The following is a 56,751-nucleotide window of genomic DNA, read 5'->3' as shown; positions in this document are numbered from 1 at the left end:
CGGTCTCATCCAAGGCGCGGCGCTGTCCGTCCCGCTCGGCATTCATCCGCTCGACGGCTCGGAGAAGGCCTTGCTCGTGGACGGCAACATCGTCACGCTGGAGGATCTGCAGAATCTGCCGATCCCGGTCATCCCGAGCGGCGCCGCAGGCGGCGCGCAGTCTGGCGCGGGGCAACAAGGCGGAGGCGCAGCGCCGGATGGCGGCATGAGCGCGCCCCAGGCCGGTGACGGAGCTGGCGCCACGGCGCAGGAAGGCGACGCTGCAGCACAGCAGCAGGATTCCGCCAGTGAGCAAGCCCCACAAGCCGGAGCGATGACCGGCCTGCCGACCGTGCCGCTTGGCGATATCGCCGATATCGAGATTGTCGGCAGCGCCGAGTCGATCTCGCGTACCAACGGCAACGATTCCATCGGCATCTCGGTCGTCAAGGCCGCCGACGCCAATACGGTCGATGTCGTCAACGCGGTGAAAGAAGAAACCGAAGCGATCGCGTCGGAGTTGAACGGCCTGATCGTGGATTTCGCCTTTGACCAGGGCGAGCCGATCGAGGATTCGGTTCACACGATGCTGAACAAGGCGTTGATGGGCTCGCTGTTTGCCATCATCATCATTCTGTTGTTCCTGCGGGATATTCGTTCGACGCTGATCGCAGTCGTCTCGATTCCGCTGTCGATCCTGATCGCGCTGTTGGTCCTCGGTCAGATGGACGTCACGCTCAACGTGATGACGCTCGGGGCCATGACGGTTGCGATCGGCCGGGTCGTCGACGATTCGATTGTCGTCATCGAGAATATCTATCGGCGAATGTCGCTCTCCGGCGAACGGCTCAAGGGCAGCGAGCTGATTCTGGAATCGACACGCGAGATGTTTGTGCCGATTTTGGCTTCTACAATCGTGACGATTGCCGTATTTGTCCCGCTCGGTCTAGTGGAAGGTCCCGTAGGCGAGATCTTCATGCCGTTCGCGCTTACCATTGTGTTCGCACTGCTGGCCTCGCTCCTGGTGGCCGTCACCGTCGTGCCGATGCTGGCGCATATGCTGTTCCGCAAGTTTTTGACGGGCGAACGGCCGCTCAAAAAGGTGCACGAGGATAAACCCGGCCGCATGGCCGAAGGCTACAAAGGCATTCTGAACTGGGCGCTCAACCACAAGCTGATTACGTTCGGCGGCGCGGTCGTCCTGCTGGCAGCGAGCTTCCTGCTCACGCCGCTGATCGGCTTCAGCTTCCTGCCGGCCGACGAGCAGAAAATGATGGTCGTCACCTACAATCCGGCGCCCGGCGAATCGCAGGAAGATGTCGAAGCGATGGCGCTCGAGGCCGAGCAGGCCTTCATGACGCGCGACGGAATCGAAATGCAGCAATATTCCGTCGGCGGCGCGAACCCGATGAATCCGGGCGCGTCCAAGCAGGCGCTGTTCTATCTCAATTACGCCTCCGATTACAAGGGCTTCGAGGACGAGAAGGAAGCCGTGATCGCGCTGCTGCAGGACATGGGCGGCGAAGGCGAATGGAAGCAGCAGAATTTTGCCGGCGGCGGCCTGGGCGGCAGCGGGCTGGCTCTGCAAATCTATGGGCCGGACATGGCTTCGCTCGAACCGGTCGTGCAGCAGGTCATGGACAAGATGGCCGAGCACGACGAACTCACGAATATCGACACGAGCCTGTCGCAGACGTATGATCAATACACGCTCGTAGCGGATCAGGAAAAGCTGGCCCAATACGGCCTGGCTGCCGGTCAGGTGGCGATGGCGCTCAGTCCGGCGCGCGAGCGGCCGGTACTGACGACGATCGAACAGGACGGCAAGCGTCTGAATGTGTATCTCGAAGTCGATCAGGAAAGCTACTCGACCAAGGAAGAGCTGGGAAACGTGACGCTGAATTCGCCGCTCGGCATGGAGGTGGCGATCAAGGACGTCATGACGATCGAGGAAGGGGAATCGCCGAACACGATTACCCGCCAGAATGACCGCGTGTATACCGAGGTGTCCGCTGACGTGACGAGCGCCAATGTGGCCGCGGTGTCCAGCGAGCTCAGCAAGGAGCTTGACGCGCTTGAGCTTCCGGAGCAAGTGGAGATCAGCTTTGGCGGTGTAACGGCGCAGATGAACGACGCCTTTGCCGACTTGGCGATAGCGATGCTGGCAGCGGTAGCGGTCGTCTACCTCGTGCTCGTCATCACCTTCGGCGGCGGATTGACGCCGCTGACGATCTTGTTCTCGCTGCCGTTCACGATTATCGGGGGCCTGGTGGCGCTCTGGATCGCCGGAGAGACGATCAGCGTGACGGCGCTCATCGGCGCGCTGATGCTGATCGGGATCGTCGTGACGAATGCAATCGTGCTGATCGACCGCGTTATTCACAAGCAGAAGGAAGGCCTGTCGGTCCGAGAAGCGCTGCTCGAGGCAGCCGGCACCCGGCTGCGCCCGATTCTGATGACGGCGCTGGCAACAATCGGCGCGCTGCTGCCGCTGGCCTTCGGCTTCGAATCCGGCGGCCTGATCTCCAAAGGACTTGGCGTCACGGTCATTGGCGGTCTCGCCAGCTCGACGCTGCTGACGCTGCTGATCGTGCCAATCGTATACGAGTTCCTGGCTCGCTTCCGCAAGGCGCCGAAGCACGGTCTGGACGAATAGTGGAGATGAATATAGTAATGAATTAAATATGTGCATTGGGAGCCGCCCGGCGTTGTCGGGCGGCTTCTTTAAAATTAAAGATCGGACGACGTGAGCCGTTTCGCACTTGCCATTTGTGGCAGGAGATTGCCGACATAAACGCGAAGTATGGAAGCAAGCATGTCGCATGCTAATCTGATTGAAACGGGGCACGTGAATATGAGACCTGTAAAACGTTCCGCGCTCCGGCTGAAGCTGGGCAAATGGTGGTATACTGGAAGACGGTACGCCGCTTGGGCAACGGGCAGGGAGCGCTTGGCAAAGGTCCGCGATCCCGGCGACGCCGCTTGGCCCTCCACGGTCTTTGAGCATGCCACGCCGCTCTTCCGGGCGCTCAAGGATGTCGAAGACGAGATGCAGCTCGGTAAAGTTCATAATCTGCGCCTGGCGGCTCCACGGCTAAACGGGCTGATGATTCAGCCAGGCGAGACGTTCTCCTACTGGCGCACGATCGGAAAACCTAGCAAGCGAAAGGGCTATCGGCCCGGCATGGTATTATATTACGGGCGGTTCCGTTCCGGGATCGGGGGCGGATTGTGCCAGCTGTCGAATCTGATCTATTGGATGGCATTGCACTCGCCGCTCGAGGTCACGGAGCGTCACCGCCATAGCTACGACGTCTTTCCGGATACGAATCGGACGCAGCCGTTCGGCAGCGGCGCCACCTGCGCCTATAACTATCTGGATCTGCAGCTCCATAATCCGACGCCGCATGCCTTCCGACTGCGGATCGAAGTGACCGACAGCGAGCTGCAAGGCCGATTGGAATGCGAGCGACCGCTGACGCAACGCTATGAGGTGTACGAACGCGAGCATGCGATCGCGCAGGAGGCCTGGGGCGGCTACGTCCGCCGCAATGTCATCGGCCGGCGCTGCCTGGATATGACCGGCATTGTGCTGGAGGATTGCGTTGTGACGTCCAATCAGGCCCTAATGATGTATGCGCCGATGTTATCCGAGCGCGCTGAGCACTAAAAATTCCAGCTTTTTAGGCACTGATGCACCGGGCAGATGAATCCATTTCCGCGCGAGCTGCGTAATAAAGGAAGGTTGACGAAGCGTAACCATACGATGTATAACCATACGAAAGGGAGGAAATACAAATGATTATTTCCACTACGCCCGCCATAGAAGGAAGACCGGTTCAGGATTACGTCGGGGTCGTGACGGGAGAAGCGATCATGGGCGCGAATGTTGTACGCGATTTTTTTGCATCGATTACCGATGTGGTCGGCGGCCGCTCTGGCTCGTACGAGAGCAAGCTGAAGGAAGCGCGCGATATTGCGATCAATGAGATGAAGGATCAGGCGCACCGCATGGGCGGCAACGCCATCGTCGGCATCGATATCGATTACGAGGTCATTCGCGACGGCATGCTGATGGTGGCGGTCAGCGGCACGGCGGTCCGGCTCTGATATGGGACTGTTTGACCGGATGGCGGAGGAAAAAATGGCGGAGGCGGTGCGTCGCGGCGAGCTCGACCGGCTACCCGGTTCGGGAGCGCCGCTGCCGCCGGACGATCTGAAGCATGTGCCTGAGGAGCTGCGTGCGGGCTACCGGATGATGCGCAATGCCGGTATGATCCCGGCCGAGCTGGAGATGAACAAGGAGATCGCCACAATGCAGGACTTGCTAAAGCTGTGCGAGGACGAGGAGCAGCGCGGTGAATTGCGCAAGCGGCTGACGGAAAAGCAGCTGCGCTATCAGCTCCTGCTGGAGCGCCAGGGGCTGGGCGGCACACAGGCTATTCGGACCTATGAGACGAAGCTCACTCAACAACTGACAGGAGAGGATCGACATGCGAACGGAATGGACGCCACAGGAAGTGGAAACGAAGCTGAAGCGCGGCGAAAAGCTCAATCTGATTGACGTGCGGGAGCTGGACGAATGGACGGAGGGGCATATCGCCGAGGCGCGCCATCTCCCGCTCGGTGAGCTGCCGGGGCGGGTCGCCGAGCTGTACGAAGACGAGGATGCGCCGCTCGTGCTGGTGTGCCGCAGCGGCGGTCGCAGCGGCAAGGCGTGCGATTACTTGAGCGCGCAGGGCTACAATCCGATCAACATGCAGGGCGGGATGCTGGCCTGGAGCGGCGGGGTCAAGACCGGAATGTAATGTGACAGCGGCAGCTTCATCACGGAGCCGCGCGCCGGGCAACGACTTGAGAGGAACGGGCGCTATGGACACCTAGCGCCCTTCATGCTATAGTGATGGAGCAAGAGGGATGCCACAATTTCATAGTTTGCGAGGAACAGGTGCCGGTGGGGCGCGTATCGCGCGTACCACGGCTTAATAGGGAAGTCCGGTGAAAATCCGGCACGGACCCGCCACTGTAAAGAAGCCGGCAACAGCCGGCACTGCGCGCGCACAAGGATTGTCACTGGACACGCGATCCGGGAAGACAGCGGCAGCGCACTTCGAGTCAGGAGACCTGCCTGTTCGTCATAACGCTGGAACCCTACGTGGATTTGGGGAGGTGTTGGAGATCGGCTTGGCCGGAGGCAGGCTTGCACGCCCGTGCCGACCATAGACCTGTAGGCTTGACAGACAGCATTTCTGACACAATCGTCGGAAGTGTTTTTTTGTGTTCAAGGAGAATGCAAGAAGCATGCCACGAAGTGCAACGACAATTGAATTGCTTGACGACAAACTAGCGACATGAAATGGAGAAGAGAACCGAATATGAGAAATCCAATCGAAGCCTGGGGCGCCCAGGTCTTATCTGCAAAAAATCTGCGTGCCTGGACGGCGCTGCTGCTCGTCCTGATGATGGCTGTGCTCGCGGCTTGCGGGTCCGACACAACGACGAATAACGATGCCTCCAATGGCAATGCCAATACTGAGCAGGGTCAGCAAGCCGCGCCGGGCAATGCGCAGGAGAACGAAGACGACGCGCAGCAAGCGGAGACGGGCGAAGCGACGTCCGCCGCATATCCGCTGACGGTGACCGATGCGACGGGGACGGAGCTGACCTTCGAGGAAGCTCCGACAACGATCGTCTCGCTCGTCCCGAGCGAGACGGAAATTCTGTTCGCGCTCGGAGCCGGCGAGGAGGTCGCCGGAGTCGACGAGTGGAGCAATTATCCCGAGGCGGCGCTGGACAAGCCCAAGGTGGGCGACATGAGCACCAACATCGAAGCGGTGTCGGCGCTCAATCCCGATCTGGTCGTCGCATCGTCGACGATGAATACAGCGGCGATCGAGCAGCTGCGCGAGCTGGACGTCCAGGTGTTCGCCTCCGACCCCAAAACGCTCGACGAAGTCATCGCGCATATCGGGCAGGTCGGCGATATCATCGGCCGCACGGAGGAAGCCGCCGAGGTGACCGCGCATATGCAGGAGGTGCGCACGCAGGTTGAGACGGCCATAGAGGGCGCGGACACGAAGCGCGTCTACCTCGAGTTCTCGCCGAATTACTCGGTCGGCAAAGGCGAATTCCTGGACGAGCTGATCACGATCGCCGGCGGCGAAAACATCGCTTCGGATCAGCAGGGCTGGTTCGAAATCGACGCCGAGACGATCCTGCAGCGCAACCCAGAGGTCATCATCTATCCGGATTTTGGCGCGGACAATTCGATCCCCGAGCTGATCGCCTCGCGTCCCGGCTGGGAGGAGATCGACGCGGTCAAAAACGACGAGCTGCATGCCGTCACCAACGATCCGCTCGTCCGTGTCGGGCCGCGTCTGACCGATGGCCTGCTGGAGCTGGCCAAAGCCATCCATCCCGAGTTGTTCAACTAGAGCATGAGGCGCAAACTGTACGGCTACGGAGGAGGAGCGCTGCTCCTCCTCGGCGCGTCTGTGCTGCTGGCGCTGTCGATCGGCTCGGCCGGCTTCCCGCCGGCCAAGGTGTGGAGCATTCTGCTGCATCAGCTCGCGCCCGGCGGCGCGGAGCCGCCCTGGACCGCGCTTGAAGAAGCGATTATCGTGCAGGTGCGGCTATCGCGGGTCGTGCTGGCCGTCTTGGTCGGCGCGTGCCTGGCGCTTGCGGGCGCTGGCTTTCAGGGCGTGCTGCGCAATCCGCTGGCCGATCCGTACACGCTGGGCGTCGCCTCGGGCAGCTCCATCGGGGCGGCGTTTCTGATTCTTTTCGGCCTGCAGACATTCATCGGCATGTATTCGATCCCGATTGTCGCGTTCGGTACCGGCGTGCTGACGCTGCTGGCCGTTTTTTGGCTGGCGCGCACCCAGGGCAGACTCGGCGTCGAGACGCTGATCCTCTCTGGCGTCGTCGTACAAGCCTTTTTGAGCGCGTTTGTCTCGTATATGGTGTCGCTCTCGCAGGGCGTCGTCAACGAAATCCTGTTCTGGCTGATGGGCAGTCTGTCCAAGCGCAACTGGGGTCATGTCTCGATGCTCGTGCCGTTCGTCGCGATCGGACTGCCGGTCCTGCTCTACTATGCGCGGGCGCTCAACCTGTTCGTCATCGGCGAGCGTCCGGCCGCGCATCTCGGGGTACGGGTGGAGCGCACCAAGCTGATCGTATTGCTGGCTTCCACACTGCTCACGGCGGCGGCGGTCTCGGTGTCGGGCGTCATCGGCTTCGTCGGTCTCGTCGTGCCGCATGTGATCCGGCTCATGGTCGGACCGGATTACCGGCTGATCGTGCCGCTGTCCGCCATCGGCGGCGGGATCTACGTGCTGTGGGCGGATACGCTGGCGCGTACACTGCTCAGCCCCAAGGAGATTCAGCTCGGAATCGTGACGGCGTTTATCGGGGCGCCATTCTTCGGCTATTTGCTCAAGCGTCGCAAAGCGTCGATCTAGACGATCCAAAGGAGGGAGAACGTGGTGATCGAAGCAACGGAACTGACCAAAACGATCGGCGGCCGGCGCGTGCTGGGACCGGTCAGCTTCGAGCTGCCGGCCAAAGGTATGTACGGCGTAATCGGCCCCAACGGCGCCGGCAAATCGACGCTGCTGTCGCTGCTGTCCGGCGTATTGGCGCCGGATTCCGGGCACTTGTCGCTGCGCGGCCGGCCCTCGACGGATTATCGTCCGCGCGAGCTCGCGCGCTGGGTGGCCGTGCTCGAGCAGGACGGTCTGCCGCGTACGACGTTCTCGGTGCGGGAGGTGGTCGAGATGGCGCGATTTCCGTTTCAGAATTGGCTCGGGGACGAGCCGGGCGATCCCGCCTCTCTGGTCGCCGAGGCGCTGCGGTCGGCAGGGCTGGAGCCATTCGCCGACCGGCGCATGGACCGTCTGAGCGGCGGTGAACGCCAGCGGGTCGCGCTGGCCAAGGTGATCGCGCAGCAGCCGGAGCTGATCCTGCTGGACGAGCCGACCACCTTCCTCGATATCGGGTATCAGGTCCAGCTCCTGGATACGGTGCGCGCCTGGCAGCGCCGACAGAGCTTGACAGTGGTCGCCGTGCTGCACGATCTCAATCTGGCCGCCCAATATTGCGACCGGCTGCTCGTCGTCAAGGACGGCGCAATCGTCGCCGAAGGCACGCCCGAGCAAGTCGTTACGACGGAGATGATCCGCAGCGTCTATGGCACCGATGCGATCGTGCTGCCCCATCCGGTGAGCGGGCGGCCGCAGGTGCTGCTGCAGCCAGCTACAGCCTCTCCGCCGACAGCGGGATTGCCATCGGCTGCAACAGACCTACCAACGGGAAGCGAGGTTGCATATGAGTAACGATGAACAAACGATCCGCGCCGCCGCCGCTACGATCGCGCCGCCCGACGAAGCGGCGATTGCGGCAGCGGCGGCGCGACTGAACAGCCTGACGAAGCCGCCGGGCAGTCTCGGAAGACTGGAGGAGCTGGCGCTGCAGCTGGCCGGGGCCACCGGCTCCGCGCGGCCCGTGCTGGACCGCAAGGCGGTCGTCGTCATGGCCGCCGATCACGGCGTCTGCGCCGAGGGGGTCAGCGCCTACCCGCCGGAGGTTACCGCCCAGATGGTGCTGAACTTCCTGCGCGGCGGCGCGGCGGTCAACGTGCTCGCCGCACAGGCTGGCGCCGACGTGCACTGCGTCGATATCGGCGTCAATGCCGAGCTGTCGCATCCGGGGCTGCTGGCGCGCAAGGTGCGGCCGGGCACTGCGAATATGACGGTCGGACCGGCGATGTCGCGCAGCGAAGCGGCAGCGGCGGTGCGCACCGGCATTGTGCTGGCCGGCGAGCTCGCCGGCCAGGGCTATCGCGTACTGGCGACCGGGGAGATGGGCATCGGCAATACGACGGCCAGCGCAGCGCTGATGTGCGTGCTGGCAGGCTACACACCGGAGCAATCGGTCGGTCTCGGCACCGGCATCGACGAGACGCGCAGGGGCCACAAGATCGAGACGGTGGCCCGCGCCATCGCCTGCAATGCGCCGAAAGCGTCCGATGCGCTGGACGCGCTGGCCAAGGTCGGCGGTCTGGAGATCGCCGGTCTGGCCGGTCTGATGCTCGGCGCGGCGGGGCAGCGGCTGCCGGTAGTGGTGGACGGCTTCATCTCGACGGCTGCGGCCCTGGTCGCGCTGCGGCTGGCGCCCGGTCTGCGCCCGTATCTCATCGCCTCGCATCAATCGGGCGAGCAGGGGCATCGGCTGCTGCTCGAGTCGCTGGGCCTGAGGCCGCCCTTGCAACTGGATATGCGCCTCGGAGAAGGCACCGGAGCCGTGCTGTGCCTGCACCTGCTGGAGGCGGCCGTGCGCGTGTTGGACGAGATGGCGACGTTCGCCGAGGCGGGTGTCTCGGACAAAGACGAGTTAAAGGAGCGGTAGCCAAGTGGCCATACTGGTAACAGGAGGCGCGCGCAGCGGCAAGAGCGGCTTCGCCGAGCGCTACGCGCAGCATCATGCCGCGCGCGGCACGTATATCGCGACAATGCGGCCGCACGACGACGAACTGCGTGCGCGCGTGCGCCGGCACCGCGCCGAGCGAGCGGCGAGCGGCTTCGTCTGGCAGACGATCGAAGCGCCCTCCGATCTCGCCGCGCAGCTCGTCGAGCTAGAAGGCGCATCGGACAGCTGCGTGCTCGTCGACTGTCTCACGCTGTGGCTGACAGACCAGCTGCTGCAGCTGGAGGCGGAGGGCGGTGAGACGTGGAGCGACCGGATGGAGGAGGAGCTGGAGCGGCGCATCGAGCGGTTGGCGAGCGCTGCGGAGCAGGCGCGCGGCCTGCTCATCCTCGTGACCAACGAGGTCGGCTCGGGCATCGTGCCGGCGTATCCGCTCGGCCGCCGTTTCCGCGATGCGGCGGGCAGGCTGAACGCGCGGATCGCGGCCGTGTGCGACGAGGTGTTCCTGGTGACGGCCGGTATTCCGGTGGAGCTGAAGGCCATCGCCTATCGCCTGGACGGCGAGCGGGGTGAAGGTCCGCGATGATCGGGTATTCCCTGCAGGAGCTGCTGCCGATGCTGTGCGCGGCGATTGCGCTCGACTGGCTGATCGGCGATCCGCGGCGCCCCGTCCATCCGGTCATTCGTATCGGACAATTGGCGAGCGTGCTGGAGCGGCGCTTGTACCCGCCGGAAGGCGCCCCGCCGGCCATGCTGCGCAGACGCGGCGCGGTGCTGACGAGCGTGACCGTGCTGGCCTCGGGCGGGGCGGCCTGGGGGCTCGTCTGGGCGGCCGACGCCATCCATCCCTGGCTCGGCTATGCCGTCACGACCTGGCTGATCGCGACCACGATCGCGGTCAACGGCCTGCGTCAGGCCGCCATGCAGGTGTATCGTCCGCTCGTCGCGGGGCGGCTGGACGAGGCGCGGACGTATACCGGCTACATCGTCGGCCGCGATACGGGCGGGCTCGACGCCGCCGGCGCGGCGCGGGCGACGGTCGAGACGGTCGCCGAGAACACCGTAGACGCGTTTGTCGCGCCGATCGTGCTGGCGCTGCTGGGCGGGGCGCCGCTGGCGATGCTGTATCGCGCCGCCAATACACTCGATTCGATGGTCGGCTACCGCAATGCGCGCTACTTGCATTTCGGCTGGGCATCGGCGCGGCTGGACGATGTGTTGAATTATGTGCCAGCTCGCCTGTGCGGCGTGCTGCTGGCGCTGGCGGCCTTGCCGCAGCGGGGACTGTCGGCGACGCGCGCGCTGCGCGCGGTCCGCGTGTTCGCCGCGCGGCATCCGAGTCCCAACAGCGGCATTCCCGAATCGGCGGTCGCCGGTGCGCTCGGCATCGAGCTGGGCGGCCTCAATGTGTACTTCGGGCGTCCGAGCGAGCGGGCCCGGCTCGGCTGGCCGCTGCGCGCGCTGGAGGCGGACGATATTCTGCGCGCGATTCGGTTGTTGTACGGGGTGAGCATCGTCATGTTCGCCGCTTTTGCGGCGGCTGCGGGAGGGGTGATCCGATGGGGATGGTGAATCGCATGGGCCGGTGGCTGCACGCGCTCGGCGCGGCTGTGCAATTTTTGACAGTCGTGCCGTTGCCGTTTCGGCCGGTCTTTGACGAGCGGACTGCTGCGCGCAGTCTTGTTTTTTTTCCGTGGGCGGGCGCGCTGATCGGCGCGGCGACGGCCGCCGCCGCGATCCTGCTGCCGCACGTCCTGCCGCCGCTGCCCGCCGCCGCGCTCGTCCTGATCCTGAGCACCGCGATGACCGGCGCCCTGCATCTGGACGGCTGGATGGATACGGCGGACGGCGTGCTGAGCAGGCGGCCGCGCGCGCGGATGCTGGAGATCATGAAGGACAGCCGGGTCGGCGCGATGGGGGTGGCGGCCGCGGTGCTCTTGCTGCTGCTCAAGTGGTCGCTGCTGGCAGCGCTGCTGGAGCAGCCGATCGGAGCGCCGGGGGCCGTACACCTGGCCGCCGTATTCGTCTGGAGCCGCAGCGCGATGGCGCTCGGCGTCGCAGCGTGGCCGCATGCGCGCGGCAGCGAGGGATTGGCTGCGCTCTATGCGCGAGCGTCCGGCAAGCACGCGCTGCTGGCGCTGCTCGCCGGCGCGCTGCTCGTCGGGGCGGCGTACATGCTGGTCGGCCTGCCGCCGCTGGCGGCGCTCGGCTACACACTGGTCGGCCTGGCGCTGGCCACAGCGGCTGCGAGCGCGCTGGCGCTGTGGCTGAAGGCCAGGCTGGGCGGACTGACCGGCGACACCTACGGCGCCATGAACGAAGCGGCCGAAGCCGCGCTGCTGCTGGCGCTCGTCGCGGTGCCGGCGTCTTAGGATCCTTCACGAAATAACCTAAGATAGCTCATCCATCAGGCGGGCAAACGGACGCACGACAGCTAACGGTTGCCAGCGCGCTTATTTCGATCGATTTCAGGCGATTTCCAGGCTAGTGGTTGCCACAGCGCTTATTTGGGCGCAATAGCCGCTGTGGCAACCGTTAGATTCGTTGGCCGATGGTGAAGGGATAGAGACGGTTTCAATCGCACCAAGTTATTTTGTAATGGAAACTTGATTGGCTAAGGGCAATAGCGAGGGATAGTGAACGGGGAATAGAGGGGAGAGAATGCGGATGTTGGAGCGTTATGGGCATGGCGGGGATCTGCTGTCCGCTTCCGAGGCCTTCGGGCTGCCGCCCGAATCGTATGTGGACTTCAGCTCGAATATGAATCCGCTCGGTCCGCCGCAGGGGGTCAGGGATGTGCTGGCGCGCTATGCGGCGCATATCCACGCCTACCCCGATCCGGCGGTGCGCGAGCTCAGGCTCAGGCTCGCCGAGCGGCACGGCGTCGACGAGGCCTGCATCCTCGTCGGCAACGGCGCGGCCGAGCTGATCGATCTGGCCGTGCGCTGGCGACGCCCCGCGGCCGTCGGGCTGGCGGTGCCGTGCTTCGCCGAGTACGAGGAGGCGGCGCGCAAATGCGGGGCCGACCTCGTGCGCGTCACACTGAACGAAGCGGCGGACTTCACGGCAGAGCGGGCCGTGCTGGAGGCTCAGCGGCCGGGGCTGTGGCTGCTCGGCTCGCCGAACAATCCGACCGGTCGCCTGTTGCCGCGCGACATCCCGCTCGCATTGGCGGCGAGCGGCGCGACAGTCGTCGTCGACGAGGCGTTCATCGACTTCGTGCCGGAGGAGAGCCGGATCAGTCTCGCTCGCGAGGCCGCAGGCGACCCGAGTCTGCTCGTGCTGCGCTCGATGACCAAGTACTATGCGATCCCCGGCATCCGGCTCGGCTATGCGATCGGGCATCCCGAGACCATCGCCGCGCTGCGCGAGCTGCAGGTGCCCTGGAGCGTCAATTCCCTGGCGCAGCAGATCGGGTGCGCGGTGCTGGAGGACGACGAATACGCGCATCGGACGCGGCGCTGGCTGGCGGAGGAGCGGCTTCGGCTGGAGGCGGGGCTGAACGGACTCGGGCTGCGCGTGGTGCCGAGCGCGGCCAACTATGTGCTCGCCGAGCTTCCCGGCGCCTTGGGCTTGACGGCTGCGGCGCTGCAGCGTCAGCTCGGGCCGCGCGGCCTGCTGATCCGCGACGGCGGGCGCTTCGACGGTCTGGGACCGCGCTGGCTGCGCGTCGCCGTGCGGCTGCGCACGGACAACGAGCGCCTGCTGGACGCGCTCGCGGCCGCCTTGGCGCCGCTGGGCGCGACGGGGGCCGCGAGCGCGCCCGGGGGAACGCCCGTAGGGGCGCCGGCGAATGGTTCGGCGCGCCGATGGTGCGCAGCGCCGTCAGGTCCGGGCCGTGCCGCGGATTGCGTGTCCACAGCGCCGTCAGGTCCAGGCAGTACCGGGGATCTCGTGTCCACAGCGCAGCCAGCTCAGGGCCGTGCCGCGGATCCCGTGTCCGCTGCGCAGCCGGGTCCCGCTCCTGCCGCGAATCGCGCGTCCGGAGCGGAGGGAAGCGCAAGCGAAGCCAAGCCCAAGCAGCCGGCCCGCACGCTCATGATCCAGGGCACGGCCTCGGATGCGGGCAAGAGCCTGCTCGTGACGGCGCTGTGCCGCAGCTTCGCGCGGCGTGGGCGGCGAACGGCTCCCTTCAAAGCGCAGAACATGTCCAACAACTCGTACGTCACCTGGGACGGCAAGGAGATCGGACGGGCGCAGGGGATGCAGGCGGAGGCGTGCGGCATCCTCGCCGACACCGACATGAATCCGATCCTGCTCAAGCCGACGCGCGAGATGTCGGCCCAGGTCGTCGTGCACGGTGTGGCGCTGCGCGATTACGAGGCGCGTGCCTATCGCGAGCAGTTCCTTGCGGAAGCCGGGACGATCGTGACCGGGGCGCTGCGACGGCTTCGAATGAGGTGCGACGTCGTCGTGCTCGAGGGCGCGGGCAGTCCGGCCGAGATCAATCTCAAGGACCGCGATATTGTCAACATGCAGGCGGCGGCATGGGCGGATGCGCCGGTGCTGCTCGTGGCGGACATCGACCGCGGCGGCGCGCTGGCCGCGCTGGTCGGCACGCTCGAGCTGCTGGAGCCGCACGAGCGGGATCGCGTCGCCGGTCTGATCATCAACAAGTTCCGCGGCGACGTGTCGCTGCTGCGTCCGGGACTGGACTGGCTCGAGCGCAGGACCGGCAAGCCGGTGCTCGGTGTCGTGCCGTATCTGCCGGGACTCGCGCTCGAGTCGGAGGATACGCTGTCGCTGGAGGCGGCGCAGCGCGAAGCGGAGCGGGCGGGGAGCAGGGGGGCCGTCCCGGCGGCCGAGGCCTCCACACAGCAGGCGGGGGAGGAGGCACGGAGCGGGCAACAGGAGCATTCGGAGCATGCGCTGCTGGACATCGCCGTGCTGCGGCTGCCGCATCTGTCGAATTTCACCGACTTTGACCCGCTGCGCTTCGAGCCCGACGTGCGCCTGCGCTATGTGGAGGATGCGCGCAGACTCGGTGAGCCGGACGCGCTCGTCCTCCCCGGCAGCAAAAACGTAATGGACGATCTGCTGCATCTGCGAGCGAGCGGGCTCGCGGAGGCGGTGCTGCACTATGCCGCGCGCGGCGGTCACATCGTCGGCATCTGCGGCGGCTACGAGATGCTCGGACGGCGCCTCTGCGATCCGGACCATGCCGAATCGGTCCACGACGAGCTGGACGGTCTCGGGCTGCTGCCGCTCGAGGTCCGCTTCGCGCATCCCAAACGGACGGTGCGGATGTTCGGAACGGCCCGCCTCCCGGGCTGGACAGCGCCCGAGGAGGTCGAGGGCTACGAGATCCACACCGGACAGATGCGAGTGGAGCCAGGAGCCGGACGGCCGCTGCGGGTGAGGCCCGCCGATGTCGGTCACGCACCGCTCGGCGTTGCACAGCCGGACACGGCCGCGGCGGCCGGCAGTGCGGCGCGGCCACCCGCCGACGAGCGAACCGCGTCTGTCGCAGCGCGTGATTCCGTGGAAGCGGACGAAGGCGCGTGCACGCCCGACGGCCGCATCTGGGGCACGTTCCTGCACGGCGTGCTGCACGGCGATGCCTTCCGGCGGCGCTGGCTCAACGGGCTGCGCGCCGCCAAGGGATACGCGCCCTTGCCAGTGCAACTGCACTTTCGGAGGCTGCGCGAAGCGGAATTCGACCGACTGGCGGACCACATCGAGGCCCACTGCGACATGGCTCGGATTGAAGCGCTCTTGCAAGGCGAGGCCATTATAACGAACAATGCAGTTCGGAAAGGGGAAGGAAGATGACACAGCCATTTAGCAAGGAATCCGGCAGGGAAAGCATCTATCGCTCGGCGCATTGGCCCGGATTGACCATTGAGCTGCGTGCGGATCATCTATACGTCGGTGGGGTCGGATCGTTGCGTACGCTGAGCAGCGCGGTCTGCAACGGCGGCCTGCGCGAATCGAGCGCGTGGGTCAATTGGGGCGTGCCGCTCTCGTACAATTGCGCCGACCCGGAGGGCGACGCGCGCGCGGCGCTGCGGCGATGGGGCTACGATACGGCGCAGGCGCCGGTGCTGCTCACGGCGGCCAGTCTGCGGCGCGCATCGGTCGTCGAGGCCGAGCGGGGCGGGCTGACGGCGCTGTGCTGCACGACCGCCGGCGTCGGCAACGCGGCCCGCGCCGGCGCGCCGATGTCCGCGCAGCAACGCGAGCAGGCTTACCGTCCGGGCACGATCAATACGATGCTGCTGGTCGACGCTTCGCTGGACGACGCGGCGCTGGCCGGCGCGTTCATCACGGCGGCCGAGGCGAAGACCGCGGCACTGCAGGATCTGCAGATCCAGTCGCCTGCAAACGGACGGATCGCGACCGGCACGACGACCGATGCGCTGATCATCGCGGCCCGCGGCCCGCGACCGGAGCAGCCGCTGCATCGCTATGCCGGCACGGCGACCGTGCTGGGCCAGACGCTGGCCGAGCTCGTCTACGACTCGGTATGCGAGGCGCTGGCACCGCTTGCCGATGCGTAGGCGCAGCGCGGATGCAGCGCCGATCTACCTGCTGCGGCACGGCCGCACCGCGTGGAATGCTGAGCGGCGCTACGGGGGGCATACCGATCTGCCGCTCCTGGGCGCGCCGGTCGGCAAGGCTGATGCGGGGCTGACCGATGCCGCGGAACGGCTGCGAGCCGTGCGCTTCGCGCGGGTCTATTGCAGCGATCTGCTGCGCGCCCGCCAGACGCTGCAGCGGGTGCGTCCGGAGCTGCCGGAGACGGCGCACTTCGACGCGCGGCTGCGCGAGCTGGACTTCGGGGCCTGGGAAGGGATGACCTACGAGCAGCTGTGCGCGCAGGATGCGTATCGGGCCTGGCTCGACGATCCCCGGCGAGGCGCCCCGCCGGGCGGCGAATCGCTGGAGCGGCTGGAGCGCCGCTTGCGCCGCTTCGCCGTCGATGCCCGACTCCTCATGGCCGGATCGGGCTGCTACCGAAGCAGTCGCCGCCCGGGCGGCCCGATCCGGCTGCCTAGACTGCGCGGCGCGCGCCTGATCGTCTCGCACGGCGGCCCGATCCGGCTGCTGCTGACGCTGCTCGTGCCGGACCTGGCGCTATGGAGCGCCGACGTGCCATGCGGCAGCCTGCACCGCGTGCAGGACGGTCGAGCCGAGCGTCTCGTATAAGTCCCGAGCTGTCGGTGCACGCGGTGGTGACGCGCTGCGGCGGGAGCGTACGTGCGGCGCTCCAGGCTATGCGCCGCCGATCCGGCGCAGCAGCTCGTGCGACAGCGTGATCGGCCCGCGCGGCAGCCGCTCGAGCGCGAAGTGGTCGACGAGCTCGCGCGCTGCGACCGGCTCGGGGCGCTCCTGCAGCCCGCACAGCGCCGCGAGCACGCCGACGATCGTCTCGGGAGCCAGGCCGCGCGCCCGCATCGCCCGCGCCGACAGATCGCCGTGCCGCTTGGCCAGGCGCTCGCCACCGGGCCCGCATAGCAGCGGCACATGCGTGAAGCGCGGCGGCTCCAGGCCGAGCGCCTCGTAGAGGGCCAGCTGGCGCGGCGTTGAATCGAGCAGATCATAGCCGCGCAGCACGTCGGTGATGCCCATCGCCGCATCGTCGACGACGACGGCGAGCTGATAGCTGACGATGCCGTCGGCCCGGCGCACGACGAAGTCGCCGCCCGCACCTGCCGGCACGCGCTGGGGACCGGCAGCCAGGTCGACATAATCGAGGTCATGATTCGGCAGCTTGAAGCGCAGCGAGGGCTTTTTGCGTTGCTCGCGCATGCTGCGTTCCTCCGTACTCAAGTCCCTGCACAGCCCGGGATAGGCGCCGCCCTCGGCCTGCAGGCCGTGTGGGGCGCTGGCGATCGCCTGCAGCTCGGCGCGGCTGCAGTAGCACGGGTAGAGCAAGTCCAGCGCATCGAGCCGCTCGATCGCCTCTGCATAGAGCGCCTCGCGCTCGGACTGTACATAGGGGGCGTGCGGACCGCCGATGTCCGGACCCTCGTCCCAGTCCAGCCCGAGCCAGCGCAGATCGTCCACGAGCTGCATCGCGTGCTGCGGCTTGGAGCGCGGCTTGTCGATGTCTTCGATTCGCAGCACGAATCGGCCCCCGGCCGATCGCGCCTGCAGCCAGCCGAGCAGGGCGGCATACACATTCCCCAGATGCATCTCCCCGGACGGCGTGGGCGCGAAGCGTCCGCGTACGATGGTCATGAATGTTCCTCCTTCAAGAAGCAAAAGAATCTATAAAGAAGCTACTAAGACCTCAGCTAACGGTTGCCAGCGCGCTTATTTCGACCGAATTCAGGCGATTTCCAGGCTAGCGGTTGCCATAGCGCTTATTTGGCTTCGATCGCGTTTTTTTGATTGATATCAAGAAAATAAGACCTGTGGCAACCGTTACAATCCAATCGGCACTTTTTTGGGCTATTTAACCGCTGTGGCAACCGTTAGATGCGTTGGCGGATGGTGAAGAGGATAGAATCGGTTTTAATGATATCAGGTTATTCTGAAAGGGACGCTAAGAAGCTATTAAGAAGCAAAACAAGATGCAAAAAGAGCCGGGACAAGTCCCCGCTCGGGTAGTAGGTGTAGATGAATTCTTATTTGCTGAGATAAATGGCGGAGCTGACGGGATTCGAACCCGCGGTCTCCTGCGTGACAGGCAGGCATGTTAGGCCTCTACACCACAGCTCCGCGTCGCGTGCGACATGAAGCATCATACCATGGTAGTCCCCTTGCGCGCAAGCCTTATTTTTCCGTCCATTCCTTAACATTGACTTAAGTTTCCCTTTCCGCTTCCTAAATTCACGCGCAAACAGCGGACAAACCGCTGCAAATGGCGTAAAATACGTACGTACAGTGACAAGAGACGTATTCATGTGAAGAAGGAGCTGCAGGGTATGGACAGACGCCGTATATTGATTGTCGACGACGATCGGCAGATTGCCGAGTTGATTGAAATTTATTTGCGCAACGAAGGCTTCGAAACGGCCAAGGCGCAGGACGGCGAGGAAGCGCTGGCGCTGTATGCGGAGGCGGATTATCATCTCGTCATTCTCGATATCATGATGCCGCGCATGGATGGTCTGGAGGTATGCCGGCGGCTGCGCCGCGATCAGGCGGTGCCGATCCTGATGGCCAGCGCCAAGACCGAGGATATGGACAAAATTATGGGCCTCATGACCGGCGCCGACGATTACATCGCCAAGCCGTTTAATCCGCTGGAGCTAGTCGCTCGGGTCAAATCGCTGCTTCGCCGTTCCTACCAATACAGCGCGGCGCCTGCCTCGGGCAATGAGGATGCGTCGATCGTCATCGGCGCGCTCAAAATCGACAAAGCGACGCACAGCGTGACCGCGGAGGGGCGGCCGCTGCACCTGACCTCGACGGAATTTGCGATTTTGCATTTGCTTGCTTCGCAGCCGGGAAGAGTGTTCAGCGCGGAGGATATTTTCCACCAGGTGTGGAAGGAGAAGTACTTCGAGTCGAACAATACGGTCATGGTCCATATCAGCAAGCTGCGCGACAAGCTCGAGCAGGAGCTAGGCGACAAGCTGATTATGACCGTGTGGGGGGTCGGATACAAAATTGAAGGCTAATTTGACACTGACGATGACGTTGCGGCTGCTCGGCGAGATCGTGCTCAGCATGCTGTTGTCGATGCTTACGTACGCGGCGCTCGTGCTGGTCGCTAATGCCCTGGGCAACAACATCGGTTTTTTGACTGGCATTGCCCGACTATTTGTAGACGTCATGGGCTTTTCGGTTTTTTCGCTGCTTGTCCTCGTCTTTTGCGCCGTCGTCTATTTCGTGCTGCTGCAGTGGCGCAGATTCCGTTATTTTGCCGAGCTGAGCGAGGCGATCGCGCATATCGCGGACGGCAACTTCGACCACAAGGCGCCCGTCCGGCAGCGCAATGAGATTGGCGATCTGGCGAGCAGCACGAATCGGCTCGTCGAACAGCTCAAGACCTCCATGGACGAGGAACGCCGGGCGGAGCAGACCAAAAACGAGCTGATCACCAACGTATCGCATGATCTGCGCACGCCGCTCACTTCCATTATCGGTTACCTCGGCCTGATCGAGCAGGATCGTTACCGGGACGAGGTGGAGCTACGTCACTATGTGCAGATCGCCTACGACAAATCGAACCGGCTCAATCTGCTGATCAACGATCTGTTCGAGTATACGCGCATGCGCCACGACACGACGACGCTGCGGGCCGTTTCGTTCAATCTGACGGAGCTGCTCGGCGAGCTGCTGGCGCAGTATCGACTGCAGCTCGAGCAAGCAGGCATGACCAGCGCCTTTCACTCCTCGGAGCCGGGACTGTCCGTCAACGGCGATCCCAACAAAATCGTGCGCGTGTTCGAAAATCTGCTCTCCAACGCGATGGCCTACGGCCGGGAGGGCAAGCGCATCGAGGTGCGCGTCTGGCGGGAGGGTCGCTGGGCTGCGGCCGAGGTAGCCAACTACGGGGAACCGATCCCGGAGGTGGATCTGCCACATTTGTTTGACCGCTTCTACCGGGCGGACAAATCGCGCACCGCCCATAACGGCGGCTCGGGGCTGGGACTGGCCATTGCCAAAAGCATCGTCGAGAAGCACGGCGGCACGATCTCGGTATCCAGCGACGAGGCCGTGACTGCGTTCCGCGTCTTGCTGCCGCTGGCGGCACTGGAGAACGGCGGCTATTGGCCGTCTTCGCCGGTGCGCGGTCCCGAATAGAACGACAGGATGCAAAGAAAAGGCGGGATAGCATGAAATCAAGACAGACTGTCGACACGGCATTGCCAGTCGTGCAATGCCTGCCGCAGCTCCGGGAGGCGCTGCGGCAGCGCGGCTGCGCCGTGCTGGTGGCGCCGCCCGGAGCGGGCAAGACGACCATCGTGCCGCTGGCGCTGCTGGACGAGCCGTGGCTGGAGGGACGCAAGCTCCTCCTGCTGGAGCCGCGGCGGCTCGCGGCCCGCGCCGCGGCGCGGCATATGGCGGCGAAGCTGGGCGAACCGGTCGGCCAGACGGTCGGATACCGGATGCGGCTGGAGACGAAGGTCGGGCCTTCCACCCGCATCGAGGTCGTGACCGAAGGCGTGCTGACGCGCATGCTGCAGGCCGATCCTGGACTGGAGCAGGCGGGGGCGATCCTCTTCGACGAATATCACGAGCGCAGCCTGCATGCCGATCTCGGCCTGGCGCTGGCGCTGCAAGCGCGCGAGCTGCTGCGGCCCGAGCTGCGCCTGATTGCAATGTCCGCGACGCTGGAAGCGGAGCCTGTGGCGGCGCTGCTCGGAGATGCGCCGGTCATACGGAGCGAGGGGCGCGTCTATCCGGTAGAGACGATCTATGCGCCGCCTGCCGGGCAGGAGCGGCTGGAGGTGTCGGCGGCCGCACTGCTCGTGCGCGCGCTGCACGAGCAGCCGCAAGGCGATCTGCTGGTCTTCCTGCCGGGCGTCGCGGAGCTGCGCCGGACCGCGGCGCAGCTGCAGCGCAGGCTGGAGCATGCGGGAGCGAGCGTGCGTCTGCTGCATGGCAATCTGCCCCTGGAGGAGCAGGATGCCGCCTTGCAGCCTGATCCGCAAGGCAAGCGCAAAATCGTGTTGGCCACCTCAATTGCAGAATCCAGTCTGACAGTCGAGGGCGTGCGAACGGTCGTCGATTGCGGCTGGATGCGGGTGTCGCGCTTCTCGCCGCGGACCGGGATGAGCCGTCTGGAGACGGTGCCGGTGTCGCAGGCGTCGGCAGACCAACGGCGCGGCCGCGCCGGTCGGGTCGCGCCGGGCGCGTGCTACCGGCTCTGGTCCGAAGCCGGCCATGATCGTCTGCCTGCGGCGGGCGAGCCGGAGATTCGCCAGTCCGATCTCGCCCCGCTCGCACTGGAGCTGGCGCAGTGGGGCGCAGCCGATGCGAGCGAGCTGAAGTGGCTCGATCCTCCGCCTCCGGCGGCGCTCCGTCAGGCCGGCGAGCTGCTGCTCAGGCTGGGGGCACTGGACGCGGACCATCGCATTACGGCGCACGGCCGACGCATGGCCGAGCTGGGCGGACATCCTCGCCTTGCCCATATGGTGCTGCGCGCCGTGGACGCCGGCCTGGGCCCGGAGGCTTGTCTGCTCGCCGCCTTGCTCGGCGAGCGCGATCCGCTGCGCCGCGAGGGCGGCGGCCGGCCGGAGGCCGATCTGCGGCTGCGCTTCGAGGCGCTGCTCGGTCGCATCCCGCCGGGGCATGACCTCGACCCGTCCGCAGCCGCGCGCATTCGGAGGACAGCGGGGCAATGGCGCCGCGCCGGCCGCGTCCAGGCCCATGCGAGTGTGGCTGTGCCACGCGACGGCGGACCTAAAAATCGCGACGGCGGCGACCTGTTGAGCGACGGTGGTGCTATGCAACAGGACGGCGGCGCTATATCGCGCGACGCTTCCGATTCGTCCGACCAGTCCGATCCGTCGCTATGCGGAGCGCTGCTCGCGCATGCCTATCCGGACCGCATCGCACAGCGCCGCGGCACGGGTCGTTATGTGCTCAGCGGCGGGCGCGGGGCGGCGCTGGCGGAGCTGCAGGCGCTCTCTTCCGCACCGTATCTGGTGGTGGTCGAGCTGGACGACAAGGGGGAGGAGAGCCGAATCGACCTCGCGGCGCCGCTCGATCAGGGTCGGCTCGAGCGCGAGTTGGCTGATGAGATGGAGCAGGCGGTGCATGTCAATTGGAATCGTGCGCGGCATGCGGTGGAGGCGCGCGAGCAGCTACGGCTGGGCGCGCTCGTCTTGCGCGAGCGGGCCGCGCATCATATCGACGCGGATGTGCGGCTTGGCGCATTGCTGAGCGGGATTCGCGAGGAAGGGCTGCAATTGCTGCCGTGGACACGACCGCTGCGTCAGCTGCAGCAGCGGCTGTGCTTCATGCACGCGTCGGATCCGCCGGCCTGGCCGGACGCCAGCGACGAAGCGCTGCTGGGGGAGCTGGAGCTATGGCTCGGTCCGTTCGCGGCGGGCATGCGCAGCGCGGCCGAGCTGCAGCGCGTGCAGCTGCGGGAAGCGCTCGAATCCAGGCTGAGCTGGCAGGAGCGCCGGCAGCTCGAGGAGCTGGCGCCTACGCATGTGCAGGTGCCCAGCGGCTCGCGCATCCCGGTCGATTACGGCGATCCGGCCGCGCCCGTGCTTGCGGTGCGCCTGCAGGAGCTGTTTGGTCTGCGGGATACGCCGCGCATCGGCGGCGGACGGATTGCGCTGACGCTGCATCTGCTCTCGCCCGCCCAGCGGCCGATGCAGGTCACCCGGGATTTGCGCAGCTTTTGGGCGGAGGCGTATTTTGAGGTGAAGAAGGACCTGAAGGGGCGCTACCCGAAGCATTACTGGCCGGACAACCCGCTGGAAGCGCCGCCTACGCGACGCGTGAAGCCCAGAGGCAGCTAAAAACCCCACCTTGACGTGCAAGCTGGGGTGAACTGCAGCCGCTGTAGCAAAAGGGCTCTCATAACGTCAAAATATGAGCTTAATCCCGTCGCCTCCGGATGTAATTAACGCTCGCGGCGTCTTCCGGTGGGGGCGGCGCCTGGGCGGCCGGCGCCGCGTCTGCCGCCCGCCGTACCGGCGCCTCGCTTGCCAGCCGATCGTCCGGCAGGACTCGCCTTATCGCGGCTAGGCCGCCCCGATTGCGCCTTTCCTCCGCGCGCCGGCTTGCCGCCCGGGGCGGTCCCGTAGCCGGCCTGGCCGCGCTTGCCTTCGCTATTGCGGCTGCGGGCCGCGCCCTGCGCTCCATTGGCTGCGCTGCGTCTCGCGCGATCGCTCCCACGTCCATGCGTCCAATCGCTCTCTTGCCTGTCGGCACGGTCGCTCTCACGTCCACGCGCGCGCTCAGCATCGCGTCCTCCGGTGCGGCCAGCGTCGTGCTTGCCGATGCGTTCGACGTCGCGCCCTCTGGTGCGACCGCCCACGCTCTCCCGCGTCCGATCGGCATCGCGTCCCCCCGTGCGCCCAGCGTCGTGCCTCCCGGTGTGCCCGGCGCCGCGTCCTCCGGAGCGGCCGGCTTCACGCCCGCGAGAGCGGACACCCTGCTCGCGGTCTTGCGGGCGCTTCTCGCCAGGTACGTTCGGCGCCGTGGATTCGGTCGACCCCGGAGCCGAGCGCGGCCGGAGCGGCTCGCCGATGCCGCGCTCGATCGCCTGCACGGCGTAGCGGTCGCGCGCCGAAGCGAGCGTCACGGCGCAGCCTTCCTGGCCGGCGCGGCCTGTGCGGCCGATGCGGTGGATGTAGATTTCGGCATCCTGGGGGACGTCGTAATTATAGACATGCGTCACCCCTTCGACATCGAGGCCGCGTGCGGCGACATCAGTGGCGACGAGCACTTGCAGCTTGGCCGAGCGGAAGCGTTTCATCACTTGCTCGCGCTTGGCCTGAGTCAGATCGCCGTGCAGCTCGTCGGCAGCGAGCCCGGTCTCCTGGAGCGAGGCGCACAGCTTCTTGGCGCGCAGCTTGGTCCGGCAGAAGACGACGGCCAGATAAGGGCGATCCTCCTCGATCAGCTGCTGCAGGAGGGGCAGCCGGGTGCGATCCGTAGCCGGCACGAGATACTGGCGAATGCTGCGCAGCGTGACAGCCTGTCCGCGGACGCGGATATCCTCCGGCTCGCGCAGGTAATGGGCGGCCAGCTGACGGATCGGCTCCGGAATGGTCGCCGAGAACAGCATAGTCTGGCGCTGGCGCGGGGTCTGGGCGAGAATCTCCTCCACCTCGGGCAGGAAGCCCATATGCAGCATCTGATCGGCCTCGTCCAACACCACGGTATCGAGCTTCCACAGCTCGATCGTGCCCCGGCGCAGATGGTCGAGCAGCCGGCCCGGCGTGGCGACGACGATGTGCGCTGCGCCCTGCAGCTTACGGATCTGGGCATCCACGTCCTGACCGCCATAAGCGGCCAGCACACTCGCGCCGAAGAGGTCGGCCAGCTTGTCGAGTTCCTGGGTGATCTGTATCGCCAGCTCGCGCGTCGGCGTGACGATCAGCGCCTGGATATGCTCGCGCTCGGCGCGGAGGCGTTCCAGGATCGGCAGCGCAAAAGCAAGCGTCTTGCCCGTGCCGGTCTGGGCTTGTACGATAACATCCCGGCCGGCTGCGGCAGCGGGAATGGTCTGTTCTTGTACGGGAGTGGGTAGGGCGATGCCCAGGCTTTTCAGGCGCCCGGTCAGCTCTGGGCCGACTCCCAGCTGTTCAAAAGACAACGTCATAGTGTGTAGCCTCGTTTCTCGAAATTGCGATTTCTTGCACGGTTCGCTTTTCCAGTATAGCAGGTTGCCTGAAAAAAGTAACCGCTGCATGCGCGCCGAACGCACGCGCAGCCGGAAGCAAACGCCAAATTCGTGACACGCAAGCGCCGCCGGTGAAAATAGCGAGATTCGCGACATTAAAATCAGATGCTCATCAGCCAGTGCGAGACGAGCAGCGCGATCCCCGTCCAGATGTTGGTCCAGCCGAGCACACGCGACGTTTTCCGCTCGCGCTTCATCTTTTTTTGCCGGTAGTACGCAACATCGACGGCCAGCGTCAGGATGCCGCAGCCGATAAAAATCGTGATGAGCGCTGAAATGTAACCGAGCTGACCCTCTGACATCGTTTCACCCCTTACTCCGCCTTCATGCCGACGCGGCGAATTTTAATGACGTAGTTGACTTCAAAAGTCGATTTTTTGTACATGCGGTGCCAGTTGTCCTTGGTCCGGATTTCGCGATTCCAAAAAGCGGGCTTTTTGGCCCGAACCAATTCACCAAAGCCAAAAATATCGGCATTGGCCTCCTGAGTAAGCGCAATTAATGCAAGTGCGCCCTTTTGCGCAGCCGCCCCCAGTCGCTTCTCCAGCGCGGCCAACTGGGCAGCCGTTTCCAGATCGTAGCTTTCGTTCGGTTTTTCTTCAATATTGCCCTCGACCTGGATGTCAATTCGAAAATGCGGATGCCCGTTTTCAATTTTCAATCTGGTCTTGGCGCTGCGGTAGGTGGCCCGGTACATTAAATTTTCTCGGGGCGTGTATACTGAATAGCCGCCGGATTGAATGTTGGTCATCGCCATGAACACCCCGATCTGCAGCGGATCGGTATAATCGACCATACGGTCACCGTCGAAAAGCGCCATGCCTTTCAGGGAAAAGGTCTCGCCGGCTTCCATCTGCACATAGGGCAAATGGGGGTCGCGGCCTTTGCTGGAGCGCTTGCTCCAAAACTTCCCGACGAATTCGTCGGGATACTTGCCCATCTCGACGGCGTGGTCCATCATCGCCAGGATATAAAGCGCCGGCACGCGCTTCAGCTCCGGATTGGCTGCCATCAGCGATGCGGCCTCGTCCTTGGCTACAATCATCCACGCGAGACGGCGTACCTGGGGGTTGCGCCGAAAGTAATCGTTGATGTTGCTCATCCCCGCGCGCGCGACATCCTCTGCGACGACGATCACCCGAAGATGGCCAAGAAAAATGCGGTCGGACAGCTTTTGCTGCAGCACCATCATCGCGTCGTCTATCGTGTGCCCGTACGCGCTGACAACCCATACCGGCTTTGGCTTGCCGCCTCCCGAACCGCCTTCGCCCGGTCCCAGCGGGATGCGCCCGGGAATGGCGATCTGCGCCGTGATGCGCAATTTATGCGTTTCGACCTTGGGCAGCTCCCGGCCCAGATGCGTGACTTTATTGTCGTCGCCAGCTTCTTTGGCAGTCGCGGAATCGACGGCGATGCCAAGTACGACAGCTCGCTTTTCAATTTCCAAGCGGTCCCAGCATCCGCCAAGCGGCAGCAGCAGCGTCGGCAGCAAGACGACGGCAAAGCCGGTGCGAAGGAATCGAAGCAAGCGCATAAAATTTCGTTCCCTCATGAGCTGCTCACCCCTCGTCTGCGAAGCAGCCATACCAGCAGCAGAATGATCGGGTAGCCGAACGTGATGCAGAGGCCAATCCGGCCAACTAGCTCGACAATCTGGTAAAGCTGCAGCACACTTTGCGGGAGCATCGCCATCCAGAAAATAAACGGCAGGACAAAATACGTCAGCAGGCGATGATCCTTCAAGCGAAAAAGCTGACTGATGGCATGGATCGTCAAATAGTAGGTAGACAGCAGGGTTGTAAAGACGGCGGTGACCCAAATCGCCAGAAATGCGGCGTCCAGCCTCTCCAGGATATTGGCGGGCAGGGAAGTCGTCTTGGCCAGCTCCAGCGTCGGCCAGATGAGCAGTCTTGTCTCCTCGGAGCCGAATACGGCAATCGTAGCCAGCACAATGGCTACATACAGACCGCCTGCGATCACGACTCCCCAGGAGCTGGCTTTCAGCGCCTTTTGCGGCTGCTTCATATGCGGAATGACGATCGTCACGACAAATGCCACTTGAAATAGTGATGCGATCGTCAGAATGCCGTGCGTCACCGAGAGTGCGGTAGCGTCATTGCCCCATAATGGCAACAGATTCAGACTGACTGCATTTTTGAGAGACAGGGCGATAATCAGGATGCCCGGCGCGAGAATAAACGGCAGGTAGAACATGTGAATATAGGAAAAGGTGCGAACGTCGTTACGCGCGGCGATCGCCGCCAGCAACAGCATCGCCAGCACGGTCATCTCCAGCGGCGTTTTGCGCAAGACGGCGGTCACGACGACTTCGCCGAATTCGCGTGCCGCAAGCGAAGCGAGAAACGCAAAAAAACAGATCAGCAGAAGGGTGCCGATCGCGGCAAGCCATCTGCCGAGCAAAATCTCGCTGTATTGAAATATCGACTGCTGGGGAAAGAGAGTCCCAAGCTTGGTGATCAGCCACAATGCGAGCCATGCGGCCAGTACCGCAACACCCGTCACCAGCGGACCGCCGGTATCGGCCGCTAGCGTCGCGACGCGCGGCAGCGGCAGGACGCCGACGCCGATGATGGAGCCGGCGACGAGCGCAGCGGCTTGCAGCGTTGTCACAGTGGCGGGTCTGTTCATGCGACTCTAGCCTCCTTGACCGGATGGGGAATTATTCTCCAGCACGTCATTGCCCGGCGAGGTCATATCTTCTGCCGATTGGCGCGCGACCCGGGTACTGTCCCGGGGATGCAAAAAGGCCGGTCGGCGACGCATCCACCAGAGCGGTCCCCGAATCAGCAGGTCCTTGAGTCCCTGCATGTCCAGCGGAACGGCCGGGGTCAGATAAGGAACGCCGAACGACTTGAGCGAGAGCAGGTGATTGCCGATCAGAATCAACCCGATCATCAGCCCGTACAGGCCGAACATCCCGGAGATGATAATGAGCGGAAAGCGCAGCATGCGCAGCGCGAATGCGGCATTGTAGGCCGGGGTCGCAAATGAGCCGATCGTCGTAAGAGCAATCACCACCACCGTGATCGGGCTGGAAAAGCCGGCCGAGACGGCCGCCTGGCCGACGACGAGCACGCCGACGATGGACAAGGCGCCGCCGACCTGTTGCGGCAACCGAATGGTGGCTTCGCGGAGCACCTCCATTGAGATCTCGATGATCAGCACCTCAACGAGCGAGGGAAACGGCACGCCGGCTCGTCCGCCCGCGACGGCTACGGCAAATTCCGTCGGTATGAGCTCCGGGTTAAACGAAATGATGGCCACGTAAAGCGAAGGGAAAATCAACGAAAACACGAGAGCGACGACGCGCGCAATGCGGACAAAGCTGCCTTGCAGAAAGCGGGTCGCATAATCCTCGGTGGTCTGGTAAAATTGACTGAAAACGGACGGGATGATCAGACCGAACGGCGAGCCTTCGACGATGATGACGACGCGTCCCTCCAGCATTTGCGCTACGGCTTTGTCGGGTTTTTCGGTATTTTGAATTTGTGGAAACGGCGACAGATGACTGTCCTCGATGTACTGCTCGACGAAGCCCGAATCGAGGATGCCGTCGACGTCGATCTTGGACAGCCGCGTCTTGACCTCATCCACCAGCGCCATATCCACTACGCCTTCGATGTAACAGATCGCGACCGGCGTCTTGGTCAGACGGCCGAGCTGACGGATGTGCGTGCGGAAGTCCGGCGTCGCCAGGCGATAACGCATCAAGGCAAGGTTCGTCGACATCGATTCGATAAAACCCTCGCGCGGGCCCTGAATCACTTGCTCGGTCGGCGGCTGCTCGACGGCTCGCTTATCGATATCGCGCGTATTGATCATTATCCCTCGGTTCAACCCGTCGACAAGAAGGAGGGCGTAGCCCCGCATGATCGACTCGGTCAGCGTCTGGTACTCCTCGCTGGTCCGAATGTCGCTGAAGTAGAGCGTTTTGCGCAAAATGAACGTCTCCAGGCCGTCCAGTCGGATTTCGGCATCCTTGAGATGATCGGGCATATACATGAGCGGCTTCAGCAGATCGTTATGAATGGCGGCTTGCTTGGTCATGCTGGAAATATAAAACAATGCAGCCGGAAAGCGGCCGTAAATGTCGAAATGCCGAATGACGAAATCGGTGTCCGGCAACAGGAGCTGTTTAAACCATTCAATGGATTGCTCAAGCGAGCCTTCGAGGCGTTCGCGCCGCTTCAGCAGCTCGTCGGGCGGAAGCGACGGCGGGAGCTCCGCGCTCGCGCTTGATTGGCCGGACCCCTTGGGCGTATCGTTGGACATGTCGGTCACCTCGCACAGGCGTAGATACGGCGCCTTCGTTATGGCATAGCATGCCATGGCCGGCTTGACATTATACGCCTTTCGGGGCAAATGGCAGGAGGGAGTGAGGCGGGTGGCCTTCGGCATCACACGCGAAGAACTTAATCAGTGGAAGTCCAGGGTTATGCAAGGGGAGCTTGCCTTCTTGACGCATTATTGGCTCGATCCGCGCTTTCCGGGCACGACGAGCGTGACCAAGGTCGGCTGCGCTGATCTGCGCAAGCTGACGAGCTGGGGAGCCAGCCGCGGCTTGAATCCCGAATACATCCATCGGCGCGAAGGCTTCCCGCATTTCGATCTGTTCGGTCATGTTCAGCTCCGGATCTTGCATCGGGAGGGGCTGCTCGATCATATTGCGCGGTTCCGGCTGGAGGAAGCTGCGGGTCTCGCGCCAAAGTAGCTGCAAAGTTTGAAGGAGCGGTAGCCATAATGAAATTGGAAATTCAACATTTATCTTTTTTTGTCATTCGATCCGAAGACGGAGATTCGGCTTCCACCAAGACGTATAAACACTATCAGACCTTGACGGGCGAGGAATACGAGGAGAGCGCGCTCAAGCCGTTTCTTGACGGGGAATTCGGGCGCATATGCAAGCGCAAGGCCGAGCGTCATCCCAGCTCGGACAACGTGCCGACCAAAATCGGCCATTTTGTCACCGAGCCGGGATACGATCTGGGCAGCAACGCTGACTATGCGTTGCTCGAACGGCTGCGCACCGCCGCGGACGCGGAGCAGTTTTTGGGTTGCGCCGACGAGATGCTGCGCATGTACATGCAGACGAACGCGGTGCGCGGCGGCGCCTTTATTGTCAGCACGGCCACGCCGGTGCGCGTGACGGACACGCCGTTGGTATTCGTCATGAAGTGTGATTTCGAGTCCAAAATTGCGCGCATTTCGGACGAGCAGCGGCTGATCGCCGAGGTGGAGATGGCCATCAGTGCCCGCAGCATCAAGTCCATCCAATATCCGCATATGCCGGAGGAGGGAATGCTGGAGGAGCGCGAGCTGAAGATTCATCAGGCGTCCCATGCGCGTTATTTCGAGGATTTTTTGCGGCATGTCGCCTACGAAAAGCCGCTGCCCGAGCTGGTAACCGATCAGGTCTACGAAATGGTGCAGCATTATGTCGAGGAGAAATGGGAGCAGGCGCCCGCAGAGCAGGCGGAGGCCGGAAAAAAAGAGGAGCTGGAGCGCTTCGAGGTATGGGCCGCGAGTGAGAATCGGGAGCTGCAGGAACACTGGACGCCCGATAATGTAGCCCAGGCCGCCGCGCTGCTCACCGAGCATCAGCCGGAGCTGGAATTTCGTTGCAAGCTGGGCGGGGTGGAGATCCGCGCCAAGCTTGCCGATTATGGCCGTACGTACCACTTGGCCAAGCATAACGGCCGTTACGTTTTTGTCATCGAGGGCGACGGCTTCGCTTTCGAGCGCGGCGTGTCGCCGGTCGAGCTGCTGCTACCCGAGGGGCTGCAAGATGTGATGCAGCGCCTGGGCGCGCCGCTGGAAGAGGCATAAAGCCTTAAGCCTTGCTGCGCAGCAGCTTGGCGTCCATTACGAACGGTCCGAAGGGCAAGAAGGCCGCTAGGATTGCTCCGGCAACCCGGCCCGCGCTCCAGCGTTCTGTCCACGTGACGTGCGCCACGGCCAGCATATACAGCACAAAAAGCACGCCGTGGAGCATGCCGACCACACTGACCGCTTCGGGAATGTCCAACACGTATTTCATGGGCATGGCGATGCTGAGCAGAATGAGGAAGGACAAACCCTCTGCCCAACCGATAGTCCGCAGGCGTCCGATCGGCTTTTTCCATTTCATCATTGCAGGTAACCTCCAGAGTGCTTCGTTTTATACAGGCTGCTTTAAGTATACATGGAGAATAGAATGCGGGAAGACTTTGGCGGCAACTTGTCAAAAATTAGCCACAGGGAGGAACAATGCGATGAAACGGATATGGCACGTCCCGTGCGTAGCGGCGTTGCTGATGCTCGGGGGATGCGGCTGGTTCGAGACGACGACGGAGAAGCCGACTCCGGAAGCGCCGTCGCTCGGACGCCCCAGCAACACGGTCTCTGAAGAGCCGACCGGCCGACCGGCTACGAAAGGGGAGCAAGCGCTGGCGGAAGGCGTACTGGCAGCTAATCTGCAGGCGCCCTGGTCGATTGCCTACGATCCCGAGGCCATCTATATCAGCGAGCGAGGAGGCGATATCGTGGCGCTGAATCAAGCGGACGGCAGCCAACAGCGCCAAACGCTCGCGCTCGAAAAAGAAGTGCACGCCGAGGGCGAGGGCGGATTACTCGGTCTGGTACTGGCGGCGAACTTCTCGACCTCGCGCCAAGCATATGCTTACCACACGTACGAGGAGTCCGGCACCGCCTACAACCGTATCGTCGTCCTGGAGCTGCTGGAGGATGGAAGCTGGCGCGAGCTGCGTCCGCTGCTGGAAGGCATCCCGGGAGGCGCAATCCACAATGGCGGACGGCTGGCTCTGGGCCCGGACGGCAAGCTGTACGCCACCACTGGCGACGCAGGGCAATCGGCGCTCGCACAGGAACTGGACAGTCTGGCGGGGAAGATCCTGCGCCTGAATCCGGACGGCTCCGTTCCGGAGGACAACCCTTGGGCCGGATCGTATGTCTACTCGTACGGTCATCGCAATCCGCAGGGGATCGCCTGGAGCCAGGAGGGTACGATGTATGCGGCGGAGCATGGACCCTCCGGCAATCCGGGCGGGCATGACGAGCTGAATCGCATCGAAGCCGGGGCCAATTACGGCTGGCCGGATGTGATCGGCGACGAGACGGGGGACGGTTTGACCGCGCCGCTCTACCATACGAGCCAAGCAACGCTCGCCCCGTCGGGACTGGCAGTAGACGGCGAAGGCAGACTGCTCGCCGCCGGATTGCGCGGCGAACAATTGCTGCGTTTCGATCCGGGTACCGATGAAGCAACCACCGTGCTGGAGGGTGAGGGCAGGCTGCGGGACGTGCTGCTGCTGGGTGAGTGGATGTATGTCCTTACCAATCGTACGGACGGCCGCGGGCAGCCGCAAGCGGACGATGACCGGTTGCTTCGGATTTCAATGAATTCATAATTGAGCGAGAGGGAGCGCAAAAGATGAACGTAACGATTTTGAAGGCGGGTATGAAACACACGCCGGAGGACGGCTATGTTGGCCATGTGCACGTGCAAGTCGAAGGACACCGGGACGAATACGAAGTAACCTTGCACAGCACAAGAGGGAAATCATGGAGCTACGGCTTGCATTTTCTTCACGCCTCCGGCAAGGAAGAGGAAATTTTCGCATTCGAAGAACAACTCGAGGAGGACGACGAGTTGTTCGACTCCCTGGTTGAAGCCGCCAGGGCCGCTCTGCGCGAGTAGCCTGGAACAAAAATTGGGCGTTGATCCGCTTCCTTAGGAGCTGCATAAAACGCCCTAGCCTCATCTATTTGGCCTAAGCCTGCGCTCGCGCAGGCTTTTTGTTTTTTCGCGTCCAATAGAAGCGGCCAGGCGGGCGCGAAGCAGTCCGGAGCCGGGCTGCAGCTTCTAACGGACACCAGCGACGCTTAGCAGCCATTTTAACCATCTAATTGGCCCATCCTCTCCGCTAAGCGTCGCTCATGACCGTTACACGTTGAAGGAAGCTAAAAAACGGCGCTAAGCGGCTCCCATGTCCGTCAGAGCCAGCTTACGCTTATATTGCGGCCCTGGCGAGGGTGGGGGGTATGCGTCCGTTTGGGCAGGCTGCATGCGTCCGTTCTTCGACGCGCGCCCGATCGTGCGGGTCAAGCCTAGAGCTAGATATACCCATGTATCGGCGGAGAGGGATGCGGGAAAAACAAGTACCGGGACCGAAGGCAGCATGCCGTTTTTCGTTCCACAACTATAGTGATGAGGATGGTGACGTACAGGTCATGAAACGGTTATCGATCAGTTTTATGCTGGTGGCCGCTCTGATGCTGGTGTTGTCGCTCCCGACTTTTGCCGCCACCGGCAAAATGGACGGCATGAGCCAAAGCAGCACCAAGTCGAAGTCGCATATGAACGGCACTTCGACGATGGATCGCAATTCGATGGATCGTACGCCCGCAACGGGCAATACGATGAATCGGTACGATCACGTCTCGACGGATGGCAATTATGGCAATTACGACAACCGTTACGGGGCGACATCGGTCGGCATGAACAATCAGCGCTACCGCACGACCGCGACGACCGATAACAACCGTATGAACTGGGGCTGGCTTGGCCTGCTCGGCCTGATCGGCCTGGCCGGTATGCGCGGCCGCAACCGCGAAGTATCGGATCGTTAGTGCTGCAACATCGGGCTGCTGCCCTCTTCGCGACAGCGGAGGAGGCGGCGGCTTTTTTGCGAGACGACGCCCTGAAATTTAACGTTTCAATTTAGCGATAAATGCAGTATAATGAAAACGATTATCACTATCATCCCTTGTCCGGATAAAAGGAGTGATTTGCCGGATGATTGATTATGCCGTGCTGGAATCCAAATTTTATATTGTAACGGTCGAGCGTCCAAACGCGCGTCTGTCGGCAAGCCTGGCGGAATTGAGCTGCGAAGCGGGCATGGCCCCGTTCCTCGATACATACGGTCAATTGATTAAAGCGACTGCAATTGAAGCGCCTGCCGCCTACCTGGCCGGCATGCTCGGTACGCTGGGCGCGGGTCTGCAGGCGTGTCTGTCGCTGATGAACCGCGATCCGGGCTGGCGAGCTGAAACTGTCGTGATCCAGCTGTGCAAGGAGGGCGATTATTATTCGCCGGTCTTCCTCGTACGGCGGGCGGCCAATCCTGTCGCCGGTCCGCTTGAACAGGAGGCGCGGGAAGGCTGGCTGACCGAGGCGTTCGGTTCATTCTATGGCGCGATGCTGCGTCCGATCCTGGAAGCGGCCTCCTCAGTCAGCGGATTGCCGATCCATCAGCTCTGGGGACAGCTGCCGACCCGGCTGAATTATTCCGTTCCCCTTATGACTGATTTCGCGGGCGTGGATCAGGCAGTCGCCGATCGTGTGAATCGCGATTATGATTTTTTGAAGACCGGCCTTCAGCCGATGGATTGCTTTGGCCGCGCCAAAAATCCGCTCAATGTGCGCGTTCGCTGGATCGAGAGCTTGTATGAACCGGAGCGCCAAATGCGAATGAAAAACGCCTGCTGCCAATACTATCAGATTGAGGGCGGTTCGTATTGTTACACCTGCCCGCGGCTCAAGGAATCGGAGCGGGAGGCGCGACGGACGCGTCATCGTGCGGAAGCGGCGCTGCAGAGTGCCGGCGCCAAGTGAAAAGGCGGGGCCAGGGCGAAACGGGCTTGCTATCTTTTACGGCGCAGCAAGCTTCGTTTCGAAAAATTCGAATTTTTTTAAAAAAAGGACCCGCACGGCTCTCGGAGCCGGCGGGTTAATTCAGATCTATTGTAAAGGGGGGTTGCTTATAATGTACCCTTGTCAGATTAAGAGAAGATGAACCGTCCTTTGCAATTGCGTTACAATGCGGTAACAGATTTTAACGCGCCGTCTTGCGCCCGTAGCTGCGCGCATACGACAACATGCGATCGTACATGGCGCGATCGGGCGTTTTGAGCGGATGAAATTGCGGATGGTTCGAATTCACCTCGATAACCCGGATGCGTCGTCCCGCGTCCACCCCAAAGTCAATGCCCATCTCATGCATGCCGGCGCGCCTTTTGGAAAGCGCCCGGGCAATGCGCAACGAAGCGCCCTGCAAGCGGTTTTGGAGCGCATTGGCGGCTGAAGCGCCTGCTCCTTTTTTGCGCATTAGCCGGCGCAGCGTGACCACCTCGCCCCCTTGATAATGATTGTTGACATTCTTGTCCTTCCTGGCGATCTTGGCCATGTGTCCGGTGATCGTCCAATTGCCGCCTGTCCGGACTGGTCATGACCCGAGCAAAGGGGTATGATGGAAGAAAGGAGGGAGTGCGATGCGCATTGTCGTCGTCTCCGATACGCATATGCCGCGCATGGCCAAGGCATTGCCCGGGCCGCTGCTGCGGGAGCTGCGGTCGGCGGATCATATTCTGCACGCCGGAGATTGGTGCAGCATGGAGGTATACGAGCAGTTGAGCGCATTTGCTCCCGTTACAGGCGTAGCGGGCAACAACGACGGATCTGCGCTCGTGCGCAGACTGGGGTACCGGCAGGTGCTGCAAGTCGAGGGGCTGAGTGTGGGACTCGTGCATGGACACGGCCGCGTCGCGGCCTGGCAGCAAGCGCTGGACACATTCAAGGGCGAGCGGCTGGATGCGATCGTGTTCGGCCATTCGCACGTGCCGCTGCACAAGGACGCCGGCGGCACGCTGCTGTTCAACCCCGGCTCCGCCACCGACAAGCGCCGGCAGCCGGAATTCTCGTTCGGCATCATGGAAATTGCCGCCGGACGACTCCACGCCCGGCATATCTATTATGCGGACAAGCACGAACAGGAGGGAGCGAGATGAATCCCGATTTTATTCAATTGAAGGCGATCGAGGGGGAGTTGAAGCTCTCCCGCAAGACCAACGACTACGGCGTCACCGTCTCGACAAAGGAGCTCGTGCTCCATAAGCCGCATGTCAATTATCATATCAAGTACAATGATCTGATCAGCATTGTGCCATTCGAAATCCGGGGCAAAAAAACGCATGCGATCCGCAATCGGCGCGAGGAACGGACCGAGCTGGCCGCCACGTCGACGGTCAACGATGCGTACAAGCTCTACGTCAAAGCGGCGACCGTGCACAATCGAAGTGGCCTCTCCAGGCTCGGCGCCATGCAATTCGTCCTGCCCATGCATCGCAGTCTGCTGCAAGTCGTATCCGATTACAGCGGGCTGTCGCAGGTATAGTCACTATAATAGAAAGTCAAGGAATAATGAGGCCATACCGAAATAAATGAGCAGCGACAGCATGTCATTGAGCGTCGTGATCAGCGGTCCGGAAGCGACGGCCGGGTCGACGCGCAGCTTATCCAGCAGGAGCGGTACGGTCGTGCCGGCGATCGTGCCCAGGATGAGCGTCAGCAGCAGCGACACGCCGACCACGACGCCCAGCATGATGTTGCCCTGCCATACATAGGCTATGCCGGTGACCAGCAGCCCGCACGTGACGCCGATGATGAGGCCGACGCCGAGCTCGCGACGCACGAGCCGCAGCGCCTGGCGTCCGGAGAGCTTGCTGCCGATCAGCCCGCGCACGACGACGGCGAGCGATTGTGTGCCGGTGTTGCCGGTCATCCCGGCGATCATCGGCATGAAGAAGGCGAGCGCCACGACCCGGTCGAGCGTCTCCTCGAAGCCGCTGATAATCGTGCCCGAGAGCACGCCGATGAACAGCAGCAGCACGAGCCACGGGAGACGTCTGCCGGCGGCCGTCCAGGCCCGCGTATTGAAGTCGATGTCCTTGCCGCTGCCGGAGAGCTTCTGAATATCCTCGTCCGCTTCCTCCATGACGACGTCGATGATGTCGTCCACCGTAATGATCCCGACCAGCCTGCTGGCGTCGTCCACGACCGGCACGGCGAGAAAATCGTAATTGCGCATCAGATCCGCCACCTGCTCCTGATCCATCACCGCTTCGACATGGATCACGCGCGTCCGCATGATATCGGCGATGCGCTGCTCCACGGAGGCGAGGATCAAGTCCCGATAGGAGACGACGCCGAGCAGGCGGCGTTCGCCGTCGATGACGTACAGGTAGCTGATCGATTCGGACAAGTCGGAGTAGGCGCGGATTTTGGCAATCGCTTCTTCGACCGTATAGTGCTGCGGAAGCCACACGTAGCGGTTGTTCATGATGCGGCCCGCCGTCTCCGGGGGATAGCTCATCAATTGCTGGACGGCCTCTGCTTCGGCGTCCGACATGGCAGCCAGGTAAGGCGCGCGCGCCTCCTCGGACAGCTCGCCGAGAAAATCGGCCAGGTCGTCGTTGTCCATGCGGTCCATCACTGCGGCGGCCCGCAGCGCCCCGATACGCGCAAACGCTTCGCGCCTTTCCTCGCCGTCCAGTTCCTCGAGGACGTCGGTCAGGGTGATCGGATCCAGATGCGTCAAAAAAGCGGTGCGCAGCTCGGACTGCTCCGGCGCTATGCTCAGGTAAGCGACGGCGGCATCGTAGGGATGAAGGTCGCCGGCACGCGCGGCGAAGGCGGCAAACGCATCGTCCTGCAGCAGCCTGGCGAGCTCGGCGGCGGTGCGCTCGGCTTGGGCGATGTTCATGGGCGTTCCTCCTTGCGCGGCTGCATGGTGTCAAAAAACAACGGCGTCGTCGTCAGCCAGCGCACGATGTCGTGCGAGGCGGAGTAGGTGCCGTAGGCCAGCATGAGCTTGACCAGCGCGGCTTCCGTCGTGATTCCCCGCAAGGGCACCGCCCCGGCCTCCAGCAGCTGCGCGTTCGTCTCGTACGCAGAATCGGCATCGGACTTGACCGGACAGACAAACAACGGGATATCGGCGGCGCGGCAGCGCTCCAGCAGCTCGAGCAGCGCGTAGCGTGCGCTCCCGACCCCGGCGCGCATGCAGGCGGTAGCGGAGTGGTACAGCTGATGCAGCACGGCATGCGGCTTGTGCGGCCCGTCCAGGGATACGCTTCGGTAGTCGAGACCGGGATAGGGCTTGACGAAGCGAATCGCATCGGAGAACCCGGGCTGCTCGGCGATGCGCACATGGCGGATCCGCGGCAGACGCAGCTCCGCGAAGGTGGGATTGGCCGCTGCCCGGAACGGCCGGAACTTGCGCTTGTCCATGACGCCGAGCGGAACGCCGTACGCACTGACGAATTCGTCCGTGAACGGCGCCGATTCATGCAGACGGGTGCCCAGATGGATGCAAGCCCGTCCAGCCGCATCGGCAAAGCTGACATAGACGCCCGGCAGCTGCGAGTCGGCAACGAAATCGACCGCATGGCGAAAGTTCGCCAGGCCCGCGCTGCGCGGCTCGTGCAGCGGCGAATTGCTGGCGACCAGTACGATCGGAATCGATACATCGTGAAACAGATAGCTCAGCGCAGCCGCGGTAAATGGCAGCGTGTCCGTACCGTGCGTGACGATGATGCCATCGCGCTCCAGACCGCCGGCCTCGATGATCGCCTGCCGGAGTGCCAGCCAGTCGGTCGGCAGCAGGTTCTCGCTCAGCATCGAGAAGGGCGTAATGGAGTCAAATCGTACGTTGCGCGCGCCCTTGCAAACGCGATAGCGCTCCAGCAGCCCGGATGCAGCACCGGATGAGACGGCCGTAATTCCGTTGTCGGTATGACTGCCGATGGTGCCTCCCGTCACGGCTAACAGAATATGTGTCAATGGCCGGGCCTCCCATTCATAGTAATGTTGCTTGCTTTCATTATAACCGAAGGATGGATTGGTTTAACAAGCCGTGCACGCTGCAATGCAACATTTTGGCACTTGTCTCGTCTATAATGGCGGAGGTGTTCAGAATGAACAGACAAAAAAGGGTATGGCTGCTCGCAGCGGCAATGGTAATTGTCGTGCTGCTGGCCGCTTGCTCGGGCAACGACAACAGCTCCGGCGGCAATGAGACAAGCGGGACCGGCAACACCGAAACGAATGCTTCGGGGGGCGGCGACAACGCCGGCAATACGGGCAATACGGACGAGGAACCAGCCGAGGATGAGCCGGATGCGACCGAGACCGACGGCAACGGGGACGGCGATACGACCGGCAAGCTCGAGCCGGACCATCCGGTCGGCGAACGGCCTGCCAGCGAATCGTTCGAGCTGGAGCTGGAGGGCATGAAGGAGGAGAAGTCGGCTGAGCTCGCTCAGGGCGACGGGTACTCGCTCTACGTGTTCGACATCTTCGCGTTCGATGCGGAAGCGAATAAGCTGATGATGGACTTCAACAACGATTATCATGTGGAGATTGTGCGTATGCCGGCCGATTACAATACGGATCAGCTCAAGCAGGACGCCCAGCAATGGCTGTCCGAAGCTGGAGACCCGTCCGAGCTGGACGCCGCGGATGTGCATCCGGCGATCGGCGACGTGCAATGGGCGATGCGCGCCTCTTCGGGCGAGCTGTCCCGCGAAGTGCTGTTCAAGGAAATCGGCGGGATCGGCTATCAATTCAATGTTAACATTCCGGTCGGCGAGGCCAACGACGGCTTTGCGACGCATGCCTATACGATGCTGAATACCATCGAGAACGAAACGAACTAGCCGAAAACAAACCGAGAATCTGATCAGCCAGCCCCGGTCCTTGCGCCGGGGCTTGCTCGCGTGCGCCCGTGGTTTGACAAATGGACGGCGCTGCTCTACATTGAAGGACGAACGGCATGCGCGGACAGCGCTGCCTGGTCAGGGGAGGAACAGCGATGGAGATCAAGCATTGCGCCAGCTGCGGCGGAGTGATGGAGAGCCGGGACATGGACGGGTTTCCGCGAAAGGCATGTCCGGATTGCGGCTACGTGCATTGGGGGAATTACAGCGTAGGCGTAGGCGCGCTGGTGCTGCGCGAGAACAAGCTGCTGCTCGTTCGGCGCGCGCAGGAGCCGGGCAAGGGCTTCTGGACGAATCCGGGCGGTTACATGGAGCAGACCGAGACCATCGAGGAGACGGTATGCCGCGAGGTGCGCGAGGAGGCCGGCATCGAAGCCCAGGTGCGGCGAATCGTGGGCTTGCGCGATCAGCCGCGCAGCATTCATAATGTGTACATCGCCTTTGCGATGGACTACATTTCGGGCGAGCCGCGTCCGGATATGACCGAGGTGGACGCCGCCGGATTTTACTCGCGCGACGAGATGGAGACGATGCATGTAGCGCCGTTCACACGCTGGCTTGCTCAGATGGCCTTCGAGCCGTCCGGCAGCGGGCTGCGCACGGACGATGCGCCTTTGGCTGCCGAGAAAGGTTACTTGCTCTACAGAATTTGAGCATGGCTCCGCATTTTACCAGACCACGCAAGCATGCCTTTTTTGTATAATGAAACGGGGGAAGCTGACCTGCATCTACATTATACATAGGAGGGCAAATGCGATGGAAAGGAAGATTCCGACGAAGGAAGAATTGCTCCGCATCCTGGAGGCCATCAAGCGGGAGTACAACGAGCAGCGCAAGCCATCCTGAATGACGCGCAAGTAGCTCGCAATTCGCGCAAGGGAACGAAGAAGAGGATCTCGTCATGCCTGTGACGAGATCCTCTTCGTTATAAAAGGCCGATCGCGCCGCGAATCGGCCCTAGGTCGGTGCTGCGTCATGGGGGCGGCGCAACGTCAGCAAGGTCGTCACGAACCCGACCGCCGTCACGGTAATGCCGGAGAGCACGATCTGGTCGTGTGCGAGCACGAGCGCCGAAGCAGCGAGGATGACCAAGTCGAACAAAAAGATCAGCACGCCGACATTCACGCGCGCATACCGGCTGAACAAGGTCGCCAGCAGATCGATGCCGTCCGTAGTCATATTGCGGTGCAGCAGGATGCCGACGCCGGCGCCGATCAGCACGCCGCCGCACCAGGCGCTCGGCAGGGGGCCGAGGCCGATGGCTAGCCCGCTCATGTCGAGCAGGTCCAGCAAGACCGCGATGGTCACAATGCCAAGCAAATTGTAGCCCAGCATGGTTCGGCTGTAGAACCAGGTGAAAATATAAATGGGAATGCTCAGCGCTACGATCGCCATGCCGGATGAGACGGCGGACATGTAGCTAGCCAGCAGTCCGATGCCGAACATGCCCCCTTCGATAAGATGGTACGGCACAATAAAGAAGTGAATGGCAAAAGCGATCAGCAGACAGCCGCAACCGATTGACAGCAGATGACGCATGGAAGGTTTCATTCGTTCTCTCCATATTGTATAGTTATACCTGATTGGTTCATTATCTCTAGCTTATGCAACGGGGTGGACGGCTACCCCTTTTTTTGAAGTCATAGCGAGAATATTCGCCTTGTCGCACCATGCATCAGTGACGAACGGAGGATCAGGATGGAACTGCTTTTTTTGGGGACGAGTGCGGGTCGACCTGTGCAAGGACGCAATGTGACGGCCGCTGCACTGCTGCTGCCGCAGGAACGCGGCGTGTGGCTGTTTGATTGCGGCGAAGGCACGCAGCATCAGCTCATGCGGGCCGGCGTCAAGCTGACCAAGCTGCAACAGATCTTCATTACCCATATGCACGGCGATCACACCTTCGGGCTGCCCGGTCTGCTCAGCACGCGCTCCTCGCTGGGCACGGAGGAGCCGCTGCGTCTGTACGGTCCGTCAGGGCTGCGCGACTGGGTACAGCGTACGTTGGCGCTGACGGATACCCGGCTCGGCTATGCGCTCGAGATTACCGAGGTCCGGCCGGGCGCGATCTACGAGGACGAACGGCTGCGCGTTGTGACCGATACGCTAGAGCATCGCGTCGCCTGCTACGGGTATCGCATCGAGGAAAAACCACAGCGCGGCCGACTCAAAGCGGAGCTGCTGCAGGGACTCGGCGTGCCGTTTGGCCCGCTCTACGGCCAGTTGAAGGAAGGACAAGATGTACAGTTGCCCGACGGGCTTCTGATCCGCTCGGACGACGTCACGGAGCCTGCGCGCAGCGGGCGGATCGTCACGATCCTCGGCGATACCCGGCCGTGCGCCAACGCCGTGCGCCTCGCGCAGGGGGCGGATCTGGTCGTGCACGAAGCGACTTTTGACGCTGCGCTCGAGGATAAAGCGCTCGCCTACGGGCACAGTACGACCGTGCAAGCGGCGCATACGGCGAGCGAGGCTGGAGCCAGGCGCTTGTTGCTGACGCATTTCAGCGCGCGCTTCACGGAGGCGGATATGGCGCAATTGGCGGAGGAGGCGCGGGCGCTGTTTCCCGCCACCGAGACCGCCAGCGATTTTGCCGTGGTGGCGGTCCGCCATGCGAATCGGGCGGACGCATGAGTCCGGGGGAGGTGCGCCGGCCCATAGAACGCGACGCTACGGCGTACCGTGCAAGAAGGCCAGATACCGCAGCTGGATCTGAGCGGGTACGGGCGGCCGCCTTGACATCGGGTCGCGCCATGGCCCACAATAAGGGGATAGAGAGCGGGAACAAGACCAGAGTACAAGGAAGGGACTGTGAGGGCAATGAGCAGAGCACAAGAGATGATCGCGATCATGTCCCGGAGCGGTTGGCGCATTACCGACCAGCGACGCACGCTGGCCAAGATTTTCACCGACACCGACGGCTTCCTATCGCCGAAGGACGTGTACGAGCAGATGAAGGAGAAATACCCCGGCGTCAGCTTCGATACCGTCTACCGCAACCTGCGCATGCTGAGCGAGATGGGGGCGCTGGAGCAGTTCTACTTCATGGACGGCGGACTCAAATTCAAGGGCGGCTGCCACCACCATCATCATCACCACTTGATTTGCATGAATTGCGAGGAGACGGTCGCTTTTGAATATTGTCCGATGGACGAGCAGATTCGGCTGCCGGGCAACTTCAAGATCGTCAATCACCGTTTTGAAATATACGGCATCTGCGAGCGCTGTCAGGAGGACGGCGTCGCCTCCGGCCAGGCTTAGGCGATCGGAAAGGGGAGCGTTTTGAATCACGCCCCCCTTTCCGATTTTTTTATACATGCATAGAATCAAAAACCCAGCACCGGATGCGGAACGTACGGCGCCTCCAAGCGCCGAAGCTCGTCGTCCGTCAGCTGAAGCTCTAAGGCGGCGGCCGCGTCCTCGATATGCTCCAGCCGGGTCGCGCCGACAATCGGGGCGGTGACGGCGGGTTTGGCCAGCAGCCAGGCCAGGGCGACCTGTGCTCGCGGCACCTCCCGGGATTCAGCAATCTGTCCGACGGTCTCGACAATCTGGCGGTCCGTATCGCGTGCCGCATTGTACAAAGTACCGCCAAAGACGTCCGAATCGGCACGCGAGCTGGAGGCGTCCCATTCGCGCGCCAGTCGTCCGCGTGCGAGCGGACTCCATGGCAGCACGGCGATGCCTTCCGCTGTACAAAGCGGAAGCATTTCGCGTTCCTCCTCGCGATACAGCAGATTGAGATGATTTTGCATGCTCACGAACCGCGTCCAGCCATTGCGCTCGGCTGTGAATTGCATGCGTTGAAATTGCCACGCGTACATCGAAGAGGCGCCGATGTAGCGAACCTTCCCGGACTTGACCGCGTCGTGAAGCGCCTCCATCGTCTCTTCGACCGGAGTATGCGGATCATGGCGGTGAATCTGATACAAATCGATGTAATCCGTACCCAGGCGGGTCAGACTGTTGTCCAGCTCATGCAGGATGGACTTGCGAGACAAGCCGGCGCCGTTGGGCCCCGGCCGCATGCGGCCGTGCACCTTGGTTGCAATGACGACGTCTTCTCGACGGGCATACGCCGCGAGCGCGCGGCCCACGATTTCCTCACTCGTGCCGTCCGAATAAACGTTGGCGGTGTCGAAAAAATTAATTCCGTGTTCGAGTGCTTGGCGAATAAACGGCCGTGCCCGTTGTTCGTCGAGCGTCCATGGATGGGTACCGCGCAAAGGCTCGCCATAGCTCATGCAGCCCAAGCAAAGCGTGGAAACCTCCAGCCCGGTCCGCCCCAATCTCGTATACTTCATATGTTTCTCCTCCTCAGCCGGAAATGAGACTTTGATGTTCAATCCTAGCAGCGAAAGCCGGTTTTGTCCACGAAAAAGAAAAAGATTGACAACGGGAAAAGTCGATGATAGAGTACATTCAAGGGTTTTTGATAAAACCAAGAGGAATACTTGGTATATTGACGAAGTTTGTCATTTCTTGCCGACCTTACAAATGGAGGCATCCAGAAAATCGGTTCTGTGCGCAGTAATATGCACGGAGGCGAGGCGCTGGATGCCTTTTGCGTTTGCCGGGGGTCGCTTGGATACAGACTCGTCGTACACAAAGGAGGCTCGCACATGAGCGCCGCATTGCTGGAAATCGAGAATCTGAACAAAAGCTTTCGAACGGACAGTAAGTCGGTCCAGGCGCTGCGCGGCATCGAACTGGATGTCAGAGAAGGAGAGTTCGTGACGGTGATCGGTCCGAGCGGCTGCGGCAAAAGCACGCTGCTGCGCATCATTGCCGGTCTCGAACGCGGAGAGACCGGCACAGTCAAGCTGAGCGGCGAACCCATTCGAGGGCCGGGTATTGACAAGGGATTTATTTTTCAGGAGCCGCGTCTCTTTCCTTGGTTGACCGTGGAGAAGAACATCGCCGCGGATTTGTCGCTTCGCAAGCCCGAGGTGCGGAGCAAGGTGGACGAACTGATTCGACTCGTCAAGCTGGAGGGTTTTGCCAAAGCCTATCCGCGCGAACTGTCCGGCGGAATGGCGCAGCGTGTGGCGATCGCCAGGGCGCTGCTGCGCAAGCCGAAAATCCTGCTGCTCGATGAGCCGTTCGGCGCATTGGACGCCTTTACCCGCGCGCACATGCAAGAAGTGCTGCTGGATATTTGGAAGCATAACGGCACTACCATGATTCTGGTTACGCATGATATCGACGAAGCGGTCTTTCTTGGAAGTCGGATCATGATTTTAAAGCCTCGTCCCGGAGAAATTCGCGGTCAAATTGCCGTCGAGCTGTCGTACCCGCGCAAAAAAGCGAGCACCGCCTTCCAGGAGTACCGCTACCGGGTACTGCGGGAGTTCGAGCGCATTGATGAGCTGGCCTGGGGCGAATCAGGCGCGGGAATCTAAACGGGGGAGGAAATCGTAATGTCAAGCCATTCATCCGCACCTCGACGGACGTCGAAATGGGCGCATTCGCCCCCGGAACACCGCAATCGACGGGCAGTGCTGCTGCGCCGAGCCGGAGATGCGCTGCTGGGCCTGCTGCTGCCGGTTGCGGTGCTCGTCCTGTGGCAATGGTTCGGCGACGCAGGGAGGATCTCGCCGCTGCTATTCCCTACGCCGTCGGTCATCTGGGCATCCTTCCTGTGGCTGCTGGAGACGGGCATGCTCGGCGAGAGCCTGGGCGTCAGTCTGGCGCGCACGGCTGCGGGCTTCGGCCTCGGCGCCGGACTCGGTCTGGTCGTCGGCCTGGCAGTGGGGCTCTCGCGCGTCATCGAGCGGCTGCTTGACTCGTCGGTGCAAATGCTGCGCATGATTCCGCATATTTCGGTGACGTTCCTGTTCGTGCTCTGGTTCGGAATCGGTGAGACGTCCAAAATCATGCTGATTGCAAAGGGCTCATTCTTCCCGCTCTATATCTATACATTCCTGGGCGTGCGCAATACGGACAACAAATTATTCGAAGTGGTGCGCGTGCTCGGCTACAGCCGCTTCAAGACACTCGTGCGGCTCGTGCTGCCGGCGACTGTGCCGGGCGTCATGCTGGGCATACGGCTCTCGCTCGCGATCGCTTGGGTCAGTCTGGTCGTCTCGGAAATGATGGGCTCGACCTCGGGCCTCGGGTATCTGATGATGGACGCCCGCGCGATGAGCGATACGCCGATCGTATTCGTCGGCATCGCACTGTTCACACTGCTGGGCAAGCTGACCGACATGCTGGTCGTCTATATGGAGCGTCGCCTGCTGGCCTGGCGGGGCTCGTAAGGCTCAACTTAATCGGGAGGGGGAAAAGGAACATGACACAGCAAGCGGAACCTCTGCGCTCCGGGTGGAGGCCGCCGCTCGCCCGCCGGACCTGGAACAGCGGCGTATGGGCGCATTTCGCATGGGCGGCGTTGCTGCCGGGGCTCATCTTGCTGGGGTGGCAGTTGTATACGGCATATGGGGAAGTGAATCCGATCCTGCTGCCCTCGCCGGCGGCGATCGCCGAGGCGCTGGGCACGTTGACAGCCAGCGGGGAGCTCGCGGTCCAGCTTGGCGTCAGCCTTGGCCGCGCCGCACTGGGCACGCTGTACGGCTGTGCCGCCGCGCTCGCGCTCGGTACGCTCGTCGGGCTGTCGCGTCTGGCGGCGAAGCTGCTCGATCCTTCGATGCAACTGCTGCGGCTCACACCGAGTCTGGCGATTGCGCCGCTCATTATTCTATGGTTCGGATTCGGCGAGACGTCCAAGATCGTCATTATCGCAACCGGCGCGTTTTTTCCGCTGTATCTCGCAACGATTCAGAGCCTTCGAGGCGTCGACGGAAGGCTGACCGAGGTGGCGCGCGTCCTTCAATTCGGACGGGCGCAGCAGCTCTCGCGGCTGCTGTTGCCCGGCGCCATGCCGGGTCTGCTCTCCGGCTTGCGGCTGGCGATGGCATACGGCTGGCTGTCGCTTGTGGTCGCCGAGCTGCTGGGGGCGCAGGCGGGGATCGGCTATCTGATGAGTCATGCTCAGACGAACGGTCACCCGGCGATCATCTTTGTCGGCGTGCTGGTTTTTGCGGTGATGGGCAAGCTCATCGATCTGCTCGTGGCCACAGTCGAGAAACGCGTGCTGCGCTGGCGCGACAGCTACGCCGGGTAACCCTGCGAACCAAAAAACACATCATCAGAACTGTATTCAGAGAGGGGAACGTTCACACCATGAAGAAAAAGATCGATCGCAACACATCGCGCAGCCGCCGGCTGCTCATCCTGCTGGCCGCTGTCCCGCTGCTGGCGACGCTGCTGCAAGGATGCGGGGGATCGAATGCCGCGCCTGCGGGCGATATCGGCGTCAGCCAGAAGGGCGAGCGCACTGCGGGCGGCGTGCTGAATTACGGCTTCGTCGGCACGAACAAGCCCGGCGGCGTCGAAGGCTGGGGCTTCCATACCGGCATCATCCAGGAGGCGCTGGAGCCGCTCGGCATCACGGAGATCAAGCTCGTGCCGTTCCAGACCGGCCCGGATCTGAATGAGTCGATCATCGGAGGAAGAGTCCATTTGGGCAACTCCGGCGATACGCCGGCGATTCTTGCCCGTTCCACGGGAGCGTCTACCAAGATTTTGAATTTTAGCAACACCGAAATCAATACCATATTCATCGGGCTCAAGGAGATCCAAGCGCCTGAAGATCTGGCCGGACAGAAGGTGGCGGTCGTCAAGGGCTCGCTCATGCACCGCTTCCTCGTCGGCTTCCTGAACGAAAAAGGACTGAGCGATGTGGTGGAAATCATCAACATCAACAGCATTCCGGACACGGAAGCGGCGCTGCTGCGCGGCGAGATTGCGGCTTATGCGATTACAAGCTCGTATTACTCGGCCTACAAGCTTCGTCAACAGGGCTACCCGCTGGTCGCCGAAGCAAGGGAATATCCGGCGCTGTACAGCACGTCGGTCGTCTATGCGGCAGAGGACTATCTGGAGCAATATCCCGGTTTTCGGGAGGCCTGGCTTGCAGCGCGGCAACAAGCGTATGAGGATCTGATTGCAAAACCGGATGATTATTACGCCTGGCTGTCGGAGCAGACGGGTACGCCTGTAGAGGACATCAAGGAGCTGCAGCCAATCGAAGCGCTGCCTGACGAGGCGCTGGCTGCCGAAGGAATCGAACGGGTCGAAGCGGCGAAGGATTTCTTGATCGAGGAGAAGCTGGCGCGCCGGGATTTCGACGTCGACGAATGGATTTTGCAACCGTAGCGGACCGATCAGCGGTTCGTATTGATGGATAAGGAGGGACAAGAATGACACGATCCACAAGAAGACAATTGAAGTTGGGCATTTTTTTACAAGGCGGCGGCGGTCATTGGCAAGAGGAGGAGGTGCGTGCCGACGGGGCGGTCAGCATAGAGGCCTATCAGGAGTACGCGCGAATCGGCGAGGCGGGGCTGTTCGATTTTGGCTTTATTGCGGATTCGGCTTACATTACGAAGGACTCTACCTATCCGTTCCTGAGCCGGCTGGAACCGATGACGGCGCTCGCAGCCATATCGGCGGTGACCAAGCGGCTCGGGCTCGTCGGCACGTTCACGACCTCGTACAGTGAGCCGTTCACGACCGCGCGTCAGCTCGCTTCGCTGGACAAAATCAGCGGCGGGCGCGCCGGCTGGAACGCCGTCACCTCGGCACTGGAGGGCGTTGCCCGCAACCACGGGCACGACAAGCTGCACGATCACGAGACGCGCTACCGAATCGCCGCCGAATACATCGAGGTCGCGCTCGGACTTTGGGATTCCTGGGAGGACGATGCGTTTCCGCGCGACAAACAGAGCGGCCGGTACGTCGATCTGGACAAAATGCATACGCTCGATCATGCGGGCGAATTTTTCAAGGTGCAAGGTCCGCTTAATATGGAGCGATCGCCGCAGGGACGACCGGTCATCTTTCAGGCCGGCGCGTCGGATCGAGGGCGCGACCTGGCGGCGCGCTATGCCGAAGCGATCTTTTCCAGCTTCGAGCATTCGGACCTGGCGGCGGCGAAGCGGCAATACAGCGATATCAAGCAACGGGCCGCGGCATACGGTCGCAATCCCGAGGAAGTGCTGCTCTTCCCGTCCATCACGCCGATTGTCGCTCCCACGGAAGAGGAGGCGCATGCGCGCTACGAGGCGAGCACTCGCTTTACCGATCCGGAATTCGCAGTCAAGTATTTGAGCCGGTACTTCAGCTTCTTCGACTTTTCGCAATTTCCGCTCGACGAGCCGCTGCCTGAGCTCGGCGACATCGGCAAGGACAGCTTCCGCTCGACTGCGGAATATTATTTGCGCATTGCCCGCGAGGAGAAGCTGACACTACGCCAGCTGGCGATGCGGGCGGCCAATCCGAAGGGCGATTTTGTCGGTACGCCGCAAGCGGTCGCAGACAAAATCGCGCATTACTTCGAGGAGCGGGCGGTGGACGGCTTTATTCTGAGCGGCTCGCACCGCAATCTGCGCGGCTTCGTGGAGCACGTCATACCGCTGCTGCAGAAGCGCGGCCTCTACCGAACGGCGTACGAATCCGAGACGCTGCGCGGCAATCTGGGCCTCTCGTTCCCGGCCAATCGTTACGCGGCGGCCGCATCCCGGACCCCGCATCTGGCGGCGGAGTAAGCGCGCATGCGCATCTGCCATGATCATGAGCCATCCAAGGAGGAACCTGTCATGACAATCGATACGTCCACCATTAATCAACCGCCTCAATTCCATACCCTGGATGACGAGCGTCAGTACCGCAAGGAGCGGCTGGCCGCGGTCTTCCGCATCTTCGCCAAGCTCGGGTACGAAGAGGGCGTGATGGGCCACGTCTCGGCCCGCGACCCGGAACGTCCGGATCACTATTGGACCAATCCGTTCGGACTGAGCTTCAGCCTGATCCGAGCGAGCGATCTCGTCCTGATCGGACCGGACAAGAAGGTCGTCAGCGGTCACGGCCTGGTCCATCCCGGCGGGCTGCTGTTGCATCCCCAACTGCTGCGCGGCAACCCCGAAATCGTCTCGGCGGCGCACACACATTCGATCTATGGGCGCAGTTGGTCGACGCTGAACCGCCTGCTGGACCCGCTGACGGCGGAATCGGCGGCCTTCTACCGGCAGCATGCGATCTACGACAGCTTCGCCGGCGGCGAGGGCGACAATCTGGCTCGCGCGGTCGAGCGCAACAAGGTGATTCTGCTGCGCAATCACGGCATCCTCAGCGTCGGGCGGACCGTCGACGAGGCGGCTTACTGGTTCATCTCGTTCGAACGCTCCTGCCAGGCGCAACTATTGGCCGAGGCGGCGGGCCGCCCGCAGCCGGTCGGCGCGGAGCATGCCGAGGCGGTGGCGGCGCGTACCGATGCCCGCTTCGGCTGGCTGAACTTCCAACCCTATTACCAGGCGATCGTGCAGGAACAGCCCGAGCTGCTGCAATAAGGAGGCGCAACATGAAATCCAGGCGAGTGGAGCGTATCACGGATCTCATCGGCCATACTCCGGCCGTACGGCTGAATCGGCTCGCGAGCGAGCAGGACGCCGAGATCTATGTCAAGCTGGAATACTTCAATCCCAGCGGCAGCCTCAAGGACAGGGCCGCGAGCAATCTGATCGCGGAGGCCGAGCGAGCCGGCAGGCTGGGACCGGGGGCGACCATTATCGAGCCGACCAGTGGCAATACCGGAATCGGACTGGCGATGAATGCCGCCGCCAAGGGCTACCGGCTCATCATTACGATGCCTGCCAACATGACCCGGGAACGCATCAATCTATTGAAGGCTTACGGCGCTGAGGTCGTACTCACCCCGAAGGCGGAGCGCATGCCCGGCGCGATTCGCAAGGCCCTTGAGCTGCAACGCCGTATTCCCGGCAGCTTCGTGCCGCAGCAATTCGAAAATCCGGCCAATCCTGACGCGCATCGCACCACAACGGCTTTAGAAATTTTGGAGCAAATGGACGGTGAACTGGATGTCTTCATTGCCCCTGCGGGTACGGGCGGCACCATCACCGGCACAGGCGAGGTGCTGCGCAAGCACTTGCCCAGCATCCGGATCCTCGTCATCGAGCCGGCCGGTTCGCCGGTGCTCTCCGGCGGCGAGCCCGGACCGCACAAGCTCGTCGGCGCCGGGCCGGGATTCGTGCCCTCCGTACTGAACCGGGAGGCCTTCGACGAAATTGTCGCAGTTCGCGACGAGGATGCCATTCGTACGTCCCGGGAACTGGCGGCCCGTGAAGGTATTCTTGTCGGTCCGTCCTCCGGGGCTTCGGTATGGACGGCGCTGAGGGAGGCCAAGCGGCTTGGACGGGGACGTCGTATACTGTGCATTGCACCGGATAACGGCGAGCGGTATCTCAGCTCCGACTTGTTCGAGAGCGTCGAGTTCGGGAAGGAGTGAGACGACTTGCAATTCGATCCGCACTACCATCCGTACACGGTTCGCAGGACACCGACCTATGCTCGACGCGGCATGGTCGCCACGTCGCAGCCGCTGGCCGCACAGGCCGGTCTCGAGATGCTCAAGGAGGGCGGCAACGCGATTGATGCGGCGATCGCCACGGCAGCGGCGCTCACTGTGCTGGAGCCCTGCTCCAACGGCATCGGCGGCGATGCCTTCGCCATGGTGTGGGCGGAAGGCCGCCTGCACGGCCTGAATGCCAGCGGTCCGGCGCCGCGCGGCATTTCGGCCGACGCCGTCCGCGCCGCGGGACACGAGCATATGCCGGCCTACGGACCGCTGTCCGTCACCGTGCCAGGCGCCCCTGCGGCTTGGGCGGCGCTGGCCGAGCGGTTCGGCCGGCTACCGCTGGAGCAATTGCTCGAGCCGGCCGCTTCTTATGCGGAACAGGGATACGCCGTCTCGCCGACGGTAGCCCATTATTGGGCCAAAGCGCATGACCGATACGTACGAAGCTTCGAAGGCCCCCACTTTCGGCCTTGGTTCGAGACGTTCGCCCCGGACGGGCGGACGCCGCACGCCGGAGAGCTATGGCGTTCCGCGGATCATGCCCGAACGCTGCGCCGAATCGGCGAGAGCGGCGCCGAGGCGTTTTATCGCGGGGAGCTGGCCCGGCTAATTGCGGACTTCGTCGCGGACAGCGGCGGCTATTTGCGCGAGGAAGATCTCGCGGACTACCGGCCCGAGTGGACGGCGCCGTTTCGCGTCGGTTATCGCGGTTACGACATCTGGGAGCTGCCGCCCAACGGCCAGGGTCTCGTCGCCCTGCAGGCGCTCAAGCTGCTGGAGGGGACGGGGGAGCCGCGTCCGGAGAATCTGGATACGCTGCATCGGCAGATTGAAGCAGTCAAGCTGGCATTTGCCGACGGCTATCGCTATATTGCCGATCCGGCTGCGATGGAGCTGCCGCCCGAGGCGCTGCTCGACGAGGCGTATGCGGCTCGGCGCCGCATGCATATCGGTGAGCGCGCGGGATTGCCGACGGCAGGCCATCCGCGGCCGGGCGGCACGGTCTACCTCGCCGCTGCCGACGGAGAAGGCCGTATGGTTTCTTTCATCCAGAGCAATTTCATGCAGTTCGGCTCCGGCCTGGTCGTACCGGGCACGGGCATTGCCCTGCAGAATCGAGGACATAGTTTTTCGCTTGACGCTTGCGACACGAACGTGCTCGCACCGGGCAAGCGCCCGTTTCATACCATTATTCCGGGATTTGTGACGAAAGACGGCAGCCCAATCGGTCCGTTCGGCGTGATGGGCGGCGCGATGCAGCCGCAAGGTCATGTTCAGGTACTGGCGCAGGCGATCGACTTCGGTCGTCACCCTCAGGCTGCGCTCGACGCGCCGCGTTGGCAATGGACCGGCGGACGCGGCGTACTGGTCGAGTCGAGCTTTCCGCCGGAGCTGGCACAGGGATTGGCCGGACGCGGTCACGAGGTCCGCGTCGCGCTCGAGCACGGCCCCTTCGGGCGCGGCCAGATCATTTGGCGCGATCCCGTCAGCGGCGTGCTGTGCGGCGGCACCGATTCGAGAGCTGACGGCATCGTCGCCGCATGGTAGCATCCGGATAAGGCGAACGGGCCAAACTGTCTTCCGGCGGCCGGATATGTTCCGGCTGCGGGATGAGGAGGGCGAGTTGCGAGCGACGGTCGTCCTTCCTTTTTCGCCGCGCGGCTTACGCCGCGTGGCATTTTTATATCCTCCGGCACCATGCCGCGTTTTTGACGCGCATCCGGCTGCACACTTGACAGCCGCACAATTTGCTGGTAACTTATTTGAGTGTAATATTTACACTTTTACAGATGGCGAGTCCCATCGACACAGCATTGCTTCACTGGAAGCGGCTGACCGCTTTTGTATTCATGGTCCCTGCTGACTTCTGGCATGATCATGACTAGCCCTGAATAGTAATTATTACATTACCCTTACCGTTGCAAGTCGAATGAATCGCCTGGCAACTGAATGATACGCAAGACGCGGAGAGGTGAGACCAGATGATCAGAATGAACGACGTCCGGTTCGGCTATCACGATACGCCGGTGCTGGAGGATGTCAATATCGAGATTCACAAAGGCGAGTTCGTCGCGGTGAGCGGGCAGAACGGCGCCGCCAAGACGACGCTGCTCAAGCTCGCGCTCGGTCTGCTGAAGCCCTGGGACGGCAATGTCGTCCAGGAGCGGCGCGGTCAGCGCGGCAAGCTGAAAATCAGCTATGTGCCGCAGCAGGTCGCTTCGTTCAACAGCGGCTTCCCGAGCAAGGTGCTCGAGCTGGTCCAGTCCGGCCGCGCGGCGGGGCGCTCCTGGCTGAGCCTGAGCCGGCCCCGCGCTGCGGACCGCGCGGCCGCCGAGCAGGCGCTGCGCAAGCTCGGCATGTGGGAGCTGCGCGCCCGCCGCATCGGCGAGCTGTCCGGCGGACAGAAGCAGCGGGTCTGCATCGCCCGCGCGCTTGTCCAAGAGCCCGATTTGCTCGTCCTGGACGAGCCAACCACCGGGATGGATGCGGACAGCCGCCGCGTATTCTATGAGCTGATGCGCGAGCAGGTGCGCGAGGGGCGCACCGTCGTAATGGTGACCCATGCGCTGGAGGAAGCGGCTCCTTATCTGGATCGGACGATCGAGCTCGTTCGAAGGGAGGGGGACACGTGGAAATGCTGCAGTACGACTTTATGCAGCGGGCATTTTATGCCGGCGGGCTGATTGCGCTGATGGCGCCGATCCTCGGCGTCTATCTGATGCTGCGCCGACAGGCGCTGATGGCGGATATGCTGTCGCACGTCTCGCTGGCGGGCATTGCCGCCGGCGCGGTGCTCGGAATGAATCCGACGCTGACCGGATTCGCTACAGCTGTATTGGGCGCGCTGGCCGTCGAGTTCGTACGACGCGGGTATCGGTCGTACAGCGAGGTGTCGGTCGCGATCATCATGATCGGCGGGCTGTCCACGGCCGTCGTGCTGATGAGCCTCAACCCGGCGATCAACAAGGGCTTCTCCGCGTATCTGTTTGGCTCGATCGTGGCCGTCAATCAGACACAGCTCACGCTGATGGTCATCACCACGGTGCTGGGCGGGCTATTCTTCGGCCTGCTGCGCCGACCGCTGTACGAGATGACGTTCAACGAGGAGACGGCACGCGTCAGCGGCGTGCCGGTCCAGTGGCTGTCGCTCGGCTTCAGCGTCGTGACCGGGATGATCGTCGCCTCGGCGATGCCGATCGTCGGGGTGCTGCTCGTCTCGTCGCTGATTGTGCTGCCGGCCGCGCTGGCTATTCGCTTGGCCGGCAGCTTCGCAGCGGCGCTCGTGCTGGCGGTCGTGTTCGGACTGACCGGCGTGCTGTCTGGCCTTTCTGCCTCGTATTATTTGGACACGCCGCCGGGCGGTACGATCGCGCTGCTGCTGCTGGCCATGCTCGGGGCCGGCATTCTGCTGCGCAAGATAGGGCTCAAGCTGACACGCAGCCGCAACAAGCAACCCGCAGCTGACGAGCCGGCAAGCTCTACCGCAGGCACGACAGCGCGCTATGCCAATTCTAACGTTATTGGAGGACAACAGGAATGAGAGCAACACTGAAGACCGCGGCGGCCGTATTCGGCGCCGCCGTACTGCTGGCAGGCTGCGGCGGCAACAATGCGCCGCAAAACAATGCCGGCAACGAAACGAATGCCGCAACGAACGCAACGGACAGCGCAGCTACAGGAAACAGCGCCGATAAGCTGCAGATCGTGGCCTCCTTTTATCCGATGTACAACTTTGCTTCCGAGGTGGGCGGCGACCATGCCGACGTCATCAACCTTGTGCCGGCCGGCGTGGAGCCGCATGATTGGGAGCCCTCCGCCAAAGACATGGCCAAGCTGCAGGAAGCCGATGTTTTTGTCTACAACGGCGGCGTCGAGGGCTGGGTGCCGCAGGCGCTGGAAAGCGCGCCGAATGCGGATCGTCTCGTCGTCGAGGCGAGCAGCGGCATCGAACTGATGGAAGGCAGCTCCCATTCCCACAGTCACGGAGAAGAAGAGGATCACGCACACGAAGAAGAGCATGAGCACGAGGATGATCATGCACACGAAGACGAGCAAGCGCATGAGGATGAGCATGAGGCGGACCATGCGGACAATCATGGGCACGAAGACGAGGTGCAGGATCCCCATGTGTGGCTGAGTCCAGCACTGGCACAACTGCAGGTACAGGCGATCGCCGACGCATTGGCAGAGGCCGATCCCGAGCATGCCGCCGATTATCAGCGCAACGCCGAGCAATATATTGCAGAGCTGGAGCAGCTCGATGCCGACTTCCGGAATGCGCTGGAGGATGCGCCGCGCACCGAAATTGTGACCCAGCACTCCGCGTTCGGCTATCTAGCCCGCGAATACGGCTTGACGCAGCTGCCGATCTCGGGATTGTCGCCCGATCAAGAACCTTCTCCCGCCCGTATGGCGGAAATTGTCGAGCTCTCCCATGAACATGACGTCACGACGATTTTCTTCGAAACGCTAGTCGATCCAAAGATTGCAGAAACCATCGCCTCCGAGATCGGCGCCGAAACGGCGGTCCTGAATCCGCTCGAAGGGTTGACCCAGGAGAACCTAGACAACGGCGAAGACTATATTAGCGTGATGCGTCATAATCTCGAAGCTCTGCAAAAGGCGTTAACGGATAACTAACTCGTAACGAAGGGATGAATTCTTTTGCGCGTAACCATGAAAAACAAGCGCACGCATCCGCAACGCATCGAAATGCGCAAGTATTGCCCTCGATTGAAGCGACATACGCTTCATCGGGAGACACGCTGAACAAGCTTCGCAATAAATCGTAAAATTTACTCCAAGGAGGATGTTATGAACAAACGCGAGCCGATTGCAGAGCTGCTCCGGACCGATAAAAAACTGCCGGTTACCGTGCTGAGCGGTTATCTCGGCGCAGGCAAAACGACGGTGTTGAACCATATTCTGAACAATCGGCAAGGACTGCGTGTCGCCGTCATTGTCAACGATCTGAGCGAGGTCAACGTCGATGCCGCGCTGGTGCGCAACGGAGGAGGTCTGTCTCGGACGCAGGAGCAGCTCGTCGAGATGTCGAACGGCTGCATCTGCTGCACGTTGCGCGAGGATCTGCTGCTGGAAGTGCAGAGACTGGCGGCGCAAGGGCGGTTCGACTATATCCTGATCGAGTCTACCGGTGTCGGCGAACCGGTGCCGGTCGCACAGACCTTCACATACAAGGATGAAGAACAGAACATCGACCTGTCGGACATCTGTCGACTTGATTGCATGGCGACGGTGGTCGACGCTTACCGCTTCTGGCACGATTACAGCTCGGGCGACAGCCTGCTCGATCGGAAGCAAGCGGTCGACGAGCAGGATACGCGGGATGTTGTCGACTTGCTGATCGATCAGATTGAATTTTGCGACGTCCTCATTCTGAATAAATGCGACCTGGTGGAGCCGGCGGAGCTGGAGCGGCTGGAAGGGGTGCTGCGCCGGCTGCAGCCTAGCGCAAAGTTGGTTCGCGCCGTGCAAGGCGCAATCGACCCTGTGGAGGTGCTGAATACCGGGCGTTTTGACTTCGAACGGGCGAGCAGCTCGGCCGGATGGCTGCGCGAGCTGCAGCAGCCGCAGCACACGCCGGAGACCGAGGAATACGGCATCGGCTCGATCGTCTACAAGCGGGTACGTCCGTTCCACCCGGAACGTCTCATGGCCTGGATCAACAAGTGGCCCGCCGAGGTGGTGCGCGCAAAAGGCGTGCTCTGGCTGGCCGCACGGAACGACGTCGCCCAGCAGCTCAGTCAAGCGGGGCCTTCGATTCAATTCGGCCCGGCCGGCTATTGGGCGGCGGCGCTGCCGTTCGAGGAACGAGAAGCACTGCTCGCCGAAGACGCGGAGCTGCGGGCAGCCTGGCATCCGGCTTACGGAGATCGATTGACGCAACTCGTCTTCATCGGTCTTGATCTCGACGGCGTACAGCTGGAAGCCGGACTCGATGCCTGCCTATTGACCGAAGCGGAGCTGTCGCAGGATTGGTCAGAGCTGCCGGATCCATTGCCCGGTCGAATGTGATATACTGTCCGCTAAGGCAGGTGATAGGCGATGA

Annotated in this window: 55 protein-coding genes, 1 tRNA gene, 1 pseudogene and 1 riboswitch (2 of these 58 cut by a window edge); of the genes and pseudogenes, 44 read left to right on the top strand and 13 right to left on the bottom strand. The window is 62.5% G+C overall.

All coding sequences use genetic code 11. The features are described 5' to 3' along the window. From IDH44_RS16490 to IDH44_RS16420, 15 genes are all read left to right on the top strand, one after another. On the top strand, positions 1-2,635 hold the 3' portion of the coding sequence (locus tag IDH44_RS16490; RefSeq protein ID WP_190919497.1) for an efflux RND transporter permease subunit. The gene continues 614 nt to the left of window position 1, outside the view; the window shows 2,635 of its 3,249 coding nt (coding positions 615-3,249); its start codon lies beyond the left edge, outside the window; its stop codon occupies positions 2,633-2,635. Between the two features lie 198 nt (positions 2,636-2,833). After that, complete coding sequence (locus IDH44_RS16485; protein WP_190919495.1) at positions 2,834-3,649, top strand: VanW family protein; 816 nt, start codon at positions 2,834-2,836, stop codon at positions 3,647-3,649. Positions 3,650-3,777: 128 nt separating this feature from the next. Further along, a complete protein-coding gene (locus tag IDH44_RS16480; protein WP_190919493.1) occupies positions 3,778-4,089 on the top strand; it encodes a YbjQ family protein in 312 nt (103 codons plus the stop codon). A 1-nt stretch (position 4,090) separates the two neighbouring features. Continuing rightward, complete coding sequence (locus IDH44_RS16475; protein ID WP_223869747.1) at positions 4,091-4,543, top strand: DnaJ family domain-containing protein; 453 nt, start codon at positions 4,091-4,093, stop codon at positions 4,541-4,543. Beyond that, positions 4,500-4,787 carry a rhodanese-like domain-containing protein gene (locus IDH44_RS16470; RefSeq protein WP_397326794.1) on the top strand — a complete coding sequence of 96 codons (288 nt, stop codon included), beginning with the start codon at positions 4,500-4,502 and terminating at the stop codon, positions 4,785-4,787. The genes IDH44_RS16475 and IDH44_RS16470 overlap by 44 nt, the downstream gene beginning before the upstream one ends. A 121-nt stretch (positions 4,788-4,908) precedes the next feature. After that, positions 4,909-5,125: riboswitch (cobalamin riboswitch) on the top strand. Positions 5,126-5,354: 229 nt separating this feature from the next. After that, a complete protein-coding gene (locus tag IDH44_RS16465; RefSeq protein ID WP_223869746.1) occupies positions 5,355-6,413 on the top strand; it encodes an ABC transporter substrate-binding protein in 1,059 nt (352 codons plus the stop codon). Between the two features lie 3 nt (positions 6,414-6,416). Beyond that, positions 6,417-7,439 carry a FecCD family ABC transporter permease gene (locus IDH44_RS16460; protein ID WP_190919490.1) on the top strand — a complete coding sequence of 341 codons (1,023 nt, stop codon included), beginning with the start codon at positions 6,417-6,419 and terminating at the stop codon, positions 7,437-7,439. 24 nt (positions 7,440-7,463) lie between these two features. Then, complete coding sequence (locus IDH44_RS16455; RefSeq protein WP_190919488.1) at positions 7,464-8,312, top strand: ABC transporter ATP-binding protein; 849 nt, start codon at positions 7,464-7,466, stop codon at positions 8,310-8,312. Then, complete coding sequence (gene cobT / locus IDH44_RS16450; protein WP_190919486.1) at positions 8,305-9,384, top strand: nicotinate-nucleotide--dimethylbenzimidazole phosphoribosyltransferase; 1,080 nt, start codon at positions 8,305-8,307, stop codon at positions 9,382-9,384. The genes IDH44_RS16455 and cobT overlap by 8 nt, the downstream gene beginning before the upstream one ends. A 4-nt stretch (positions 9,385-9,388) precedes the next feature. Further along, a complete protein-coding gene (cobU, locus tag IDH44_RS16445) occupies positions 9,389-9,988 on the top strand; it encodes a bifunctional adenosylcobinamide kinase/adenosylcobinamide-phosphate guanylyltransferase (protein ID WP_190919484.1) in 600 nt (199 codons plus the stop codon). Further along, positions 9,985-10,974 (top strand): adenosylcobinamide-phosphate synthase CbiB, encoded by a 990-nt coding sequence (gene cbiB / locus IDH44_RS16440; protein WP_190919482.1) that lies wholly within the window; start codon positions 9,985-9,987, stop codon positions 10,972-10,974. The genes cobU and cbiB overlap by 4 nt, the downstream gene beginning before the upstream one ends. Continuing rightward, positions 10,962-11,774 (top strand): adenosylcobinamide-GDP ribazoletransferase, encoded by an 813-nt coding sequence (gene cobS / locus IDH44_RS16435; RefSeq protein WP_223869745.1) that lies wholly within the window; start codon positions 10,962-10,964, stop codon positions 11,772-11,774. The genes cbiB and cobS overlap by 13 nt, the downstream gene beginning before the upstream one ends. Positions 11,775-12,069: 295 nt before the next feature. Next, positions 12,070-15,174 (top strand): cobyric acid synthase, encoded by a 3,105-nt coding sequence (locus tag IDH44_RS16430; RefSeq protein WP_190919481.1) that lies wholly within the window; start codon positions 12,070-12,072, stop codon positions 15,172-15,174. After that, positions 15,171-15,902, top strand: a complete 732-nt coding sequence (locus IDH44_RS16425) for an adenosylcobinamide amidohydrolase (protein WP_190919478.1) — start codon at positions 15,171-15,173, stop codon at positions 15,900-15,902. Before IDH44_RS16430 ends, IDH44_RS16425 begins: the two co-directional genes overlap by 4 nt. Further along, entirely contained in the window at positions 15,895-16,551 is a 657-nt protein-coding gene (locus IDH44_RS16420; RefSeq protein WP_223869756.1) for a histidine phosphatase family protein, read from the top strand. Before IDH44_RS16425 ends, IDH44_RS16420 begins: the two co-directional genes overlap by 8 nt. A gap of 66 nt (positions 16,552-16,617) precedes the next feature. Here the strand turns inward: IDH44_RS16420 and gluQRS are convergent, their stop codons facing one another. Both gluQRS and IDH44_RS16410 read right to left on the bottom strand, forming a co-directional pair. Beyond that, positions 16,618-17,586 (bottom strand): tRNA glutamyl-Q(34) synthetase GluQRS, encoded by a 969-nt coding sequence (gluQRS, locus tag IDH44_RS16415; RefSeq protein ID WP_190919475.1) that lies wholly within the window; start codon positions 17,584-17,586, stop codon positions 16,618-16,620. Between the two features lie 406 nt (positions 17,587-17,992). Beyond that, positions 17,993-18,069 (bottom strand) — tRNA-Asp (locus tag IDH44_RS16410). A 206-nt stretch (positions 18,070-18,275) separates the two neighbouring features. Here IDH44_RS16410 and IDH44_RS16405 point away from each other — a divergent pair. The 3 genes from IDH44_RS16405 to hrpB are packed head-to-tail and all read left to right on the top strand — an operon-like array spanning position 18,276 to position 22,778. After that, positions 18,276-18,974 (top strand): response regulator transcription factor, encoded by a 699-nt coding sequence (locus IDH44_RS16405; RefSeq protein ID WP_190919473.1) that lies wholly within the window; start codon positions 18,276-18,278, stop codon positions 18,972-18,974. Further along, the gene (locus IDH44_RS16400) at positions 18,964-20,103 is read left to right on the top strand and encodes a sensor histidine kinase (protein ID WP_223869744.1); all 1,140 of its coding nucleotides are present in this window, start codon (positions 18,964-18,966) and stop codon (positions 20,101-20,103) included. The genes IDH44_RS16405 and IDH44_RS16400 overlap by 11 nt, the downstream gene beginning before the upstream one ends. A gap of 32 nt (positions 20,104-20,135) precedes the next feature. Further along, positions 20,136-22,778 carry an ATP-dependent helicase HrpB gene (gene hrpB / locus IDH44_RS16395; RefSeq protein WP_190919472.1) on the top strand — a complete coding sequence of 881 codons (2,643 nt, stop codon included), beginning with the start codon at positions 20,136-20,138 and terminating at the stop codon, positions 22,776-22,778. A gap of 104 nt (positions 22,779-22,882) precedes the next feature. Here hrpB and IDH44_RS16390 read toward each other — a convergent pair whose 3' ends face one another. The 5 genes from IDH44_RS16390 to IDH44_RS16370 form a co-directional block, all read right to left on the bottom strand. Then, complete coding sequence (locus IDH44_RS16390) at positions 22,883-24,589, bottom strand: DEAD/DEAH box helicase (RefSeq protein ID WP_190919470.1); 1,707 nt, start codon at positions 24,587-24,589, stop codon at positions 22,883-22,885. 182 nt (positions 24,590-24,771) lie between these two features. Then, positions 24,772-24,972, bottom strand: a complete 201-nt coding sequence (locus tag IDH44_RS16385) for a CLC_0170 family protein (RefSeq protein WP_190919468.1) — start codon at positions 24,970-24,972, stop codon at positions 24,772-24,774. 11 nt (positions 24,973-24,983) lie between these two features. Next, positions 24,984-26,222, bottom strand: coding sequence for a Ger(x)C family spore germination protein (locus tag IDH44_RS16380; protein WP_190919466.1), 1,239 nt, complete (start codon positions 26,220-26,222; stop codon positions 24,984-24,986). Continuing rightward, the gene (locus IDH44_RS16375) at positions 26,219-27,319 is read right to left on the bottom strand and encodes a GerAB/ArcD/ProY family transporter (protein ID WP_190919464.1); all 1,101 of its coding nucleotides are present in this window, start codon (positions 27,317-27,319) and stop codon (positions 26,219-26,221) included. The genes IDH44_RS16380 and IDH44_RS16375 overlap by 4 nt, the downstream gene beginning before the upstream one ends. 6 nt (positions 27,320-27,325) lie before the next feature. After that, complete coding sequence (locus tag IDH44_RS16370; RefSeq protein WP_190919462.1) at positions 27,326-28,963, bottom strand: spore germination protein; 1,638 nt, start codon at positions 28,961-28,963, stop codon at positions 27,326-27,328. Between the two features lie 112 nt (positions 28,964-29,075). Here IDH44_RS16370 and IDH44_RS16365 point away from each other — a divergent pair, with 112 nt between their 5' ends. Both IDH44_RS16365 and IDH44_RS16360 read left to right on the top strand, forming a co-directional pair. Then, a complete protein-coding gene (locus tag IDH44_RS16365; protein WP_190919460.1) occupies positions 29,076-29,402 on the top strand; it encodes a hypothetical protein in 327 nt (108 codons plus the stop codon). A 29-nt stretch (positions 29,403-29,431) separates the two neighbouring features. Continuing rightward, positions 29,432-30,517: a DUF3900 domain-containing protein gene (locus IDH44_RS16360; protein ID WP_190919458.1), complete on the top strand. Its 1,086-nt coding sequence runs from the start codon at positions 29,432-29,434 to the stop codon at positions 30,515-30,517. 4 nt (positions 30,518-30,521) lie between these two features. Here the strand turns inward: IDH44_RS16360 and IDH44_RS16355 are convergent, their stop codons facing one another. Further along, positions 30,522-30,818, bottom strand: coding sequence for a DUF3817 domain-containing protein (locus IDH44_RS16355; protein WP_190919573.1), 297 nt, complete (start codon positions 30,816-30,818; stop codon positions 30,522-30,524). Positions 30,819-30,942: 124 nt separating this feature from the next. On the opposite strand from IDH44_RS16355, the gene IDH44_RS16350 reads away from it, so the two are divergent. The 4 genes from IDH44_RS16350 (at position 30,943) to IDH44_RS16335 (ending at position 34,307) form a co-directional block, all read left to right on the top strand. Next, entirely contained in the window at positions 30,943-32,097 is a 1,155-nt protein-coding gene (locus IDH44_RS16350) for a PQQ-dependent sugar dehydrogenase (protein WP_190919456.1), read from the top strand. A gap of 23 nt (positions 32,098-32,120) precedes the next feature. After that, the gene (locus IDH44_RS16345; RefSeq protein WP_190919454.1) at positions 32,121-32,387 is read left to right on the top strand and encodes a hypothetical protein; all 267 of its coding nucleotides are present in this window, start codon (positions 32,121-32,123) and stop codon (positions 32,385-32,387) included. 533 nt (positions 32,388-32,920) lie between these two features. Beyond that, positions 32,921-33,319, top strand: a complete 399-nt coding sequence (locus tag IDH44_RS26655) for a WGxxGxxG family protein (protein ID WP_223869742.1) — start codon at positions 32,921-32,923, stop codon at positions 33,317-33,319. Positions 33,320-33,485: 166 nt separating this feature from the next. Further along, complete coding sequence (locus tag IDH44_RS16335; RefSeq protein WP_190919452.1) at positions 33,486-34,307, top strand: (2Fe-2S)-binding protein; 822 nt, start codon at positions 33,486-33,488, stop codon at positions 34,305-34,307. A gap of 220 nt (positions 34,308-34,527) precedes the next feature. On the opposite strand, the gene IDH44_RS16330 is transcribed toward IDH44_RS16335, so the two are convergent. Then, the gene (locus tag IDH44_RS16330; RefSeq protein ID WP_397326795.1) at positions 34,528-34,890 is read right to left on the bottom strand and encodes a YheC/YheD family protein; all 363 of its coding nucleotides are present in this window, start codon (positions 34,888-34,890) and stop codon (positions 34,528-34,530) included. A 73-nt stretch (positions 34,891-34,963) separates the two neighbouring features. On the opposite strand from IDH44_RS16330, the gene IDH44_RS16325 reads away from it, so the two are divergent. Then, positions 34,964-35,479, top strand: a complete 516-nt coding sequence (locus IDH44_RS16325) for a metallophosphoesterase family protein (protein WP_190919448.1) — start codon at positions 34,964-34,966, stop codon at positions 35,477-35,479. After that, positions 35,476-35,865, top strand: a complete 390-nt coding sequence (locus IDH44_RS16320) for a hypothetical protein (protein ID WP_190919446.1) — start codon at positions 35,476-35,478, stop codon at positions 35,863-35,865. The genes IDH44_RS16325 and IDH44_RS16320 overlap by 4 nt, the downstream gene beginning before the upstream one ends. A 3-nt stretch (positions 35,866-35,868) precedes the next feature. On the opposite strand, the gene mgtE is transcribed toward IDH44_RS16320, so the two are convergent. Both mgtE and IDH44_RS16310 read right to left on the bottom strand, forming a co-directional pair. Continuing rightward, positions 35,869-37,233 (bottom strand): magnesium transporter, encoded by a 1,365-nt coding sequence (gene mgtE, locus IDH44_RS16315; RefSeq protein ID WP_190919444.1) that lies wholly within the window; start codon positions 37,231-37,233, stop codon positions 35,869-35,871. Then, the gene (locus tag IDH44_RS16310) at positions 37,230-38,312 is read right to left on the bottom strand and encodes an asparaginase (protein WP_190919441.1); all 1,083 of its coding nucleotides are present in this window, start codon (positions 38,310-38,312) and stop codon (positions 37,230-37,232) included. Before IDH44_RS16310 ends, mgtE begins: the two co-directional genes overlap by 4 nt. A gap of 134 nt (positions 38,313-38,446) precedes the next feature. On the opposite strand from IDH44_RS16310, the gene IDH44_RS16305 reads away from it, so the two are divergent. Together IDH44_RS16305 and IDH44_RS16300 are read left to right on the top strand one after the other, a co-directional pair. Further along, positions 38,447-39,187: a hypothetical protein gene (locus IDH44_RS16305; protein WP_190919440.1), complete on the top strand. Its 741-nt coding sequence runs from the start codon at positions 38,447-38,449 to the stop codon at positions 39,185-39,187. Between the two features lie 155 nt (positions 39,188-39,342). After that, positions 39,343-39,900, top strand: coding sequence for an NUDIX hydrolase (locus IDH44_RS16300; RefSeq protein ID WP_190919437.1), 558 nt, complete (start codon positions 39,343-39,345; stop codon positions 39,898-39,900). 304 nt (positions 39,901-40,204) lie between these two features. Here the strand turns inward: IDH44_RS16300 and IDH44_RS16295 are convergent, their stop codons facing one another. Beyond that, positions 40,205-40,798, bottom strand: coding sequence for a YitT family protein (locus IDH44_RS16295; protein ID WP_190919436.1), 594 nt, complete (start codon positions 40,796-40,798; stop codon positions 40,205-40,207). A gap of 147 nt (positions 40,799-40,945) precedes the next feature. On the opposite strand from IDH44_RS16295, the gene rnz reads away from it, so the two are divergent. After that, positions 40,946-41,881 carry a ribonuclease Z gene (rnz, locus tag IDH44_RS16290; protein WP_190919434.1) on the top strand — a complete coding sequence of 312 codons (936 nt, stop codon included), beginning with the start codon at positions 40,946-40,948 and terminating at the stop codon, positions 41,879-41,881. Positions 41,882-42,067: 186 nt separating this feature from the next. Further along, positions 42,068-42,508: a Fur family transcriptional regulator gene (locus IDH44_RS16285; RefSeq protein WP_190919433.1), complete on the top strand. Its 441-nt coding sequence runs from the start codon at positions 42,068-42,070 to the stop codon at positions 42,506-42,508. 65 nt (positions 42,509-42,573) lie between these two features. Here IDH44_RS16285 and IDH44_RS16280 read toward each other — a convergent pair whose 3' ends face one another. After that, complete coding sequence (locus IDH44_RS16280) at positions 42,574-43,551, bottom strand: aldo/keto reductase (protein ID WP_190919431.1); 978 nt, start codon at positions 43,549-43,551, stop codon at positions 42,574-42,576. Positions 43,552-43,869: 318 nt separating this feature from the next. Between IDH44_RS16280 and IDH44_RS16275 the strand changes: the two genes are divergently transcribed. The 14 genes and pseudogenes from IDH44_RS16275 to IDH44_RS16210 all read left to right on the top strand — a co-directional run. Beyond that, positions 43,870-44,649, top strand: a complete 780-nt coding sequence (locus IDH44_RS16275) for an ABC transporter ATP-binding protein (protein ID WP_190919429.1) — start codon at positions 43,870-43,872, stop codon at positions 44,647-44,649. A gap of 18 nt (positions 44,650-44,667) precedes the next feature. Continuing rightward, the gene (locus tag IDH44_RS16270) at positions 44,668-45,507 is read left to right on the top strand and encodes an ABC transporter permease (protein ID WP_190919428.1); all 840 of its coding nucleotides are present in this window, start codon (positions 44,668-44,670) and stop codon (positions 45,505-45,507) included. Between the two features lie 32 nt (positions 45,508-45,539). Beyond that, positions 45,540-46,370, top strand: a complete 831-nt coding sequence (locus tag IDH44_RS16265) for an ABC transporter permease (RefSeq protein ID WP_190919426.1) — start codon at positions 45,540-45,542, stop codon at positions 46,368-46,370. A 59-nt stretch (positions 46,371-46,429) separates the two neighbouring features. Further along, positions 46,430-47,464 carry an ABC transporter substrate-binding protein gene (locus IDH44_RS16260; protein WP_190919425.1) on the top strand — a complete coding sequence of 345 codons (1,035 nt, stop codon included), beginning with the start codon at positions 46,430-46,432 and terminating at the stop codon, positions 47,462-47,464. 44 nt (positions 47,465-47,508) lie between these two features. Continuing rightward, on the top strand, positions 47,509-48,855 hold the full coding sequence (locus IDH44_RS16255) for an LLM class flavin-dependent oxidoreductase (protein WP_190919423.1): 1,347 nt from the start codon (positions 47,509-47,511) through the stop codon (positions 48,853-48,855). A 6-nt stretch (positions 48,856-48,861) separates the two neighbouring features. After that, positions 48,862-49,656: a class II aldolase/adducin family protein gene (locus IDH44_RS16250; protein ID WP_223869741.1), complete on the top strand. Its 795-nt coding sequence runs from the start codon at positions 48,862-48,864 to the stop codon at positions 49,654-49,656. Positions 49,657-49,667: 11 nt separating this feature from the next. After that, positions 49,668-50,612: a cysteine synthase A gene (gene cysK / locus IDH44_RS16245; RefSeq protein ID WP_190919419.1), complete on the top strand. Its 945-nt coding sequence runs from the start codon at positions 49,668-49,670 to the stop codon at positions 50,610-50,612. Between the two features lie 6 nt (positions 50,613-50,618). Continuing rightward, positions 50,619-52,229 carry a gamma-glutamyltransferase family protein gene (locus IDH44_RS16240; protein WP_190919418.1) on the top strand — a complete coding sequence of 537 codons (1,611 nt, stop codon included), beginning with the start codon at positions 50,619-50,621 and terminating at the stop codon, positions 52,227-52,229. A gap of 434 nt (positions 52,230-52,663) precedes the next feature. Continuing rightward, positions 52,664-53,365: a metal ABC transporter ATP-binding protein gene (locus IDH44_RS16235; protein WP_190919417.1), complete on the top strand. Its 702-nt coding sequence runs from the start codon at positions 52,664-52,666 to the stop codon at positions 53,363-53,365. Further along, a complete protein-coding gene (locus IDH44_RS16230; protein WP_190919415.1) occupies positions 53,311-54,222 on the top strand; it encodes a metal ABC transporter permease in 912 nt (303 codons plus the stop codon). Before IDH44_RS16235 ends, IDH44_RS16230 begins: the two co-directional genes overlap by 55 nt. After that, positions 54,219-55,322, top strand: coding sequence for a metal ABC transporter substrate-binding protein (locus tag IDH44_RS16225; RefSeq protein ID WP_190919414.1), 1,104 nt, complete (start codon positions 54,219-54,221; stop codon positions 55,320-55,322). The genes IDH44_RS16230 and IDH44_RS16225 overlap by 4 nt, the downstream gene beginning before the upstream one ends. A 30-nt stretch (positions 55,323-55,352) precedes the next feature. Beyond that, positions 55,353-55,451: pseudogene (rpmG, locus tag IDH44_RS16220) on the top strand (50S ribosomal protein L33); the annotation flags it as partial. Positions 55,452-55,496: 45 nt separating this feature from the next. Further along, positions 55,497-56,717, top strand: coding sequence for a GTP-binding protein (locus IDH44_RS16215; RefSeq protein WP_190919412.1), 1,221 nt, complete (start codon positions 55,497-55,499; stop codon positions 56,715-56,717). A gap of 30 nt (positions 56,718-56,747) precedes the next feature. Beyond that, positions 56,748-56,751, top strand: the start of a protein-coding gene (locus IDH44_RS16210) for a hypothetical protein (RefSeq protein ID WP_190919411.1). Its footprint extends 191 nt past the window's final position; only the first 4 of its 195 coding nucleotides appear in the window; its start codon is at positions 56,748-56,750; the stop codon falls past the right edge of the window.

The sequence above is a fragment of the Paenibacillus sabuli genome, from assembly GCF_014705605.1.
Taxonomy (GTDB): Bacteria; Bacillota; Bacilli; order Paenibacillales; family Paenibacillaceae; genus Paenibacillus_D; species Paenibacillus_D sabuli.
Note: the sequence above shows the minus strand (reverse complement) of the source record. Positions and strands in the feature narration are given on the sequence as shown.

Bases quoted from the DNA above. Each gene is read 5' to 3' on its own strand.
- IDH44_RS16485 (WP_190919495.1), top strand. From the start codon at position 2,834: ATGAGACCTGTAAAACGTTCCGCGCTCCGGCTGAAGCTGGGCAAATGG.
- IDH44_RS16480 (WP_190919493.1), top strand. From the start codon at position 3,778: ATGATTATTTCCACTACGCCCGCCATAGAAGGAAGACCGGTTCAGGAT.
- IDH44_RS16475 (WP_223869747.1), top strand. From the start codon at position 4,091: ATGGGACTGTTTGACCGGATGGCGGAGGAAAAAATGGCGGAGGCGGTG.
- IDH44_RS16465 (WP_223869746.1), top strand. From the start codon at position 5,355: ATGAGAAATCCAATCGAAGCCTGGGGCGCCCAGGTCTTATCTGCAAAA.
- IDH44_RS16460 (WP_190919490.1), top strand. From the start codon at position 6,417: ATGAGGCGCAAACTGTACGGCTACGGAGGAGGAGCGCTGCTCCTCCTC.
- cobT (WP_190919486.1), top strand. From the start codon at position 8,305: ATGAGTAACGATGAACAAACGATCCGCGCCGCCGCCGCTACGATCGCG.
- cbiB (WP_190919482.1), top strand. From the start codon at position 9,985: ATGATCGGGTATTCCCTGCAGGAGCTGCTGCCGATGCTGTGCGCGGCG.
- cobS (WP_223869745.1), top strand. From the start codon at position 10,962: ATGGGGATGGTGAATCGCATGGGCCGGTGGCTGCACGCGCTCGGCGCG.
- IDH44_RS16430 (WP_190919481.1), top strand. From the start codon at position 12,070: ATGTTGGAGCGTTATGGGCATGGCGGGGATCTGCTGTCCGCTTCCGAG.
- IDH44_RS16425 (WP_190919478.1), top strand. From the start codon at position 15,171: ATGACACAGCCATTTAGCAAGGAATCCGGCAGGGAAAGCATCTATCGC.
- IDH44_RS16420 (WP_223869756.1), top strand. From the start codon at position 15,895: ATGCGTAGGCGCAGCGCGGATGCAGCGCCGATCTACCTGCTGCGGCAC.
- gluQRS (WP_190919475.1), bottom strand. From the start codon at position 17,586: ATGACCATCGTACGCGGACGCTTCGCGCCCACGCCGTCCGGGGAGATG.
- IDH44_RS16405 (WP_190919473.1), top strand. From the start codon at position 18,276: ATGGACAGACGCCGTATATTGATTGTCGACGACGATCGGCAGATTGCC.
- hrpB (WP_190919472.1), top strand. From the start codon at position 20,136: ATGAAATCAAGACAGACTGTCGACACGGCATTGCCAGTCGTGCAATGC.
- IDH44_RS16390 (WP_190919470.1), bottom strand. From the start codon at position 24,589: ATGACGTTGTCTTTTGAACAGCTGGGAGTCGGCCCAGAGCTGACCGGG.
- IDH44_RS16385 (WP_190919468.1), bottom strand. From the start codon at position 24,972: ATGTCAGAGGGTCAGCTCGGTTACATTTCAGCGCTCATCACGATTTTT.
- IDH44_RS16380 (WP_190919466.1), bottom strand. From the start codon at position 26,222: ATGAGGGAACGAAATTTTATGCGCTTGCTTCGATTCCTTCGCACCGGC.
- IDH44_RS16375 (WP_190919464.1), bottom strand. From the start codon at position 27,319: ATGAACAGACCCGCCACTGTGACAACGCTGCAAGCCGCTGCGCTCGTC.
- IDH44_RS16370 (WP_190919462.1), bottom strand. From the start codon at position 28,963: ATGTCCAACGATACGCCCAAGGGGTCCGGCCAATCAAGCGCGAGCGCG.
- IDH44_RS16360 (WP_190919458.1), top strand. From the start codon at position 29,432: ATGAAATTGGAAATTCAACATTTATCTTTTTTTGTCATTCGATCCGAA.
- IDH44_RS16355 (WP_190919573.1), bottom strand. From the start codon at position 30,818: ATGAAATGGAAAAAGCCGATCGGACGCCTGCGGACTATCGGTTGGGCA.
- IDH44_RS16350 (WP_190919456.1), top strand. From the start codon at position 30,943: ATGAAACGGATATGGCACGTCCCGTGCGTAGCGGCGTTGCTGATGCTC.
- IDH44_RS16345 (WP_190919454.1), top strand. From the start codon at position 32,121: ATGAACGTAACGATTTTGAAGGCGGGTATGAAACACACGCCGGAGGAC.
- IDH44_RS26655 (WP_223869742.1), top strand. From the start codon at position 32,921: ATGAAACGGTTATCGATCAGTTTTATGCTGGTGGCCGCTCTGATGCTG.
- IDH44_RS16335 (WP_190919452.1), top strand. From the start codon at position 33,486: ATGATTGATTATGCCGTGCTGGAATCCAAATTTTATATTGTAACGGTC.
- IDH44_RS16325 (WP_190919448.1), top strand. From the start codon at position 34,964: ATGCGCATTGTCGTCGTCTCCGATACGCATATGCCGCGCATGGCCAAG.
- IDH44_RS16320 (WP_190919446.1), top strand. From the start codon at position 35,476: ATGAATCCCGATTTTATTCAATTGAAGGCGATCGAGGGGGAGTTGAAG.
- mgtE (WP_190919444.1), bottom strand. From the start codon at position 37,233: ATGAACATCGCCCAAGCCGAGCGCACCGCCGCCGAGCTCGCCAGGCTG.
- IDH44_RS16305 (WP_190919440.1), top strand. From the start codon at position 38,447: ATGAACAGACAAAAAAGGGTATGGCTGCTCGCAGCGGCAATGGTAATT.
- IDH44_RS16300 (WP_190919437.1), top strand. From the start codon at position 39,343: ATGGAGATCAAGCATTGCGCCAGCTGCGGCGGAGTGATGGAGAGCCGG.
- IDH44_RS16295 (WP_190919436.1), bottom strand. From the start codon at position 40,798: ATGAAACCTTCCATGCGTCATCTGCTGTCAATCGGTTGCGGCTGTCTG.
- rnz (WP_190919434.1), top strand. From the start codon at position 40,946: ATGGAACTGCTTTTTTTGGGGACGAGTGCGGGTCGACCTGTGCAAGGA.
- IDH44_RS16285 (WP_190919433.1), top strand. From the start codon at position 42,068: ATGAGCAGAGCACAAGAGATGATCGCGATCATGTCCCGGAGCGGTTGG.
- IDH44_RS16280 (WP_190919431.1), bottom strand. From the start codon at position 43,551: ATGAAGTATACGAGATTGGGGCGGACCGGGCTGGAGGTTTCCACGCTT.
- IDH44_RS16275 (WP_190919429.1), top strand. From the start codon at position 43,870: ATGAGCGCCGCATTGCTGGAAATCGAGAATCTGAACAAAAGCTTTCGA.
- IDH44_RS16270 (WP_190919428.1), top strand. From the start codon at position 44,668: ATGTCAAGCCATTCATCCGCACCTCGACGGACGTCGAAATGGGCGCAT.
- IDH44_RS16265 (WP_190919426.1), top strand. From the start codon at position 45,540: ATGACACAGCAAGCGGAACCTCTGCGCTCCGGGTGGAGGCCGCCGCTC.
- IDH44_RS16260 (WP_190919425.1), top strand. From the start codon at position 46,430: ATGAAGAAAAAGATCGATCGCAACACATCGCGCAGCCGCCGGCTGCTC.
- IDH44_RS16255 (WP_190919423.1), top strand. From the start codon at position 47,509: ATGACACGATCCACAAGAAGACAATTGAAGTTGGGCATTTTTTTACAA.
- IDH44_RS16250 (WP_223869741.1), top strand. From the start codon at position 48,862: ATGCGCATCTGCCATGATCATGAGCCATCCAAGGAGGAACCTGTCATG.
- cysK (WP_190919419.1), top strand. From the start codon at position 49,668: ATGAAATCCAGGCGAGTGGAGCGTATCACGGATCTCATCGGCCATACT.
- IDH44_RS16235 (WP_190919417.1), top strand. From the start codon at position 52,664: ATGATCAGAATGAACGACGTCCGGTTCGGCTATCACGATACGCCGGTG.
- IDH44_RS16225 (WP_190919414.1), top strand. From the start codon at position 54,219: ATGAGAGCAACACTGAAGACCGCGGCGGCCGTATTCGGCGCCGCCGTA.
- IDH44_RS16215 (WP_190919412.1), top strand. From the start codon at position 55,497: ATGAACAAACGCGAGCCGATTGCAGAGCTGCTCCGGACCGATAAAAAA.